This is a genomic window from Kitasatospora sp. NEAU-CNBT7 (assembly GCF_057220535.1).
The window spans coordinates 34,405-79,279 of the sequence record NZ_JBXQQB010000035.1 but is presented as its reverse complement, the minus strand read 5'-3'; the positions used below and the strand labels follow the sequence as shown (position 1 = coordinate 79,279).

Below are 44,875 nucleotides of genomic sequence, written 5' to 3'. Positions count from 1 at the left end.
CCCCCCCCCCGCCCGCGCACCCGCTACCTGGTCACGCCCGCCGCGAAGGCGCTGGTGCACACCCGCCGGCTGTTCGGCGCCCGGGTCTTCGACGGGTTCCTGCGGATGCAGTACCGCAGCGCCGCCTGACCACCGGGACGGGCGGGGCGGCTGGTCCGGGCGGCGCATGCGGTGGGGCGGGTCCGGGCCGCGGGTCCGGGGGCGGGTACGGGCCGCGGGTCCGGGGGCGGGTACGGGCCGCGGTTAAGCCCCGCCTAGGGTGGGTCCGAAGCAAAACGGAGGAAACCGGACCCGCCCGGGGCCGGCCCGCCCGACGCACCACGAGGGAAAGCAGGACGCGCCGATGGGCGACGGCATGGCAGGAATGCACCACCACGGGACCACGCTCGGCCCGTTCACCCTCTCCTCCAGCCTCAGCTGGTCACCCGACTGGCCGTTCCTGATCGGCGCCCTGGTCGCCCTCGGCCTGTACACGGCGGGCGCCGTACGGCTGTGGCGCCGCGGCGACCGGTGGCCCGTCGGCCGCATGATCGCCTGGGTGGCGGGCATCGGCACCCTGGTCCTGGTCACCAACACCGGGCTGAACGACTACGGCATGGTGCTGTTCAGCGCCCACATGATCCAGCACATGGTGCTGAGCATGCTCTCCCCCATCCTGCTGCTGCTCGGCGCCCCGATCACGCTCGCCCTGCGCGCGCTGCGCCCGGCCCGCAAGGGCAGCGGCAAGGGCCCGCGCGAACTGCTGGTGGCGCTGCTGCACAGCCGGTACGTGCGGATCATCTCGCACCCGGCCTTCACCATCCCGCTGTTCATCGCCAGCCTGTACGCGCTGTACTTCAGCCCGCTGTTCGACCTGCTGATGCAGTACCGGCTCGGGCACATCGGGATGATGGTGCACTTCCTGGCGGTCGGGATGCTGTTCTTCTGGCCGATCATGGGCGTCGACCCGGGGCCGCACCGGCCCGGCTTCGTGATGCGGATCATCGAGCTGTTCATGGGGATGCCGTTCCACGCCTTCTTCGGCGTCGCGGTCATGATGGCCACCCACCCGCTGGTCACCACCTTCACCGCCGCGACCGCGCCGCCCGGCACCGACCTGCTGAACGACCAGAAGATCGCCGGCGGCATCACCTGGGCGTTCGGCGAGATCCCGACCGCCATCGTGCTGATCGCACTGACCCTCCAGTGGGCCAAGTCCGAGGAGCGCCAGGCCCGTCGCCGCGACCGCGCCGCCGACCGCGACGGCGACGCCGAGCTGAACGCCTACAACGCCTACCTGGCCTCGCTCGACCGGCGCGGCCGCCAGGCCGAGGCCGGCTGAGCCGGCACCCACCGCGCCACGGGCCCCCTTCCACCTCCGGGTGGGACGGGGCCCGTGGCGCGTCCGGCGGACCGCGGGATCCGGCGCTGCCCACGAGATCGGGTTCTGGCTCAACTTCCTCCACCGACGACCAGGGGACACGTGCCGTCGCCGGATCCGGTCTGCCCTGGGCTCCCGTCCCTGAGGAAGTCGTGCCGTAACGTCGGGCCCACTCGTCTGTGACCAGGGCGGAGACCCATTCCTCATCGGCGGCGGTCAGCTCCTCCAGGGCCGCGCAAAGGGTTTCCCCGACGAGCTCGATCCGGTCCAGGCGCCGCACTGCCGCCAGGACGTGCGTGGAGTCGGTCCGCTGCCGCCCGCGCCGCTCGACCAACCCAGCCTCTGTCAGACGCTCGACCATCACCGCCAGAAGCCGGTCCGCCTGATCGCCCTCGGCCATCCGGTCACGGAACTCGCTCAGCACCGAGAAGTCGAAGCCCGGGTCGTCCAACTCCAGCCCCAGGCAGTAATTTCCGGTCCAACCGGCACCGGACGGCCTCGGCGGCCTGCCGGTCGGTGAGATTCTCCGCGTACTGAAGCACCGAAACCAGCACCGGACGAACCGGCAACGGACCACGACGCCCGTCGGGGGGATACCACTCCCCGAAGTCGTCGTCCGTGAACAGACCTTCCAGGTGATCCCGAACCCACATCGCCGCCGTGCCCCGCGGATTGCTCGCCCGAGCCATCCGCGCGGTCAGCGCCGGGATCTCCCGCCGGGCCAGGAACCCGTCGCCACCGCAGCCCACCCCCGCTGAACAGCCCGTCCCTCCAAGCAAGGACAGCACGCAGACATGGCCAGCGGCCGGGAAAGCTGGGATCCCCACCCGCTTCGGTGGAGATCCCGGCGGCCTTCGTCTCTATCCGGCGCTCAGCCAGCCCAGCCCTCGGCATTCGAGTACGACTCGAAGGAGTAGCGCGTATCGCGGCCCCACTCCTCGCCGGTGATGCGTTCGAATGCACGGTCCGGCGTGTAGAGCAGGCTCTCGGCCCAAATGTGGTCGATGACGAACGGGGCGAAGGCGGAAGCGTCCTGCAGGACCCTGCCGTATACCGCTCGGCCTGCGGCGACGACCGCGGCGCGCGTGTAGAGGAAGGCGTCCCCCGACAGGTCTTGTCCGTACTCCTTGCGGTCCAGTTGGTAAAGCGCCCAGGACAGCTGTTCCGCGAAGCCCGTGACCAGCGACAACGAGGATCGGGCCAGGCGCTCGGTGATGTTGGCGGCGAGCAGTTCGGCCTCAGCGTCAGGTCCTGCGGGCCTGCAGTCTTCGATGAGCTGCCAGAAGGTGTCTTCGTTCACAGGGCGAGCATGACGCAGCGGACAGACACTCCCGACCACCGAGCCATCTGGGTGCTGCTGTGGAACTGATGAAGATCACCAACAGCATCACTTCCGTGAGCTGTGCCCGGTGAGTGGCGCTCGGGCTCCCGATCTGTTCGCCCGCCCCTGACCGGACCGCGCTTTCGACGACGGCTCGACTCTGCAAGGCGGACCCGAGCGGCCGGTGTCCGTCGCTGCAGACTAGAAGAGGCCCGCGCGACTGTGCTGCGAGAGGCCGTCGAGGAGCTCGCGCAGCCACGGCTCGCGGACGGCCGGCAGCCGGGCCAGGGTGTGTCGGAACACGCCCGGGTCGGCCCGGAACAGGCGCCCGGGGAGCAGCGCGGGCGTGTCGAAGTCGTCACGGAGGACGCCGGCCGGCAGGTTGCCCGACGCGGGAACGGGCGAGTCCGGCTCGGGGGAGACCATCCACCACCACACCCCGAACGGCAGTGGCACCGGGTACGCCGTCGGGTCGGCCGGGGCCCAGATCTCCCCCGTCTGCGGATGGGTCGGCACGAGGAGGATGTCGGTGCCCCTGTGGGGAGAAGGCTGCCCCGGTCCGGCCAGGGCGGCGCGCCGCGGCGGTGGCCCCGCAGGCAGCAGGGCGTCGAGCGAGCGTTGGAACACCTCTCCGACCAGGCCGTCCGAGACGATCACCGGTCGGCCTTCCGAAGCCACCAGCAGGTGGGCGAGCGCCCTGCCCGCAGCCGCCTCCCACTGCGGGCTCCACGACCACCAGTAGTTCGGCCAGTGACCCGCCCCCGCTCGCGACCCCCATGCAGCGAGGGGCGCGAAGGGGGGTGTCCCCTTCCCTTCCGCCATCAGGTCCGTCCAGGAGAGTGGTGCGGGATCGGCGCCGCCAACAGGGAGACGGCGTACCGCGTTCGGGGCGAGCCAGAGCGCCTGCCAGAGCGAGCAGTCGTCGATCCGGCTCGCCACGGGCAGGGCACACTCCATGCAGGCGACGTTGGGGCCGCCGGTCCCGTCAAGGCCGCAGCAGTAGCCGCCTCCGCGATTCTCCGGGATCAGGACGGTTCGGCGGGCGTCGCCGGGCGCGATGACGATCGCGCCCGGTGCGCCGTCGGAGAGGGCAGGGACCGGCGCATGGACACCGCGGGCGGTCGCTTCGTTCGGGTGGATCTCCTCCCACGTCCGCCACGGCGGTCCCCAGGGCTCCGGGTCCACGGCGAAGGTGCCCGACTCCATGAGCACCGGGAGCTGGGTCCCGTTCCCGTAGGTCTGATGGGCGTGCACCGGCAGGGCGACCTGGGTCAGCGGGGTGGTCAGCTCGGCGCCGCACCCCGCGCACACGAAAACGAACAAATGTCCTCCGTCTGGGAAACGGAGGCATCATCGCAGCTCGGCAGCGGCCGGCCAATCGGTTTCCAGGACGGTCCGAGGCAGCGCGACCAGCCCGACGCTCAGCACCACACCATCACTTCGGCCGGGCGGCCCGCCGCACGGGATCCCGTGGTGCCGCGCCGGACGGATCCGGTGCCCCGGCCGGGACGGTTACGAATGCACCAGTGGGCAGCCGCGCCGGATCGAGTGCTGGGCGGCGCGCAGGAAGAGCGCGACGTAGAAGGCCGCGTCCAGGTCGGCGGTCCACGGGCCCGGGCGGGTGGCGGCGAGTTCCCGGGCCGCACCGTCCAGGAACCAGTTCGTCAGATCCAGGTTGTCGCACGTCCGGGGCACTTCCGCGGGCAGCCCGACGGCGGCGGCGAGCCGCTCCGCGAGCGCCAGCACCTGCGGAGCCCCGGCCACCAGGTGAAGCTCCGGATCGTCCGCCTCCAGCGGCACCTGGAACTCGTCCGCCAGGGAGACCGGCAGCAGCACCGACCAGCCGCAGAGGGTGTCGGTCTGCTCCGGCGTCAGCTGCGCCTCGCAGAGCGCCAGGAACCCGGCCATCGGCGGGACCAGCTTCTCCTCGAAGGCCTGCCCCGAGCCCCGGACGAAGGCCGGCTCCTCCGGGACGTCCACGTACGGTGGCTGCCCGCGCCGCACCAGCTCGGCGTTGACGGCCGCGGCGGCCACCGCCCATCCCTCCTCGCCCTCGTCGAACCACTCCGACCCGCCGACGCTCACCAGGTAGATCCCCATGGTCCGGACCGTAGGCCGTCCCACTGACAGCCGAGCCCAGACGGGCAGTCGTCCCACGAGCTGGGCCAGCCGAGGACAGGACCAGCCGACGGACAGGATCAGCCCGCGGGCACGGTCAGCAGGCGGCGCAGGGCCAGCGCGTCCGGGGCGAGGGCCGTGAGGAGGGTGGCGGCGGTCCCGGGGAGCGTGAGCAGGGCGGCGTCGGTGCCGGGCGGGGGCGCCGGGGGTGCGGGCAGGCCGACGGTGAGCAGCTGGCCGAGGGTGCGGTGGCCGCCGAGGGAGGCGGGGCCGTCCCAGCCGGGGGCGCCGGGGCCGAGGTCGGTCTGCTGGTCGAGGATCGGGTACCCGGCCTGGTGGACCGTCAGCCGGGAGGTGAGGCGGCCGGGCGGTGCGCCGCGGGCGTGGTCGTGGTGGCGGCCGAGGACCTGCTCCTCCCGCAGGCGCAGGGCGGCGCCGGGGGCGAGCGTGATGCGGGTGGTCATCACCAGGTGGCTGCCGGAGGCGGCGACCACGGGCTCGGGCAGCCAGTCGAGGCGGGCGCCCTCCGCGACGGTGAGGTCGACGGTGAGCCGGGCGGGACCGGGTTGCGGGCCGGGGAGGCTGATGGTGGCGGCGGCGCTGGTGAGTTCGAGGACGGCGCCGGGCCGCAGCTCGGCGCGGACGGCGAGCCGGTCGCCGCCGAGCGGGGCGGCCATCGACCCGATCATGGTGACCCGGTGGCCGCGGGTGCGGCGCAGCGCGATCGGACCGGCGCCGGCCAGCACGGGCAGGGCGGTGCCGCCCCGTCCGTCCGGCTCGGCGACGATCCGGGCGAGCGCCTCAAGCGTGCTGGTCAACGGCGGTCCAGGCGTGCAGCCGGGCGCGCACCCAGGCGGCGATCGGGTCGACGCCGTCGGGGGCGGCGAGGGAGCAGAACAGGGTCGGCAGGTCGCCGCGCTGGGCGGCGGCGTCGCGGGCCATCACGCCGAGGTCGGCGCCGACCAGGAGGGCGAGGTCGGTCTTGTTGATCACCAGCAGGTCGGAGGTGGAGACGCCGGGGCCGCCCTTGCGGGGGATCTTGTCGCCGCCGGAGACGTCGATGACGAAGATCTGGTGGTCGACCAGGCCGCGGCTGAAGGTGGCGGTGAGGTTGTCGCCGCCGGATTCGACCAGGATCAGGTCGAGCGGGCCGAGTGCGTCCTCCAGTTCTTCGACGGCCTCCAGGTTGGCGGAGATGTCGTCGCGGATGGCGGTGTGCGGGCAGCAGCCGGTCTCCACGGCGATGATCCGCTCGGGTGGCAGGACGGCGTTGCGCAGCAGGAACTCGGCGTCCTCGGTGGTGTAGATGTCGTTGGTGACGACGGCGAGCGAGAGTTCGTCGCGCAGGGCGCGGCAGAGCGCGGCGACGGTGGCGGTCTTGCCGGAGCCGACCGGTCCGCCGAGGCCGATCCGCAGGGCGCGGCGCCAGTCGTGGCCGGTGCGGTGGTCGGTGTAGCCGTGGTGCGCGGGGGCGTCGTGGAGGTCGACGTGGTCACGATGCAAAGAGACGCACCTTCCAGGAGGCGTGCTGCTCGGCGTGGATGTCGAGCAGGGGGGCGGAGGCGGTGGGCAGGTCGCCGGTCCGGGCGGCGGCCAGCGCGTCGGCGGCGACCGCGTCCAGCTGCGGGCCGAGCCGGGCCAGCGCGGCCGCGACCTGGTAGGGGTCGAGGCCGAGCAGCCGGACGCAGGCGGTGGCCGGGCCGTTGACGCTCTCGTACGCGGCGAGGGCGGCGGCCTGGCCGGGGCCGAGTCCGGCGGCGTGCGCGGTGACGCCGAGCGCGACGCTCTGGTGGGCGCCGCGCGGGTGGCGGTGGTGGAGGGTGTCGAGGGCGGGGTGCGGCCAGGCGGCGCGGGCCGCGCGCAGGAGCTGGCGGCCCAGGCGCCGGCTGGTGGCGCGCTGGGCGGGCGAGGGGGTGCGGGCGTCGGCGGCCCGGTCCAGCGCGTCGAGGTCGGCGTCCGGGTCGGCCGCGGCGGCGGCGAGGGCTGCCGCGACCAGCCCGGTGGTGTGCAGGCGGCCGGTGAGGAAGGCCGTCATGCTCGGGACGTCGTGGATCCGGCCGGCCTTGACGGCGGCCTCGGCGCCGCCGGAGTGGGCGTGGCCGCCGGCCGGGAAGCGGCCGTCGGCGAGCAGCAGCACGGCGGCCACCGGCGGCATCGGCGTGGTGGCCATCTAGAACAGGAAGTACCGCTGTGCGAGCGGCAGTTCGGTGGCGGGGGCGGGAGTGACCGGCTCGCCGTCGATGGTCACGGTGAAGGTGTCGGGATCCACCCGGACGTCGGGGCGGGCGGTGTTGTTGACCATGTGGTCCTTGGTGACGGCCCGGGTGCTGCGGATCGGCCGGAACTCCTTGCCGAGGGCGAGCCGTTCCGGGAGCCCGTCGTCGATCGCGGCCTGGGCGGTGAAGTTGAACGAGTTGGCGGCCGGGGCGCGTCCGGTGGCGCCGAACATCGGCCGCGGCAGCAGGGGTTGGGGGGTGGGGATGGAGGCGTTGGCGTCGCCCATCTGGGCCCAGGCGATCTGGCCGCCCTTGAGCACCAGGTCGGGTTTGACCCCGAAGAAGGCGGGCGACCAGAGCACCAGATCGGCGAGCCTGCCCGGTTCGACCGATCCGATCTCGTGGTCCACGCCCTGGGCCACGGCCGGGTTGACGGTGTACTTGGCGACGTAGCGGCGCGCCCGGTGGTTGTCGGCCCGCCCGTCGCCGGGCAGTGCGCCGCGGCGCCGCTTCATCACGTGCGCGGTCTGCCAGGTGCGCATCACCACCTCGCCGATCCGGCCCATCGCCTGGGAGTCGGAGCTGATGATGGAGATCGCGCCCAGGTCGTGCAGGACGTCCTCGGCGGCGATGGTGGACGGGCGGATCCGGGATTCGGCGAAGGCCAGGTCCTCGGGGACGTGCGGGCTGAGGTGGTGGCAGACCATCAGCATGTCGAGGTGTTCGTCGACGGTGTTGACGGTGTGCGGGCGGGTCGGGTTGGTGGAGCTGGGCAGCACGTTGGGCTGCGCGACCACGGTGATGATGTCGGGGGCGTGGCCGCCGCCCGCGCCCTCGGTGTGGTACGCGTGGATGCCCCGCCCGGCGATCGCGGCCAGCGTGTCGGCGACGAACCCGGCCTCGTTCAAGGTGTCCGTGTGGATGGCCAGTTGGGCGCCGGTGAGGTCGCAGACCCGCAGGCAGGCGTCGATCGCTGCGGGGGTCGCCCCCCAGTCCTCGTGGATCTTGAAGCCGAGCGCCCCGGCGCGCAGCTGGTCGTGCATGGACTCGGTGTTGACGGTGTTGCCGCGGCCGAGCAGGCCGACGTTGACCGGCAGGCCGTCCATGGCCTCGAACATCCGGGCCAGGTGCCAGCGGCCGGGGGTGATGGTGGTCGCCTTGCTGCCCTCGGCCGGGCCGGTGCCGCCGCCGATCAGGGTGGTGACACCGGAGGCGAGCGCCTCGTCCACCAACTGCGGGCAGATGAAGTGCACATGGGCGTCGATCGCACCGGCGGTGAGGATCTTTCCGTTACCGGAGATCACCTCGGTCTCCGGGCCGATCACCAGCTCCGGGTGGACGCCGTCCATGGTCTCGGGGTTGCCGGCCTTGCCGAGCGCGGTGATCCGGCCGTCCCGGATGCCGATGTCGGCCTTGACGATGCCCCAGTGGTCGAGCACCACCGCGCCGGTGATCACGGTGTCGGGCGTGCCGTCGGCCCGGCCGGCCCGGGACTGGCCCATCGACTCCCGGATCACCTTGCCGCCGCCGAACACCGCCTCGTCGCCGCCGGCGCTGCGGTCCTCCTCCACCTCGATCAGCAGGTCGGTGTCGGCCAGCCGGATCCGGTCGCCGACCGTCGGGCCGTACAGGTCGGCGTAGCGCTCACGGGAGAGATGGAGCGCGTGGCCGCTCGCGCGCGCCGGGCGGTCAGCCATCGAGCGCCCCGGCGACCTCGCCGCGCAGCCCGTACACCTCGCGGCGGCCGGCGATCGGGACCAGCTCGACCTCCATCGGGATGCCCGGCTCGAAGCGGACGGCGGTGCCCGCCGGGACGTTCAGCCGCAGGCCGTACGCGGCCCGGCGGTCGAACTCCAGGCCGGGGTTGGCCTCGGCGAAGTGGTAGTGGCTGCCGACCTGCACCGGGCGGTCGGCCGCGTTGACGGCGGTCAGCCGGGTCACCGGCCGGCCGGCGTTGAGGCCGATCTCCCCCTCCCCGTGGAGGATCTCACCGGGCGTCACAGGATCGGCCCGTGCACGGTGACCAGCTTGGTCCCGTCCGGGAAGGTCGCCTCCACCTGGACGTCCGGGATCATCTCGGCGATCCCCTCCATCACGTCCTTGCGGCCCAGCACCTGACGGCCGGACTCCATCAACTCGGCGACCGTGCGGCCGTCCCGGGCACCCTCCAGCACGTGCGAGGTGATCAGGGCCACCGCCTCGGGGTGGTTGAGCCGCAGGCCGCGGGCGCGGCGGGCACGGGCCACGTCGGCGGCGACGTGGACGAGCAGGCGCTCCTGCTCGTGGGGGGTGAGCTTCATCGGCGCGCACCTCGGGTGGGAAGGTCACGGTGGGGGCGGGCACCGCACTGTGCCCCGAGCGCTCCCCCCGGACCGCGCGGTACGGCTGCGCGGGTGCGGCCGCGCCGACGGCCGTCGCGCGCGGACGGGCGGCCCGTCCGGCGCGACCGCCCCCGGGCTGGTACGCGGGAGGATCCGGTCTCGTGGCGGTCACGGTAGCCGACGAACTTCCCGGCTCCAACGCCCGTACCGGCCCACCGCCGGTGAATTTACCCAGAATTGCCAAAGCACCGGCGGTCCGTGCCGGTCCCTGAAACATTTCCGCCGCCGGTGGACGGTGCGGGTCAGTCGGGCCGGTCCGCGGGGTCCGGCCCGGTGGCCGCGACCGCCGCCGCGATGCCGTCCAGCAGCAGGACCAGCCCGGCCCGGAAGGTCGCCGCGGCCTCGCGTTCCAGGTACGGGACGGGCTCGGGCTCGCCGTCCGCACCCCGGTCGTCCGTACCCCGGTCGGGCGGACCGAAGTCGGCCGCGCGGTCCTGCTCCACGGCCGTCAGCAGCGGGTAGCGCTCGGCGAAGTCCGGTGCCAGCTCCGGCAGCAGGGACGCCCGCGCGAACCACCACTGCTCGTCCGACACCCCGGTCGCCGCCGCGGCCTGCCGCGACTCGGCCACCGCCTGCGCCGATCCGCGGACGTGGTTGACCAGCACACCGGCGGCGCGGCGCAGCGCCCCGGCGCCGAGGCCGGTCCCGGCGAGGGCCCGCAGCAGCGCCTCCACCACCGCGTACTCGTTGGGCCCGAGCACCGGCCTGGCCTGCGAGACCAGCAGGACCCAGGGGTGGCGGAGGTGGAAGGCCCAGCAGCACTCGGCCCAGCGGGTGACGTCCACCCGCCAGGGCGGTCCGCCCGGGAGCGGCGGGCGGCCGCGGCCGCCGCCGGCGGCGGCAGCACCGGACCCGGGCTCGGGCTCGGGGGCAGGCTCGGACCCCGCGGACAGGTCTTCGAGCAGCTCGGCAAGCACCCGGTCGTGCATCAGGTCGAGCAGTTCCCCCTTGCCCGGGACGTAGGTGTACAGGGCCATCGCGGTGCGCCCGAGGCGCTCGCCGACGGCCCGCATGGACAGCGCGGCCATCCCCTGTTCGTCGGCGACCGCGATGCCCGCGTCGACCACCGCGCCGACGCTGAGGGCGGGCTTGGGCCCCGGGCCGGTGCGCGACCGGTCGGCCGGGCCCGGGGGGAGCCAGAGCAGGGCCATCGAGCGGCGGGGGTCGCCCTGCCCGGCGAATACCGTCACCGCACATCTCCTTATGCCGTAAAGTGGCGCAGCGAGAGGATCTCTTTACGGCATAAAGATATCAGGAGGAGGGCTCATGGAGCAGCTGCCGGTATCACTGGTCCGAGTGACGGCGGTCAACCGGATCACCCCGCGCACGACGCGGGTCACCTTCACCGACCCGGCCCTGGCGGAGCTCGGCGAGGGCTGGCCCGACCAGCAGATGAAGCTCTGCTTCCCCCGGCCCGGCCAGGCCGGGCCTCGACTCCCGGCGGCCGACCCGGACGGCGACGTGATGCGCTGGTACCAGGCGTTCCTTGCGATCCCCGAGCACGAACGTCCGTGGATGCGCAGCTTCACCGTCCGCGCCCGCCGCCCCCACCGCGCCGAGATCGACGTCGACTTCGTCCTGCACGGCGACTGCGGACCGGCTGCCCGCTGGGCGGCCGCCGCCGCGCCGGGCGACATGCTGGGCATGGTCGGCCCCTCCGCCGCGTACGCCCGGGCGCCCCGGCCCGCCGACTGGCTGCTGCTGGCCGGGGACGAGACCGCGCTGCCCGCCGTCGCCGGGCTGGTGGAGGCGCTGCCGGAGGGTGCGCGGGCCATCGCGTACCTGCAGGTGGCCGACCGCGAGGAGGAGCAACCGTTCGCCACCCGGGGCGAGTTGACCGTGCACTGGCTGCACCGCGACGGCACTCCGGCGGGCCGCGGCACGGCGCTGGTCGACGCGGTACGCGCTGCGGTGCTGCCGCCGGGCAGCGGGTCCGCCTGGCTGGCCGGGGAGGCCGGCACCGTCCGGGCCCTGCGGCGGCACCTGGTCGGCGAACGCGGCCTGGACCGCCGGTCGGTGGAGTTCGCCGGGTACTGGCGGCTCAGCCTCACCCAGGACGACGCCCCGACACCCGAGGACCTCGCCGAGGCCGGCGAGCGGCTGGCCGACCTCCGGGCCGACGACGGCGACGCGCCGGGCACCGGCGCCGTATGAGAGCAGGGCCGCCGCGAACGGGCAGCCCTGGGAACGGGCAGCCCCGGACCGGGCGGCGCAGGAACGGGCGGCCCGCGGACGATCAGCCCGGCTGCCCCGGTCGCCCTGGCTGCCCCGGCCGCTACGCGGCGAGGAGCGCCGTGAGCCGGGGCAGCCGGGACGCCATCGCGGCGTCGTCGTCGAAGTCCCAGAAGCCGGCGCCGTCGTCACCACCACCGTCCGGCGAGGGGTAGGTGATGGTGAAGGCGTCGTCGGGGAGTTCGCTTCCGGTGGCCGCGAGGTGGGCGTCCCAGGCGATGCCCAGCGCCTCCTCGCACTCCAGGTCCTCCGATTCGGCCGCCGCCGCCCGCACGGCGGGCAGTTCGGCCAGCGTGTCGGGACGCTCGACGGCGCGTTCGAAGGCTTCCCGGCCCTGGGTGATCAGCCAGCCGCGGAAGTAGTCGAAGCCGTCGTCGGAGCAGCCGCCGTTCAGTAGGTAGGCCGCGGCCCACAGCGGGGTCCGGTAGGAGTCGGCCATCAGATCCCAGAACACCTGCTGAGCGGCGAGGATCTCCGCGCGCGGACGGGCGGCGAGCAGGACGGCGGCCCGCTCGGCCACCGCCTCACCGTCGGACGGGTCGGGAACGCCTCCACGGGCGGCCGCGATCAACTCCCAGAACTCTGCCTTGTCCATGCCCCCGAGCGTGCCACCCGGCACCGACAGTCCCGGGCCGACCGGGCCCGCCACCCTCCCGCACGGCACCCTCCCGTACGGCCACCCGTCCGCACGGCTACCGCAGGACGGCCTCCAGCAGGTCGGAGCCGAGCCGTCCACTGGTCGTCAGGTCGAGCCGGTGGAGCAGGTAGCGGCCGCGCCGGGAGGTGCTGAGCAGCCCGGCCTTGCGCAGGACGGCGAGGTGGCGGGAGACCTCGGGGGCGGTTAGCTGCCAGGCCTCGGCCAACTCCCCGGTGGTGTGCGCGCCGCGGGCCATGGTGCGGGCCAGCCGCAGCCGTACCGGGTGGGCGAGCGCCTCCAGGCGCTGCTGGACCAGGGCCAGCGAGACCGGTTCGGGCAGGCCCGGTTCGGCGACCGGGTACTGCAGGACGGGCCGCCAGCCGCGGGCGTACACGACCACCAGGTGCGGACGCCCGAACGCGGTGGGGATGAAGGTGACGCCGCCCGCGCCGACCGCGCTGGTGGAGTTGTCCTGCAGCTTGTCGACGACGATGCGGGCCGCACCGGACTCCTCCGCGTGGTGGGCGACGGCGGTCGAGATCGACGCCAGCGCCTCGGTGGGACCGCGCCGGGCGAGCAGGTCCGCCTTGTGCCGGGCGTCGGCCGCCAGCCCGGGCAGAACCTGCCGCCAGGCGTCGGCGAAGAACGCCTCCGCGCAGTCCTCCAGCAGCTGACGGATCCGCGCGCGGACGGCGGGCGGGTCGGTGAGCAGCCGCTCCGCGAACGCCGCCTGCCGGGGACCGCGGGCCAGCGCGAGGTCGCGGGCGCGCTCCCGGGCGGCCGGGTCGGCCAGCGGGGACCGGGAACGCAACGACAGCCGGGAGGAGCCGCAGGTCGCGATCAGGGAGGCGGCGGCGTACGTCTCGTCGTCGAGCCGGTCGACGGCGTCGAGTTCGTCGGCGAGGCTCGCGCCGGGCAGGCCGGGGACCAGGAAGTCGGCCCGGGAGGAGCGCCACAGGAAGTCCGCCTCCAGTAGCCGGTCGGCCAGTTCGGGGCGGATCGCGGCGGTGGTCGCGGCGGCCCAGCCGTGCAGGTCCGGGTGGTGCGCGGGCTCGGCGAGCACGTGCAGCATCGCGGACAGTTCGGCGAGCGGCGAAGGGGTGAAGAGCAGCCGCTCGGGCGGCAGTCCGGTGATGTCGATGGTCAGGCTCACCCGGCCGATCCTCGCAGGTGGACCGGCGCGGGCCGACGCCGGTTGACGAAAACCGTCAACCCGCGTGCCCGGGCGGGCGGCCCGGGCGCAGGGTGACGCCCATGACTGTGATCGACGAGAAGCCCGCGACCGCTGCGTGCCCCGCCACCGCTCCCCGCCCCACCACCGTTCGCCAACCCGGTGCGGTCCGCTCGCTGGCGGCGGCGGGCGGCGCCCGGTACGCGGTGGCACTGGTGGTGGACGCGCTCGGGGCCGGCCTGCTGCGGCCGTTCCTGCTGCTGTACGGCGTGAGCGTGCTCGGGCTGGACGCCGGACGGGCCGGGCTGGCGCTGTCGTTGGGCATGCTCGTCGGGCTGGCCGTGGTGCCGCTGACCGGGCGTTGGATCGACCGCGGCGCCCGGAGCCGGCCGGTCGCGGCGACCCTGCTGGTCCGGGCGGTCGGCGTCGGGGTGCTGCTGGCCGCGCCGGGTACGGGGGCGTTCACGGCGGCGGCCGTGCTGCTGGGCATCGGCAGCCAGTCCTGGCCGACCACGCACGCGGCGATGGTGGCGACGCTCGCGGACGGCCGGGTCCGCGACACCGCGCTGGCGGCCGGACGTTCGCTGCGCAACGCGGGTCTGGGTGCCGGCGCGTTGATCGCCACGGTGGCTCTGGCCGGCGGCGCGGGCACCCTGCGGGCGCTGGCGGCGGTCACCGCCGCGGGCTGCCTGCTGGCGGCCGGGCTGGTGCTGTCGATGCGGGTGACGGCGGAACGGGCGGCACACGCGCAGGCCCCCGGGCGCGAGGCGCCCCGGACGGCCGTACCGGGCACCGGCGGTCCCGACCGGCTGGGACGGCTCGGGCGGCTGAGCCTGGCCAACCTGCCGTTCGCGTTCTGCTTCGACGTCCTGGAGGTCGCGCTGCCCGCCCTGCTGGTGACCCGGCTGCACGCCTCACCCGCCTGGTCGTCCGGGATCTTCGTCGGCAACACGCTGCTGGTGATCACGGCTCAGGTGGCGGTCGTGACCCGCCTGGCGCGGTACCCGCGCCGGACCGTCTTCGGCGCGGCGGGCTGGCTGCTCGCCCTGTCCTACCTGGGCTTCTGGGCCGGGGGCGGCCTCGGCGGTACCGCCGGTGCGGCCGCGGTGGCGGGCGTCTCGGTGCTGTACACCCTCGGCGAGATCCTCTACGCCGGGTCCGGTACGGCGCTGGTGGTGGCCGAGGCGCCGCCGCACCTGCTGGGCCGGGCGCTGGCCCGCTGGGAGCTGTCCACCGGCCTCGGCCGGGCCGCTGCACCGGCCGCCCTGACCGCCCTGCTCGCGGTCGGCCCGGGCGCCCTGTGGGCCGTCCTCGCCGGTTGCACGGCCCTGGCGGCGGTGGCGGTGCGGCGCCTCGCCCCGGCCGTCTGACCGGCCGCCCGGCTGCGGCCCGACCCGGCGCCGCCGGGTGGCCGGAACCCCGCCACGGCGGCTCCTCGGCGCGGGCCCCGGGAGTAGGGTCCGACGAGTTGTCATGCATTCGGCACCGGTTGGCGGCCGGTTCGTCCCGGGTTCACCGGCCGGTCCGGCCGCGACGCCTAGGGTGCGGGTCGGAATGCGCCGGAACTCCAGCAGGGAGCACAGCACATGACGAACCGTCCGACCGAGGAGCAGTCCTCCCGCCGCTCCTTCCTGCGCGCCACCGGGGCCGTCGGCCTCGGGGTGGCCGCGCTGGGGGCCGCGGGTACCGGCCAGGCCGCCGCCGATGACGCGTCCGGTCCGCAGCCCTCCGCCGCGGAGCCCGCCGCCGCCGAGCGGCCGCCCGCCGGCACCCGGCCGCCGGTGCACACCGGCACCGGCCTCGACCGGCTGCCGCACCCGCTGGTCATCGGCCACCGCGGCGCCAGCGGCTACCGTCCCGAGCACACCCTCGGCTCGTACGAGCTGGCGCTGGAGCTGGGCGCCGACGTCATCGAGCAGGACCTGGTGCCGACCAAGGACGGCCAGCTGGTGGTCCGGCACGAGAACAACATCGCCGAGACCACCGACGTCGCCGACCACCCCGAGTTCGCGGGCCGCCGGACCACCAAGACGGTCGACGGGGTGGCGCTGACCGGCTGGTTCACCGAGGACTTCACCCTCGCCGAGCTGCGCACCCTGCGCGCCAAGGAGCGCCTGCCGCAGCAGCGCCAGCGCAACACCCTGTACGACGGCCGGTGGCCGATCCCGACGTTCCGCGAGGTCACCGAGTTCGCCGCCCGCCGCTCGCGCACCCTCGGCCGCGACGTGTGGCTGTACGTCGAGACCAAGCACCCCAGCTACTTCCGCTCGATCGGCCTCCCGCTGGAGGAGCGGCTCGCCGACGAGCTGCGCCGGGCGGGGCTGGCCGGCCGGCAGGGCCGGGCGATCCTGCAGTCCTTCGAGCCGAGCAGCCTCCAGCGCCTCGCCAAGCTGGTCGGCAACCCGCGGATCCAGCTGCTGAGCGGCCCCACCACCCAGCCGTACGACTTCGTGCTGGCCGGCGACAAGCGCACCGTCGCCGACCTGGTCACCCCGGACGGGCTGCGCTGGCTGGCCACCTTCTCGCACGGCCTGGGGCCGACCACCGAACTGATCGCCCCGACCGACCCGGCCACCGGCCGGCTCAAGCCGCCGACCACCCTGGTCGCGGACGCCCACCGGGCCGGGCTGGTGCTGCACCCGTGGACGGTCCGCAACGAGAACGGCTTCCTGCCCGCCGACTTCCGCCACGGCACCGACCCGGCGGCCTACGGCGACGCGATCGGCTGGGCGCGGCGGCTCTACGACCTCGGCGTGGACGGCTTCTTCACCGACAACTCCGACACCAGCGTGCTGGCCCGCGCGGACTTCTGGGCCGCCCACGGGGTGGGCTGACGCCGGGTCACGGCCGGCGCGTCCCCTCCGGGCCGCCGGCCGTCCCACGTTCCGGTGGCTCGCGTTCCACGTTCCGGTGGCTCGCGACCGGCCGAGGTATGCGGGCGGGGCGGCGGTGGAAGGTCCGTCGCAGCAGAACCCGACCGTCTCGCACCCGGAGGACGCCGATGCCCGCCGACCACCTGCCCGACCTGCCCCGCTACCCCGAGCGGCCTTCCGTCGCCCCGCCGCCGCTGCCACCACCGCCGCCACCGGCGGTGCTACCGCTGCCCGCCGTCCGGCCCGTCCCGACCGCCCGGGTCCGCCGTCCCGCCTTGCGGTTCTTCCGGCGGGCCGGGCGCTGGGCCCCTCGGTGGCCGGCCGCGGGCCGGGATCCGGGCGACTCCGCCCGGCATCCGGCCGCCGTCGGTCAGCGCCCGCCGCAACAGGAACTCGATCTGCGCGTTGGTGCTGCGCAGTTCGTCGGCGGCCCAGCGGGCGAGGGCGTCGTGGACGGCCGGGTCCAGCCGCAGCAGGATCTTCTTGCGCTCGGTCGCCACCTGACCACCTCGTCCACTGCTCGGCCTGCTACTCGGTCCGGTGCTCGATCCACTATTCGGTCCATCGCTCGGTCACTGGTACAGCGAGCCGGTGTTGACCACCGGCTGGGTGCCCCGGTCACCGCAGAGCACGACCAGCAGGTTGCTGACCATCGCGGCCTTGCGCTCCTCGTCCAGCTCGACCACGTTGTCCTCGGCGAGGCGGTCCAGCGCGAGGTTCACCATGCCGACCGCGCCCTCCACGATCAGGCGGCGGGCCGCGACGACGGCGCCGGCCTGCTGGCGCTGCAGCATGACCTGTGCCACCTCGGGAGCGTAGGCGAGGCGGGTGATCCGGGACTCGACGACCCGCACACCGGCGGAGGCGACCCGGGCATCGATCTCGGCGGACAGCGTGCGGGTGATCTCGTCGGCGCTGTCGCGCAGCGACATCTGGCCCTCGGTGTGCGCGTCGTAGGGGTAGCTGTTGGCGATGTGCCGGACGGCGGTCTCGGTCTGGATGGCCACGAACTCGACGAAGTCGTCCACCTCGTACAGGGCCTTCGCGGTGTCCTCGACCTGCCAGACGACCACGGCGGCGATCTGGATCGGGTTGCCGTCGGCGTCGTTGACCTTGGCGGTCTCGGTCTCGTGGTTGCGGATCCGGGTGGAGATCAGGCGGCGGTTGGTGAACGGGTTGAGCCAGGTCAGCCCGTCGGCCCGGACGGTGCCGCGGTAGCGGCCGAGCAGCTGGACCACCCGGGCCTGGCCCGGGGAGACGGCGGTGAGCCCGCGGGAGACCAGCACCCCGCCGACGAAGAGCAGCGGGCCGACGGAGACCAGGGTGGCGCCGAGCGCCGAGGGGTCGCCCGCCTGGGTGGCTATGCCCCAGACCGTGAGGCCCGCGCCACCGAAGATCAGCAGCAGGCTGAGGGCCAGCATCGGCAGCCCCGCCGCCCCGGTGATCACGCGTTCGGTGACCCTGGGCGCGGGCATCTCGACACCGAAGCCCTCGACGGCGGCGGGGTCGGCTTGCGGTACGGACATGGCGGTCTGCTCCTCGGGACGGTACGGCACGCAACTATCATAGTGATATCACTTAACCGGGGCGCCGGGAACTCCCCCGCCGCCCGGCGCGGGAACCGCCGAGGTGTGGCCCCACCGCGGCCCGCCGCAAGATGGTGGATGACGGCCGTCCGACCCACCGGCCGGTACCCGGCGCCAGGAGAGGCCCGTGCACATCCCCCTCGCCGTGCTGTTCGCCTTGCTGACCATGCTCAGCAACGCACTAGCGGTGGTGCTCCAGCGCAAGGCCGCGCAACGGGTACCGCTGCACGAGGGGCTCGGCCGGGGGCTGATGGCCGGACTGGTCCGCCAGCGGGTCTGGCTCGGGGGCATGCTGGCGGTCCTGGCCGCGGCCTGCTTCCAGGCGCTGGCACTGGGCAACGGGCCGCTCTCGGTGGTGCAGCCGATCTTCGTGCTCGAACTGCCGACCGCGCTGCTGCTGGGCAGCGTGATCCTGCGCCGCGGCCTGCCGCCGGACGCCTGGCGGGCGGCGGGTTTCGTCACGGTCGGCCTGGGCGTCGCGCTCGGGGCGGCCTCCCCCACCCCGGGCGACACCCAGGCACCGATGACCCGCTGGCTGGTCGCACTGGCCTGCTGTCTCGGCTCCGCCGCCGCCCTCACCGTCTCGGCGGCCCGGCGCCGCCCAGGCCCGGCCCGGGCCGCCGCCCTCGCCCTGGCCGCCGCGCTCTGCTACGCGCTGACGGCGGCGCTGCTGAAGTCGGCCGCCCAGACCTGGGAGACCCACGGCGCCGCGGGGTTCTTCACCGCCTGGCAGACGTACGGCTTCGCCGCGGTCGGCGTCACGGCGCTGTTCCTGCTGCAGCACGCACTCCAGTCCGGCCCGCTGACCTTCTCCCAGCCCGCCCTGATCCTCGGCGACGCCGGGACGAGCGTGGCGCTGGGCGTACTGCTGTACGACGAGCAGCTGCGCGGCGGCTGGTGGGTGGTGCCGGAGGTGATCGGGCTGATGCTGATCATGACCGGAATCGTGCTGCTCAGCCGCTCCGCCGCGGCCCGGGACCTGATCGGCCAGGAAGGCTCGGCCGAGCGGGCGTAGCACCCACGCGGAGGCCCCAGCCGCGGACGCCCCCGCCTCGACGCCCCTGCTGCGGACCACCCTGCCACGGACGACCCTGCGAAGATCCCTGCGAAGTCCCCGGCGGAGCGCCAGTGCGGCGACTCTCCGGCGGTTCGCGCCCGCCCGGGCCGGACATCGGCCGGGAGCAGCCCTTGACGCGGGCCCCGCCCGTTCCGCCGGTCCCACCCATCCCCCGCCGCACCCGCCCCCGTGCGCCCAGCGTCCGTCCTCCCGGCGTCCGTCCTCCCCGCGCCCGCCCACCCCGGGCGTCCGCCGTCCCGGCGCGCCCGGCCTCGGGCCGCCCCGGTCGGGCGAGTCCCGATCGCGCGGGGCCCTGACGGGGTGTGACTGTGGGGGGACGAGGCAGGGGACGGCTCTGCCGTGGACCCGGGTGGATTCGTGGACAGAAGGTACGTGGGCAGGGCCGCGGGGACGCGGGGCGGCCGCCGGCAGGCGCTGGCCGCGGTGGTGCTGGTGGTGGGGGCGTTCGGCGTGGTCGTGGCGTGCGGCTCCTCCGGCTCCGGCGGTTCGACGGCGAGCAGCTCGGCCTTCTCCCCGAACCCGTCGGGCTTCTCCGGCTCACCCCCGTCGGCCCTGTCCTCGTTGGCCTCCTCCGCCAAGTCCGAGGTGTCGTCCGCGGCCGCCTCGCTGTCGGCGGCCGCGTCCTCGTTCGCCGCCTCCGCCTCGGCGGAGGCGAGCCGGGGCCGGGCCGCGGCGGAGTCGGCGCTGGCCACCGCCGCCGGGCGCGGCAACGTCACCTCCGGCGTCACCATCACCGGCGTGCCGAAGGCCAGTTCCGGCGGGCTGAACGCCGCGGTGGTCACGGTGGTGAACACCACCTCCGCGCCGGCCTCGTACGCGGTGCGGGTCAACTTCTCGGACCCCTCCGGCAACGTGGTGGACACCAGTGTCCTCAGCTTCGAGAACGTCGCGCCGGGGGCGACGGCGAAGGAGACCGCGTTCAGCGTCAAGTCGCCCGACCAGGCGCTGGTGCCCACGGTGGCGCAGGCCGAGCGCTACTGAGCGGGGCCGAAGGGTGTCCGGATGCCCCGCAGGGGGCGCCCGGACACCCTTCGGCTACTGCCGAGTAGGGCTGTTTCGGCCGAGTTCATCTGATGCTCGACCGGTGTCTTGAAGGACGTGGATCAGCGCGAGTTGACTACACAACACCTCGTCGCCTGACGAGCCCCCGACAAGACTTCGCGGAGCATCTGATGCCCCAGTCCACGAGCCGCCGCACCCTGCGCCTGGCCGCCGCCGTCTGCACGGCAGCGGCGCTGCTCACCCCGCTGGCCGCCGTCCCCGCCTCCGCGGCCACCGCCGCGAGCGCGCCCCTGACCGCTCCGCCGCTGAACGTGCTGACCTACAACACCTTCCTGATGAGCACCAGCCTGTACCCGAACTGGGGCCAGGACTACCGCGCCAAGGCCATCGCCGGGGCGGACTTCTTCCAGGGCCACGACGTGGTGGTGCTCCAGGAGGCGTTCGACAACGCGGCCTCCGATGCGCTCGCCGCCAAGGCCGCCGCGGCCTACCCGTACCAGACGCCGGTGGTCGGCCGCTCCAAGAGCGGGTGGGACGCCACCAGCGGCAGCTACAGCTCGACCACGCCCGAGGACGGCGGGGTGACGCTGCTCAGCAAGTGGCCGATCCTGCGCAAGGAGCAGTACATCTTCAAGGACGCGTGCGGCGCCGACTGGTGGTCGAACAAGGGCTTCGTGTACGCCGTCCTGAACGTCAACGGCCTGCGCACCCACGTGGTCGGCACCCACCTGCAGTCCACCGACACCGGCTGCTCCAGCGGCGAGCCCGCCACCGTCCGGGCCGCGCAGCTCACCGCGATGCGCGCGTCCTGGACGCCAAGCAGATCCCGGCGAACGAGCCGATCGTGCTGGCCGGCGACCTCAACATCAACTCGCACGACTCCGAGTACCCGGCCCTGCTGGCCAACGGCAACCTCGCGCCCGCCTCCCAGCGAACCGGCTGGACCAACTCCTTCGACACCGTCGACAACTCCATCGCGGCCTACCGCTACCCCGGTGAGCCCAAGGAGGACCTGGACTACGTGCTGTACCGGGCCGACCACGCCCGCCCGCAGCAGTACACCAACCAGGTGTACCGCTTCCACAGCACCCCGTGGACGGTCAGCAGCTGGGGCAAGAGCTACACCTACAACGACCTCTCCGACCACTACCCGGTGATCGCGGGCTGACCCGGCCCACCCCGGTCCCGGGCGGCGCGTCGTACAGGCGCCCGGGACCGATCCGGGGGAGGGTGGTCGTATGGCCTGTCCGCCGACGACCGCGGGAGGTGCGGCGGCGTGATCCTCCACCCCGGGTACCCCGTCGATCCCTGGTGCCTGCGCGAGACTTCGCTGGACCTCGACGTGCTGGCGCAGAGCGAGTCGCTGTTCGCCCTCTCCAACGGTCACCTGGGCTGGCGCGGCACCCTGGACGAGGGCGAGCCGTTCGGCCTGCCCGGCTGCTACCTCAACGGCGTCTTCGAGCAGGTGCCCGGCCGCGAAGACGGCAACGAAGACGGCGACGGCGGGCCCGGCGGGCCCGGCGAGCGGGTGCTCGACGTCCCGGACGGCCGCCTGGTGCGGCTGCTGGTCGACGACGAGCCGTTCGACCTGCGCTACGGCCGGCTGCACCGCCACCGGCGCACCCTCGACCTGCGCACCGGCGTGCTGGAGCGGGACGTCGAGTGGACCGCCCCCTCCGGCCGCACCGTCCGGATCACCACCTCCCGGCTGGTCTCCCTGAGCCAGCGGGCGGTCGGCGCGATCGGCTACCGGGTGGAACCCGTCGACGGCCCCGCCCGGATCGTGCTGCAGTCCGAACTGCTCGCCGCCGACGACGCCCTGGAGCCCGAGGACGCCGCCGCCGACGGCACCCGGCTGCACCTGCTGCACCGCACCCGGCGCAGCGGCCAGCGGATCGCCGTCGCCGCCGAGCACACCGTGGACGGGCCGCCCGGCACCGCCACCGCCGTCGAGTCCGCCCCCCGGCTGGCCCGGCTGACCGTGACCGCCGCGCTCCGGCCCGGCCAGGCACTGCGGCTGGAGAAGCTGGTCGCGCACGGCTGGTCCGCGGTCCGCTCCCGGCACGCCGTACGCAGCCAGGTGGACGCGGCCCTGGCCCGCGCCACGGCGACCGGACGGCAGGCGCTGGCCGAGGAGCAGCGGGCCGTGCTGGCCGGTTTCTGGGGCGGCGCCGACGTCGAGGTGGACGGGGACGCGGAGGTCCAGCAGGCCGTCCGGTTCGCACTGTTCCAGCTGTTCCAGGCGGGCGCCCGGGCCGAGCAGCGGGCCGTCGCCGCGAAGGGGCTGACCGGGCCCGGCCACGACGGGCACTGCTTCTGGGACACCGAGACCCACGTCCTGCCGGTGCTCACCTACACCGCGCCGCAGCTGGTCGCGCAGGCGCTGCGCTGGCGGCACGCCACCCTGCCCGCCGCGCGCCGCCGGGCCCGCCGGCTGGGGCTGGCCGGGGCCGCCTTCCCGTGCCGGACCATCGACGGCGAGGAGTGCGGCTCGCACTGGCCGGCCGGCGCGGCCGCGTTCCACGTCAACGCCGGCATCGCGGACGCGGTGGTGCACTACACGGCCGCCACCGACGACCTGGTGCTGGACCGCGAGGCCGGGCTCGAACTGCTGGTCCACACCGCCCGGCTGTGGCGCTCGCTCGGCCACCACGATCCGGCCGGGGTGTTCCACCTGGACGGGGTGAGCGGGCCGGACGAGTACGGCGGCACCGCCGACGACAACCTGTACACCAACCTGATGGCCCAGCAGAACCTGCGGGCCGCCGCCGACGCCGCCGAGCGCAACGCCGACCTGGCGGTGGCGCTCGGCGTCAGCGACGAGGAGACCGCCGCCTGGCGGGACGCCGCGCTGCACCTGGCGGTGCCGTTCGACGAGCGGCTCGGCGTGCACGAGCAGTCCGCGGGCTTCACCCGGCACCAGCGCTGGGACTTCGCCGCCACCGGGCCCGGCGGGTACCCGCTGCTGCGCCACCACCCGTACTTCCAGCTGCAGCGCCGGCAGGTGGTGCAGCAGCCGGACCTGGTGCTGGCGCTGTTCCGGCGCGGCGAGGCGTTCGGCCCGGAGCAGCGGGCCAGGGACTTCGCCTACTACGAGGAGCTGACCGTCCGGGACTCGCCGATCGCGGCCGGGGTCCAGGCGGTGCTGGCGGCCGAGACCGGGTACCCGGAGCTGGCGTACGACTACCTGGCCGAGACCGCGCTGCTGGACCTCGGCTCCACCGCCCACGACCTGCGCGACGGGCTGCGGCTGGCGGCGCTGGCCGGGACCTGGCTGGCGCTGGTGGCCGGGTTCGGCGGGCTGCGGCACCACGGCGACGTGCTGTCCTTCGCGCCGCGGCTGCCGCCGGGCCTGGCCCGGCTGGCGTTCACCGTCCAGTTCCAGCGGCGGACGCTGCGCGTGGAGGTGACCGCCGACCGAGCCGGGTACACCCTGCTGGAGGGCGCCGAGATCCAGCTGTGGCACCACGGCGAACCGCTGACCCTGACCCGGGACACGCCCGCGCACCGGCCCGTACCGGCGCTGCCCGGGCGGCCCGCCCCCACCCAGCCGGCCGGTCGCCGGCCCCGCAACCGGCGCCGGTCGGCGGACCGCGCCGGCAGACAGGAGTGACCCCAGATGCCCATCGCCACCGTCAACCCGGCCACCGGCGAGCTGTTGGAGGCCTTCACCCCGCTCGACCAGCAGGAGCTGGAGCTGCGCCTGGCCCGCGCCGCGGCCACCTTCGAGGGGTACCGCACGACCGGCTTCGCCGACCGGGCGGCGATGCTGCACCGGGCCGCCGACCTGCTGGACGAGGAGCAGGAGCGGATCGCCCGGACCATGACCACCGAGATGGGCAAGCCGATCGGCTCGGCCCGCGCCGAGGCCGCCAAGTGCGCCAAGGCGATGCGCTGGTACGCCGACCGGGCGCCCGCGCTGTTGGCGGACGAGCACCCCGCGCAGGCCGACGTGGCCGACTCCGGGGCGTCCTCGGTGTACGTGCGCTACCGGCCGCTCGGGGTGGTGCTGGCGGTGATGCCGTGGAACTTCCCGCTCTGGCAGGTGGTCAGGTTCGCGGCCCCCGCCCTGATGGCGGGCAACGTCGGGCTGCTCAAGCACGCCTCGAACGTGCCCCGCACCGCGCTGTTCCTGGAGGAGCTGTTCGTCCGGGCCGGGTTCCCGGAGGGCTGCTTCCAGACCCTGCTGATCGAGTCCGGCGCGGTGGAGGGCGTGGTCCGCGACCCGCGGGTGGCGGCGGTGACGCTGACCGGCAGCGAGGGCGCCGGGCGGGCGGTCGCGGCCGCCGCCGGGGACGAGGTGAAGAAGACGGTGCTGGAACTCGGCGGCAGCGACCCGTTCGTGGTGCTGCCCTCCGCCGACCTCGGGCAGGCCGTCGCCTGGGCGGTGACCGCCCGGGTGCAGAACAACGGCCAGTCCTGCATCGCGGCCAAGCGCTTCATCGTGCACACCGAGGTGTACGACGCGTTCGCCGCCGCCTTCACCGAGCGGATGGGGGCGCTGAAGGTCGGCGACCCGCAGCTGGAGGACACCGAGGTCGGACCGCTGGCGACCCACCAGGGCCGGGCCGACCTGGAGGAGCTGGTGCAGGACGCGGTCACGCTCGGCGCGGTCGCGGAGTGCGGCGGCGAGCGGCCGGCCGGTCTGGACGACGGCTGGTACTACCGGCCGACGGTGCTCAGCGGGGTGACGTCCGCGATGCGGATCCACCACGAGGAGGCGTTCGGCCCGGTCGCCACGCTGTACCGGGCCGGGAGCCTCGACGAGGCGCTGTCGCTGGCCAACGACACCCCGTTCGGGCTGAGTTCCAACGTGTGGACCGCCGACGCCGCCGAACGCGACCGCTGTGTACGCGACCTGCGGGCCGGCGGGGTGTTCTTCAACGGCATGACCGCCTCGCACCCCGCCTTCCCGTTCGGCGGTGTCAAGCGTTCCGGTTACGGCCGGGAGCTGTCGGCCCACGGCATCCGGGAGTTCTGCAACATCACCACCGTCTGGCTGGGGCGCTGAGCGCCCCGCTCACGCCACCGGGTACGGATGCGGCGGCTGCCCCAGCCTGGGGTGGCCGACCGCCCAGCCGGCCGTCAGCACCACCGTGGTCAGCCAGATCGCGCTCATCACGGCCAGCGCCACCGAGTTGTCCAGCTGCACCACGATCAGGGTGGCCCCGATCGCCAGGCCCCACCAGAACGCCAGCGCCAGCACCGGGGTGTGCCGCAGCGCCGTGGTGAACCGCTTGTGCAGCGGAGCGGGCTTGCGGTGTGTCGGGCCGTGGAGCTGTCCGAGGTCGTAGGTCGTAACCATGGCGCCCACCTCCTGGGTCTGCCGCACCTGGTCCGTGCGCCGTCCTGGTGACCACGATAGGTCCGCCCGGGTGATGCGGCGTGCCGAGCCGGGGGCCGGGCGGGTACCGCTCCCCCGTGGAGATCCACCCGATGCTGGCCACCGCGAGCGACCGGCGCGACTTCGACGGCGGCTGGCTGCTGGAACGCAAGCTCGACGGCATCCGGGCGCTCGCCCGGCGGGACGCCGGCGGGGTGCGGCTGCTGTCGCGCACCGGCAAGCCGATTGGCGAGCGCTACCCGGAGCTGGTCGAGGCGCTGGCCGCGCAGCCGGTCCCCGGGTTCACCGTCGACGGCGAGATCGTCGCGCTGTCCGGCGGGGCCACCGGCTTCGCCCGGCTTCAGCAGCGGATGCAGCTGCGCGACCCGCGGGCGGCGACGGCGGCAGGCGTCCAGGTCACCTACTTCCTGTTCGACCTGCTGGACCTGCTCGGCCACGACACCACCGCACTGCCCCTGACCGACCGCAAGGAACTGCTGCGGGAGTCGCTGGTCTACGGCGAGCGCCTGCGCTACACCGAGCACCGGCGGGCCGACGGCCCGGTCCCGCTCGCCGAGGCCTGCGCGCAGGGCTGGGAGGGGCTGATCGCCAAACGGGCCGACAGCCGGTACCTGCCGCGGCGCTCGGCCGACTGGCTGAAGCTCAAGTGCGAGGCCGGTCAGGAGCTGGTCGTCGGCGGCTTCACCGACCCGGCGGGCAGCCGCACCGGGTTCGGCGCGCTGCTGCTCGGCTACCACGAGGGCGGGCAGCTGCGGTACGCCGGGAAGGTCGGCACCGGCTTCGACACCCGCACGCTGCTGGCCCTGCGGGGCGCACTGGACGCGCTGGCGCAGCCGGACAGCCCGTTCGCCGCTCGGGTGCCGGAACGCCGCGCGCACTGGGTGGCGCCGCGGCTGGTGGTGCAGGTCGGCTTCACCGAGTGGACCAGGGACGGGCGGCTGCGCCAGCCCCGCTACCTCGGGCTGCGCCCCGACCGGCCGGCCGCGGAGGTGGTGCGGGAGTACCCGCTGCGGGGGTGACCCGTCCGACGGCGCCCGGGGTGCGCGGGTACCGGGGTCCGCCTAGGTTGCCGCTGGGGGGCGGTCCTACGAGAGGTGGAGACGTCCATGGCAGGGAAGTTCGAGATCTACCAGGATTCCGCGGGCAACCACAGGTTCCGGCTCAAGGCGAGCAACGGGTCCGTCGTGGTGACCGGCGACCCGGAGGAGTCGCTCGAGAAGTGCATGAAGAGCATCGAGTCGCTCCGCAAGCTGGCGCCGTACGCGCAGGTCCAGGAGGTTTCGCAGGCGCAGGCCCTGGCCTGAGCGCCCCGCTCGCCCGTACGGGTGCACCCGGGCCGGCCACCGTCGCGGTGGCCGGCCCGGTGGCGTGCCCGGGGCCGGCCGGCGGCCCGCAGCCGTGCATGGGATCTCCGCGAAAGCCTCACAGCCGGTACCTGTCGGGGCCCGCCGTGCCGTACGTAGGGTCCCTGACAGGTCGCGCACAAAATGCGCGGGCCTTGAGGCGACCCGGAAAGCTGACATGGACCACGGCAGCCCGAACTACTGCGTACCGTGCCGACGGCACCTGAACGGCGCGTTCTCCTGCCCCGGCTGCGGGGCCCCGGCGAGCGACTTCGTCCCGCTGCCGACGGCCGCGCCCGAGGCCGCGCTGCGGCCCGCCGGCCGCGCCAGGCGCCGTACCGGGCGGGGACGCCGGATCGTGCTGATCACGGCGGCGGGGCTGGTGATCGGCGGCGCCGGGGTGGTCGCGCTGGCCGCACCGCAGGACGACGGCGCCGCCCGGCCCGGGAGCGCCCCCACCGAGGAGCACCAGGCCCCGGTCATGCCCAGCCTGTCGCCGGTGGCGGTCTCCGCCCCGCCGAGCCCGTCCGCGACGGCCAGGGCGAGCCGCAGCGCCAGGCCGAGCGCGTCCGCGTCGGCGTCCACCGCCCCGGCCACCGCCACCCGGGGGCCGGCCTCCCCCACCGCGCCGGCGCCCGCGCCGGCGCCCGCGCCGACCACCGCCGCGCCGACCGGCCAGACCCCCACCACTCCGGCCCCCTCACCCACCCGGACCTGCAAGCCCATCCTGTTCTGGTGCAGCTGAGCGGCCGGTGCGGCTGAGCGGCCGCCGAGCAGTTCGGCCGGCACCGGGAGGCGGCTCGGCGCCGGGTCGGCGGGCTCCGCGAGGTAGCGGGCGGAACTCCTGGACCCGGAATGCCTCGTACCGCTCAGGCCGGTGCCCGTACCGGCGGCGCAGGCCGCCGGCGGCGGCGTCGCGCAGCCACCCGTCGAAGAGTCCGGCGTCCGTGCGCACCCCGCGCGGCCGGAGGCGGTCGGCCAGGACCCGGCGGCCCTCGCCGGCGGCGGGTCGGTCGTGGATCCTGCGCCGGGCGACGGTCCCGGGCGCTCCTCGGAGCGCGCGGCGGCGGCGTTCGGTTGCGGGCGTCCTCGCGCGGACCGCGCCGGGATGCGTGCGCGCACGCCGTGGTGTCCTGCATGCTGTCCGCAACGGACCGCGACGGGCGGTACCGCGACAGGGGGCGTGTGTGACAACGAGTCAGCCGGCCGGCGGCGACGGCCGTGACCTGCTCGCGGCGGCCGGTGTGCTGTTCACCGACGAGCGCGGGCGGCTGCTGGTGGTGCGGGTGTCGTACGCCGCCGAGCACCCGGTGGAGATCCCGGGCGGCGGCTGGGAGGAGGCGGACGGCTCGCCGCGCGAGACCGCCCGGCGCGAGATCGAGGAGGAGCTCGGCATCACCCCCCGGCTCGGGCCGCTCGCCTGCCTGGACTGGTCGCTGGACGGCGACCGCCCGCCGATCGCCGCGTTCCTCTACTGGGCGGACCCGCTGACCGCGGCGCAGCTGGCGGCGGTCCGGCTGGAGGAGCGGGAGCTGGGCTGGTACGGGTACCTGGCGCCGGAGCCGGCCGCGTCCGCGCTGCCGCCGCTGCTGTCGCGGCGGGTGACGGCCTGTCTGCGGGCGCCGCGGTCCGCCGGGCCGCTGGAGCTGGAGGTCGGGCACCCGGCCGGGCACACCAGGGCCCACCTCGCCCCGGCGCCGCCCGCGCCGTACACCGGCGTGGCCGCCCTGCCCGGGCCGGGCGCCGTACTGCGGCCGGCGCCCGCGCCGCCGATGGACCGGGAGACCTACCTGGCGACCCGGCCGAGGATCCGGGCGAAGGCGCGGATGCTGTTCACCGATCCCGAGGGGCGGATCCTGCTGGTCCGGCTGCGGCCGCGGGCGGGCGACCTCGGGCCGTACTGGGTGCTGCCCGGCGGCAGTGTGGAGGCGGACCGGGAGCTGCCCCGGCAGGCGGCCCGCCGGGAGATCATCGAGGAGCTGGGCTGGGAGTGCGAGGTGGGCCGCCTGCTGGCGCTGGACTGGGTGCCCGCCGAGGCGGACCGGCCGGGTGACCGGGCGCGGCTGGTGCACGTCTACGACGGCGGCACGCTCGCCGCCGGGCGGCTCGCCACCGCCCGGCTGCAGCCCGCCGAGCTGGCCGAGGCCCGGATGTTCACACCGGACGGGGCCCGCGAGGTGCTCCCCGCGCCGTCCTGGGCGCGGATCGCCGGGGCGCTGGCCGCCCGGGCCGGCGACGGCGGACCGGCCGAGCTGGTCCAGGGGGTGCCGGCCGCGCGCTGAGCGGCGGCCCCCGCGGCGGCCGCCCGGGGGCGGACAACGGACCCGGGTGACCGGGCGGCGAGGAGGCGGAGGCCATGGCGGCGGATCCGATCGAGGGCGCATTGTGCGGGCACCGGGTGGAGAGCGTCGAGGGCGGCTACCGGCTGAGGGTGGGCCTGACCGGCGGGCTGGCGGTGACGGTGGACAACGACTTCCGGCTGACCGGGCCGCACGAGGTCGAGCACTTCTACCCCGGCCTGACCATGGCCCCGGCCGGCGGCCTCGCCGCGCTGGTCGGCGCGGTGGTCACGGCCGTCCGGGTCAGCCAGGCCGGCCGCCTGGAGGTGGACTTCGACACCGGCCGGACGCTGGCCGTGCCGCCCGAACCCGGGCCCGGCGGGCCGGTCGTGGCCTGGCGGGTGAGCGGTCCGGGCGGTGCGCTGTTCACCTCGGTGCCGGGCGGCTATCTGAGCGGCTGAACCGCCGGTGACGGCCGGTGCGTTCCGGGTCCGGCGCCGCCGCGCCGTCATCCGAACAGGTGCGGGCCGACCGTCCCGGCTTCCCCCTGCCGCGCGGACAGGACAGGATGTCCGTCGACACCCACCGCCGCGCGGTCCCGACCGTGCGGTATCCCGACCGGAAGGCCGCCGTTTTGGCAACCGACTACGACGCCCCGCGCAACAACAACGAGGAATCGGACGACAGCATCGAGGAACTGAAGAGCCGGCGCAACGACAAGTCGACCGGGCAGGTCGACGCGGACTTCGAGGCGGTCGAGGGGCTGGAGCTGCCCGGCGCCGACCTGTCCGGCGAGGAGCTGGTCGTCCAGGTGCTGCCGGAGCAGCAGGACGAGTTCACCTGCGCCACCTGCTTCATGGTGCACCACCGCAGCCAGCTGGCGGGCAAGGACTCCCAGGGCCGGCCGATCTGCAAGGACTGCGCGTCCTGATCCGGCGCCCGCGAGGGCCGGGCCATGGTCGGTGTCCCTGATCATGGCCCCCGGGCCCGCTCCCCGGCGCCGCGCGGTCAGGGCCCGGGCGGCGGCGGGACGGCGGCCAGGACCTCCCGGGCCAGTGCCACCGGGTCCCCCGTGGGGGTGAGCGGGTAGCCGCCGTGCTGACGGGTCCAGGCGTCGTCCACGGCGAACCAGTCGACCGGCGCCGGGTCGCGGCCCGCCGTCAGCGCCGCGTCCAGGCCGGCGAAGTACCCGGCCCAGCGCGGGGCGTAGAGCGTGGACACCAGCCCCGACCACTCCCGGTTGGCGTAGTCGTGCACGCCTTCCTCGCTGGGCCCGCGCCCGGCCCAGGTGGTGAGGATGGTCCGGGCGTCGTACTCCAGCTGGTCCCGTTCGGCGTCGGTGGCGCCCCAGGAACGGGCGGCCGCCAGCCACGGGCCGAGCAGGAGGCGGGCGTCGGAGCCGGCCACCCGGTCCAGCAGCGCCGCGTCGGCCGCCCACTCGGCGGTCAGGCGGCGGAAGGCCGGCCGGTCCTTCGCCCGGTAGGCGCCGGCGATCAGCGGCAGCAGCGTGCGGCTGCGGTCGGCGAGCGTCTGGCGGGCCGTGTTGACCAGGTCGAAGCGGTAGGCGTCGGTGGCCTGCCGCCCGGGGGCGGCCTGGAGCAGTTCGGCGAGCGCGGTGCGGACGGTCTGCGGGCGGTAGCGAAGCGCGGGCGGGCTCCAGGTCGCGGCGGTGGCCGCCGCGAGGTCGGGGCGGGCCGCGAAGAGCCCGTCCTGCGGCTCGCTCCAGGTCCCCGGGGGCAGGCTGTACGGGCCGAGGCGCAGCTGTTCCCAGGCCGCGGCGGCGTGCGGGTCGGGGCCGCCGTAGCGCCGGGCGGCGTACCGGGCGAACCAGTCCCGCTGGTCGATCCCGTCGGGCTCCCAGGCGAGTTGGGTGAACAGGTCGAAGGCCGCCGGGTCGGTGCCGGTGCCCTCGGGCAGGTAGGCGATACCGCGCATGGCGCTGCCGGGGCGGTCGCGCCACTGCCGGAAGCGGGTGGTCCAGGTCGCGGTGTTGGCGCCGATGGCGGTGTGCCCGCCGAAGTTGTGGATGGTGCCGAAGGCGTACGGGGTGCCGGCCCAGCTGCTCTCGCGGTCCAGGCCGTCGTAGCGGTCGGACAGTCCGTCGACGACCAGCATCCGGGTCCGGTCCACGCCGTCGAGCAGGGCCGCGGTGGGGTTGTCCTGCCAGCCGAGGATCGCCCAGAGCGCTCCCGGGTGGGCCGTCTGCAGGGCGCGCTGGACGGCCCCGGCGGCGGCGCCGACGTCGACCCCGCCGGGGTTGCCGCCCTCGTGCAGCAGGTCCATCTTGTACATCGCGCTGTCGCCGAACTCGGCCCGCTGGGCGGCGTAGTAGGCGGCGGCCACGTCGGCGAACAGCGGGGTCCGCGGGTCGAGCCAGTCGGGCCGGGCAAAACCGACCCAGCTGCCCTGGGGGACGGTGACGGCGGTGGGGTTGCGGTCGGTGAAGCCCGGCGGGACGGTCCCGAAGTAGCCGGGCAGCACCGGGGTCATGCCGAGTTCCCGGAGCTGGTCGGCGATCCGCCGGCCGAGCGCGGCGCGGTCGGCGGCCAGGTGCGCGGGGACGGGCCCGCCGAAGCCGCTCATGTTCTGCAGCAGCCACCAGCTCTGGTGCGCGGGTGCGGGGATCCAGGCGCGCAGCTCGGCCTCGGTGTAGCCGAACCGGCGGAAGGTCTCGAGGTAGGGCTGCTCGGCGCCGGTCTGGACGAAGACCTCGTTGACGCCGTGCAGGGCCAGCACGTCGATCTCGTGCTGCCGGGCGGCGAAGTCGCGGTAGGCGCCGGAGTAGCCGTCGTCGGTGTCGTTGAGGGCGTAGCGGTGGGCGACGGCGGCGCTGCGGGTGACCGGCTGCGGCACGGCGGGCAGGGTGGCGGGGAGTGCGGCGAGGCTGTCGCCGGGCAGGCCGATGTCGATGCCCGCCACCTCGCGCAGGTACCAGCCGGCGCCGGCCAGCAGGGTGGCCGGGGAGGTCCCGCGGACCTCGACCGCGCCGGCCCGGCCGAGGACGGTGAAGGTGTCGGTGCCGGCGTCCCGGGCGACGGGGGTGAGGGTGAACTGGTCGGCGGCGGCCGCGGGCAGCAGCCGGTGGAGGCTGGCGACGGCCGCGGCGGGGTCGAAGGCGGGTTCCGCGCGGGCGGCCGCCGGGGCGGTGCTCAGGGTGGCGGCGGTCAGGGCCGTGGTTGCGGCCCAGGCCGCCCAGCGTCTCCTCATGGGGATCCCCTCGGCCGATCCGACGTCCCGGTCCGGCCGTCGGCAGGGCGGGCGTCTTCGCAGGTCACGGCCGCCGTGCCGGGGTCCGGCCGGTCCCATCGCAGCAGCGGCACCCGGGGCCGGTCAAGGACATCCGGGCCGCTGTCGGCCGATCGGGCCAACCGGGGACGGCCGGGCGGGAGGTGAGCCGCGTCACCCCGGCCGCGGTGGGCGGCCCTCGGCCGCCGGGGGCAATCACGGCCACGGGGAGCCGAGTTGACCGGCGGGGGGACGGTTCGGCCGGGCGGGCCGGCGGAAATCGGGTGTCGGCCGTGGAGCGCGGTTCGCTAGCGTGGCCGTGAAGATCCACAAGGGGAGCAGCAGATGGTGGTAGCAGTATCCGGTCCCACGCGCGGCGGGCGGCGGCGGACGGCCGGGCGGGGCCTGGTGGCGGCGGCGGTCCTGGCGGGTGCGGTGGCCTGTGCGGGCGACGGCACCGGCGGGTCGGCGTCGGCCTCGGGCAAGGCACCGGAGGTCTTCGGTGCGGCCGGCTACCGGGGCCTGACGCCGGGCCAGTCGAAGGACGCGGCGCTGGCGAGCGGTGCGTTGCAGGCCGCGCCGGTGTCGACGCTCGGCGGCTGCACGGACTTCTCGTACCAGGGCGGGCCCGCGCCGGACCCGGCCCGGATGGCGGCGGAGACCGCTGCCGAGACCAAGTCGAAGGACCTGAACGCCAAGGCCGACGAGGCCGGCGCCAAGGCCGAGCAGGGCAAGGCCGGCCCGGGTGCCTCGGCCCGGGAGTACGCGGACGACGCCGGCCGGCAGGCCGAGGCGGCCCGGCTGTACGCCGACGCGACGCAGGCCATCGTCGACGAGATGAAGGTCCGTGAGGCCCGCGACGCGGCGTTCGCGGCGGCGGGCGGCGCGTCCTTCGGGAAGGACGGCCTGCGGGAGCTGGCCGCGCCGGCCGGGGCCCGTACGGCCGAGGGCGTCGGCGCGGGCTCCACGCTGGAGGAGCTGAAGCAGGCGTACGGCTCGCGCGGTCTGGAGCTGCGCAAGGACGGCCGGTACCAGGTGTCGGCCCAGGGCCCGGCGGGCTGGATGCTGGAGTTCACCGTCGCGGACGGCAAGGTCGGCTCGGTGACGCTGGTCAACCGCGACCTGAAGTGCGTCTGAGCGGACCCCCGGCACTCCCGGCGCCGCCGCCGGGGATCCCTGCGTGACCGAATCGTCCCTCTCTGCGGGAACCTGTCCGCCCGTTCCGGCGTGTATACGGCTGGAACCGGCAAGAGGGGTGTCATTCGGGTGGAACGGAACAACAGGGTCCTGGCGGTGGCGCTGCTCGGCGGCGCGCTGGTGCTGACCACGGCGTGCGGCGGCGGCAGCGGAAGCGGATCGGGCGGGGCGGCGGCGTCCGAGCAGAAGACCTCGGCGGCGGCGGTGACCATCGAGCCGGGCAACGGCGCGACGGACGTCAAGCCGACCGGCGCGCTCAAGGTTGCGGTGGCGAACGGCAAGCTGACCGAGGTGAAGGTCACCGGACCGGACGGCAAGGAGGTCCCCGGGGCGATAGCCGCCGACGGCCTGGGCTGGGTGCCGTCGGCCGGACTCGCGGTGTCGACCGCGTACCGGGTGAGCGCCAAGGCCACCGACGCCAAGGGCCTGGCGGCCACTGCGGAGAGCAGCTTCACCACGCTGACGCCCAAGGCGGGCGCGGGCCCGCAGGACAACATCGCCGACGGCCAGACCTACGGCACCGGCATGATCGTCTCACTGACCTTCAAGAAGGCCGTGAAGGACCGGGCGGCGGTGGAGCAGGCCGTCAGCTTCGAGACCTCCGACGGCAGCGTGGTCAAGGGCCACTGGTTCAACGACACCCGGATCGACTTCCGGCCGCAGACGTTCTGGAAGTCCCAGACCAAGGTGGTCGCGCACTACCGCCTCAAGAGCGTGGAGACCGCGCCCGGCGTGTACGGCGAGGTCGACAGCGACCAGACCTTCACCATCGGCCGTTCGCGGATCAGCACCGCGGACGCCGCCTCCCACCAGATGGTGGTCGAGGAGGAGGGCAAGCCCGCGGAGACCATCCCGATCAGCGCCGGCGCCTCCTCCCCCGCCTCGCAGAACACCTTCAACGGCACCATGGTGATCATGGCGAAGGAGGGCACCACCGTGATGGACTCCTCCACCGTCGTCAACCACGAGGGCCCCGACTACAAGGTCAAGATGCCGCACGCGCTGCGGCTCACCCCGACCGGCACCTACGTCCACGGCAAGTACGCGCCGGACAACCCGTTCGGCAGCCGCAACACCAGCCACGGCTGCGTGGGCCTGCAGGACGGCTCCGCGGAGGACGGCGACGACGGCTCGGTGGCGGGCCGGTTCTACGCCGCCTCGCTGATCGGCGACGTGGTGACGGTGAAGAACTCGGTCGGCCAGCAGGTCGACCCGGCCAACGGCCTCAGCGGCTGGAACATCGCCTGGGACAAGTGGTGACCACCCGCCCGGATCCGGCACGGCCGGCCCCGGCGGGCCTACCGTGGCGGTAGCACCCCGCGCCCGCACGTCGAGAGGCAGCACGATGCACGAGAGCCACAGCATGGTCTTCGTGACCTTCGGATCCACCGAGGCCGCCCGCCGGGCGTACCACGAGATCAAGGAGGTGCACGGCGTCCGGCAGGCCGCCGTGATGGAGCGGTCGGCCGAGGGCCTGCTGGACGTACCGGAGAGCTGGGTGCGCGGCGCGGGCACGGCGACGGTGCTCAGCGGTGTGGTCGGCGGGCTGGTCGGGCTGATCGGCGGGCCGATCGGGGTGTTCCTCGGCTGGGGCGCGGGCACCGCACTGGGCGGCGGCGCGGAGTACAAGCGGCTCAGCGACTCGGCCGAGGGCCTGCTGGTCTTCAGCCGTGGCCTGGCCGACAGCACCAGCATGCTGATCGCCGAGCTGACCGAGACCTCGCCCGACGCGGTGGACGCCATCGCCGCCCGGCACGGCGGCCGGCTGGTGCGCCGCCCCGCCGACGAGGTGGAGGCCGAGGTGCGGGCGGCCCAGGAGGAGGCCGAGGAGTCGCTGCGGGCGGAGCACGACCGGCAGGACTGACGGCCGGGCCGACGGCCGAGCGGTCAGCGGCGGCCGCGGCTCACCACGCCACGTCCGAGAGCCGGACGAACCGCTGGCCCGCGTCGAGCAGCTCCGGCAGCGCCGCGGCCACCCCGCGGGCGGTGCCGCTGCCGGGGTGGTTCATGTGCGCCAGCACGATCGAGCCGGGCCCGGCCGCGGCGACCGTGCGCCGGACCTGTTCGGCGCCGAACGTGGCGCCGCCGTCGCCGTTGACGGTGAAGCCGGCGATCCGCGCTCCCAGCGCGGTCACCACCTGCGCGGCCACGTCGTCGTAGTAGGCGGTGCCGGAGCGGAAGAACGCGGGCGGGCGGCCGAGCAGTTCGGTGAGCCCTTCCTGGTTGCCGGCCACCTCGTCGTAGACCTCGCCGACGTCACGGGTGCCCGCGATGTCGTACGCCGAGCGGCCGGTCACCGACAGCGGCCGGTGCCGGGTGCCGTGGTTGCCGATCTCGAACAGCCGGTCGGCGGCGAGGTCCCGGAAGAGCTCGGGATTGGCCTCCACCCAGCGGGAGTTGAGGAACAGCGTGGCGGGCACCTGCCGGGCCCGGAGAGTGTCGATCAGCGCCTCGTCGTACCCCGATCCGCCGGGGCCGCCGCACGCGTCGAAGGTCAGCGCGATGGCCCGTTCGCCCTCGGGCAGCTCGGTGACGGCGCCCGGCGGGTCGAAGCCCCAGCTGCGCGGCGACTCGCCGGACAGGCGCTCGACCAGCTCGGCGCGGCCGGGCAGGACCGCCGGGACGGCCCGGGCCGCCTGCTCCGCGGCCTGCGCGGCGGAGGGCGCGGCGGACGGTCCCGTCGACGGCTCCGGGGCCGGCGCCGCCGCGGGGGCCGGGGCCGGCGGCGCGGCGGGGGCCGGGGCCGGCGGCGCGGACGGCTGTGGCCGCGGCGCCGCGGAACGGCGGGAGATCCCGCACCCGGAGACGGCGCTGCCGGCCAGCGCGGCCAGTACCACCCGACGAGCCAACGACATGCGGACCTCCGTGCCACCGGGACGACAGCGTTCTGACCCACCGTAGGCACGAGCAGCCCGATCGAGCCCGGGAAGGGTCGCCCCCGCACCGCCGTTCGGGTTCCGGTCGACCGCCCGCCGCCGCGGGCGGCCCGGTCCCCGTCCGGCACGGCGTCAGGCGGCCCCGTCCGCCGCGGAGCGGCCGTGTGCCGCTCCGGGAGCCGGCGGAACGCGCGGGCGCGCAGGCCGCCCGCACGGCTGTCGCCGGGCCGGTCCGGTCCGGTCCACCGGGCACGCCCCCCGTGCTGCCCGTCAACGCGTCCACGGGCGGCGGCCGGCGCCCGGCGCCGCGGGCCGCGCGGGTCACCCGGGGGGTGTCGGCAGCCGGACGATCGCCACCATCGCGGCGTCGTCGCCGAGGCGGCCGCCGGTGTGCGCCGCCAGGTCCTGGCAGAGCAGCCGCAGCAGCTGCCCGGGGTCGTCGGCCGGCCAGCCGGCCAGCCGTTCGGCGAGCGGGTAGAAGCGCCCGCCCGCGTCCCGGGCCTCCACCACGCCGTCGGTGTACAGCAGCACGGTGTCGCCGGGCTCGAACGGGAAGGACTCCAGGCCCAGCCCCCGCTCGGCCATGGCCGCCAGGCCCAGCGGCGGGGCCGGCTGCCGCGCCTCCAGCGCGACCACCCGGCCGCCGCGCAACAGCAGCGGCGGCGGGTGGCCGCAGTCGACCAGGCTCAGTACGGGCCTGCCGTCCGGGATGTCGATCAGCACCGCGGTGGTGAAGGACTCCTGCCGCTCCGGGTCGTCCCCGGTCTCCTCCACGTCGCCGGAGACGGTGCTGTCCAGGAAGTCGACCAGCCGGGTCAGTTCGACCCGGCGGTGGGCGGCGGCCCGGAACGCGCCGAGCACCAGGGCGGCGTCCCCGATCGCCCCGAGCCCCTTGCCCCGGACGTCGCCCACGATGAACCGGGTCGCCCGGCCGGAGCGCACCGCCGCGTACAGGTCGCCGCCGATCTGCGCCTCGGCCTCGGCCGCCACGTAGACCGAGGCGATCCGCAGCGGCCCCATCCGGGGCGGGATCGGGCGCAGCACCACCTGCTGCGCGGCCTCGGCGACCGAGCGCAGCTGGGTCATCTCCTTCTCGTGCTGCTCGCGCAGGTACGCGAAGAGCGTCACCAGCGCGGAGATCACGGCGAGCGCGGTGATCTGGACGGTGTGGTTGAGGTCGAGCAGGGTGGTCCGGGCGGCGGCGACCGTCGCCTGGGCGAGGACGGCGAGCGCGCCGATGAAGCCGGTGGTCCTGGGGCCGGCGAAGGAGGCGGTGATCGCGGGCGCGGCGACCAGGAACGGCCCGAGGTGGACCTCCGGCGGGGCGAGGATGTCGCCGACGCAGACCAGCACGATCAGGAGCAGCGGGATGACGACCAAGGCCCGCGAGGCCCGGCCGGGCCTGCGGATCGCCTCGGCACGTGCCCGGATGTCCATGTCTCCTGGATACACCCCGCCCTGGGGAGGCGCTGGCGAAGGGAGCCGCGGGGGGCGTCCCGGGCGCGCCGCGAGCGGTGCTCACCCGGTCGGCGCAGGCGCGGCCCGAGGTCCACCGGTTCGGCCGTATCGACCTCCCGGTCGGGGGAGGGCGTTGGTAGGAAGATGCCAAGAGACCGATTTGTCGGTCTTGTCGTGCCTTCGCAAGGAGGAGGCGTCCCATGGCTTCGACACCGACGACCACCGAGGCGACATCCCGATCCACCGGCCCGCCGGCCGGGGACGAGGAGCCGGTGGTCCACATCCTCTGGATCAACGCGGGGCTGAGCTGTGACGGTGACTCCGTCTCGCTCACCGCGGCGACCCAGCCCTCCATCGAGGAGATCGTCCTCGGCGTGCTGCCCGGCCTGCCGAAGATCGCCGTCCACTGGCCGCTGATCGACTTCGAGTGCGGTCCGGTGCAGGGCGCGGACAACTTCGTGGAGTGGTTCTTCAAGGCCGACCGCGGCGAGCTGGAGCCCTTCGTGCTGGTGGTCGAGGGGTCCATCCCGAACGAGTCCATCAAGGCCGAGGGCTACTGGTGCGGTTTCGGCGACAACCCGGAGACCGGCCAGCCGATCACCACCAGCGAGTGGGTGGACCGGCTCGCCCCCAAGGCCACCGGGGTGATCGCGATCGGCACCTGCGCGACGTACGGCGGCATCCACGCGATGGCGGGCAACCCGACCGGCGCGATGGGCCTGCCCGACTACCTGGGCTGGGACTGGAAGTCCAAGGCCGGGCTGCCGATCGTCTGCGTGCCGGGCTGCCCGATCCAGCCGGACAACTTCTCCGAGACGCTGGTCTACCTGCTCCACCAGCTGGCCGGCGCCGCGCCGATGATCCCGCTGGACGACAAGCTCCGCCCGACCTGGCTGTTCGGCGCGACCGTGCACGAGGGCTGCGACCGGGCCGGCTACTACGAGCAGGGGCAGTTCGCCTCGGAGTACGGCACGCCGGAGTGCCTGGTGCGGATCGGCTGCTGGGGCCCGGTGGTGAAGTGCAACGTCCCCAAGCGCGGCTGGATCAACGGGGTGGGCGGCTGTCCGAACGTGGGCGGCATCTGCATCGCCTGCACCATGCCCGGCTTCCCGGACAAGTTCATGCCGTTCATGGACGAGCCGCCGGGCGCCAAGGTGTCCAGCTCCGCGAGCGCCGCGTACGGCTCGGTGATCCGCCGGCTGCGCTCGATCACCTCGCACACGGTGGACCAGGAACCGAAGTGGCGGCACACCGGCCGCAAGCTCGCCACGGGCTACAAGCCGCCCTGGTGACCGCCGGCCGCCCGGTCCGGGGCCGCGCCCGCCCGCTGCGGCGGCCGCGGCCCCGCTCCGGTCGGCCGGCCCGCTCCCCGCAGAACTCTGCGCGGACCCCCGCAAGACCCGCGGGCGGTCCGCAGACCCCTCCGCAGACCTTCAGAAGGGCACGACACACGCCATGACGACAACAGCCCCGCGGCCGGGCGGCAACGACGGCCTGGTGGAGATGAGCTGGGACCCGATCACCCGGATCGTGGGCAGCCTCGGCATCCACACCAAGATCGACTTCAAGCAGAAGAAGGTCGCCGAGTGCTACAGCACCTCGTCGGTCTTCCGCGGCTACAGCGTGTTCATGCGCGGCAAGGACCCGCGCGACGCGCACTTCATCACCAGCCGGATCTGCGGCATCTGCGGCGACAACCACGCCACCTGCTCGGTGTACGCGCAGAACATGGCGTACGGGGTGAAGCCGCCGCACCTGGGCGAGTGGATCATCAACCTCGGCGAGGCCGCCGAGTACATGTTCGACCACAACATCTTCCAGGAGAACCTGGTCGGGGTCGACTACTGCGAGAAGATGGTCCGCGAGACCAACCCCGGGGTGCTGGAGAAGGCCGAGCGCACCGAGGCGCCGCACGCCGCCGAGCACGGCTACAAGACCATCGCCGACATCATGCGCTCGCTCAACCCGATCGAGGGCGAGTTCTACCGCGAGGCGCTCCAGGTCTCCCGCTACACCCGGGAGATGTTCTGCCTGATGGAGGGCCGCCACGTGCACCCCTCCACGCTCTACCCGGGCGGCGTCGGCACGGTGGCCACGGTGCAGCTGTTCACCGACTACCTGAGCCGGCTGATGCGCTACGTCGAGTTCATGAAGCGGGTGGTGCCGCTCCACGACGACCTGTTCGACTTCTTCTACGAGGCGCTGCCGGGCTACGAGGAGGTCGGCCGGCGCCGGATCCTGCTCGGCTGCTGGGGTTCGCTCAACGACCCGGACCACTGCGACTTCACGTACCGCAACATGACCGACTGGGGCCGGCGGATGTTCGTCACCCCGGGCGTGGTGGTCGACGGCAAGCTGGTCACCAACGACCTCACCCAGATCAACCTCGGCATCCGGATCCTGCTCGGCTCCTCGTACTACCAGGACTGGGAGGGCAAGGAGCAGTTCGTCACCCACGACCCGCTCGGCAACCCGGTCGACCCGCGCCACCCGTGGAACCAGCACACCATCCCGCAGCCGCAGAAGCGCAACTTCGACGACAAGTACAGCTGGGTGATGTCCCCGCGCTGGTTCGACGGCAAGGACCACCTGGCGCTGGACACCGGCGGCGGCCCGATCGCCCGGCTGTGGTCGACCGCGCTCTCCGGCCTGGTCGACATCGGCTACATCAAGGCCACCGGGCACAGCGTGGTGATCAACCTGCCGCGGACCCTGACCAAGCCGGAGACCACCTTCGAGTGGAAGATCCCGAAGTGGTCCAACGCGCTGGAGCGCAACCGGGCCCGCACCTACTTCCAGGCCTACGCCGCGGCCGCCGCGCTGCACTTCGCCGAGAAGGCGCTGGCCGAGGTCCGCGCCGGGCGCACCCAGACCTGGGAGAAGTTCGAGGTGCCGGACGAGTCGATCGGCTGCGGCTTCACCGAGGCGGTGCGCGGCGTCCTGTCGCACCACATGGTGATCCGCGACGGCAAGATCGCCAACTACCACCCGTACCCGCCGACCCCGTGGAACGCCAGCGTCCGGGACAGCTACGGCACCCCCGGGCCGTACGAGGACGCGGTGCAGAACACCCCGATCTTCGAGGAGAACTCCCCGGAGAACTTCAAGGGCATCGACATCATGCGGGCGGTGCGCAGCTTCGACCCCTGTCTGCCCTGCGGTGTCCACATGTACCTGGGCGACGGCAAGTCCCTGCAGAAGATGCACGTGCCGACCGGCCTGAGCGGGATGACCGGGTGAGCGCGCCGACCGGGGAGGCGGCCGGGCGGCGGGTCGAGGAGATCCTCGACCGCCTCGCCGCCGAAGGCGACCCGAAGGCGGCGGCCGCCGCCGAGGAGCTCGTCCGGGTGCTGATGGACTTCTACGGCGCGGGCCTGGCCCGGGCGGTGGAACTGCTGTCGGCGGGCGCGCACGACCCCGACCGGCCGGCCGCCGGACCGCTGGCGGAGCTGCTGGACGATCAGCTGGTCGCGGGGCTGCTGGTGCTGCACGACCTGCACCCCGAGGACACCGTCGGCCGGCTCGAGCGGGCGGTGCGGCAGGTGCCCGGGGCGGCGCTGGCCTCCTTCGACCCCGCCTCCGGTGTGCTGCGGGTCCGGGTGGAGAACTCCGGCTCCGGCTGCGGGTGTTCGGGCGGCGCGGACGGCGGGCGCGCGGCGGTGGCCGAGCTGGTCGCGGTGTTCGCGCCGGAGGTGACCGCCGTCGAGCTGGAACCGGCCGGGCCCAAGGAGCCCGCCCTGCTGCAGATCGGGCTCCGGCCGGGGCTGCAGCCCGCGGAGGCCCGGTGAGCGCGCCCGCCCGCGGACTGCGCCGCTTCCGGGCGCCCGCACCGCCGCAGCCCGAGCGCTGCGAGCTGTGCGCCGCCGTGCTGGCGGAGCGTCACCGGCACCTGGTCCGCACCGGGAGCCGGACCCTGACCTGCGCCTGCGTGCCCTGCGCCCTGCTGTTCGAGCAGCCGGGCGCGGGGCGGGGCGACTACCGGGCGGTCCCCGACCGGTACCTCGCCGACCCGGGCCACGAGCTGGACGCGGCGGCCTGGGAGCGGCTGCAGATCCCGGTCGGCACCGCGTTCTTCTTCCGCAACGCCGAGCTGGACCGGCTGGTGGCGCTCTACCCCAGCCCCGCCGGGGCCACCGAGAGCGAGCTGGACCCGGCGGCCTGGCAGGCCGTCCTGGGCTCCAGCCCGCTGGCGGCGCTGCTGCAGCCGGACGTCGAGGCGCTGCTGGTGCACCGGTCCGAGGAGCGCAGCGAGTGCTTCCTGGTACCGGTCGACGTCTGCTACGAGCTGGTCGGCCGGATGCGGCTGACCTGGCAGGGCTTCGACGGCGGGGCCGAGGCGCGGGCCGAGCTCGCCGCCTTCTTCGACAGCGTCCGGGCCCGCGCCCGGGCCGTACGGACCGAGGAGCCGGTGTGACCGAACTGGGTTTCCGCTGCACCGGGGTACGGGCCGACCCGTACGCGGCCGGGCCGACCCTGGTGTTCCGGCTGCGGATCACCGCGTCCGGGGGCGCCCGGGTGCACGCCCTGGCGCTGCGCTGCCAGCTGCGGATCGAACCCGCCCGGCGGCGCTACGAGGCCGGGGAGCAGGCCGCGCTGGCGGACCTGTTCGGCGAGCCGGCCCGCTGGGGCAGCTCACTCAACCCGGTGCAGTTCGCGCAGGTCTCGCTGACCGTGCCGGGCTTCACCGGGGAGACCGAGGCCGAGCTGGCCGTGCCGTGCAGCTACGACCTCGACCTCGCGGCGACCCGCTACTTCGACGCGCTGGCCGGGGGCGAGGCTCCGCTGCTGCTGCTGTTCTCCGGCACCGCGTTCACCGGCGAGGGCGGCTTCCGGGTCGAGCCGGTGCCCTGGGACCGGGAGGCCCGGTGCGGCCTGCCCGCCGAGGTCTGGCGGGAGATGGTCGACCAGCACTTCCCCGGCTGCGGGTGGATCCGGCTGCCGCGCGAGGACCTGGCGGCGCTGCTGGCCTACCGCTCCCGCAACGCGCTGCCGTCCTGGGAGGCGACCGTCCGGTCGCTGCTGGCCGCGCAGGCCGTCCCCGCCGTCGAAGGGAGTGTGCTGTGACCGCCACCGCCGAGGTCGACTCCGCGCCGTTCGAGGTCGCGCGGCGGATCGCCGACGCCGTGCTGTTCGAGGGGTACGTGCTGTACCCGTACCGGGCGTCGGCGGCCAAGAACCGGCTGCGCTGGCAGTTCGGCGTGCTGGTGCCGCCGGCCTTCGAGGAGGTCGGCGGCGAGCACTCCTGGCAGCGCACCGAGCTGCTGCTGGAGCCCAAGGCGGGCGCGCGGCTCACCGTCGAGCTGCGCTTCCTGCACGCGGTGCGGCGCACCGTCCAGGAGCTGCGGCCGGACGGTTCCACGCCGACCGTCGCCGCGCTGGAGCTGCCCGACCGGGTGCTGGTGCCCTGGGACGAGGGCGTCGAGGAGCGGGTCCGGCTGTCCTTCCCGGTGTCCGAGCTGCTGGGCGAGGGCGTGACCGTGCCGTTCAACCGGCCGGCCGCGACCGAGACCGAGCTGGTGTCGGCGGACGGCCGCCCGGTGGGCCGGCTCAGCCGGCGCCGGGAACGGCTGGAGGGGGCGCTGCGGCTGGCGGCGGCCGACCTGCCGGGCCCCTACCCGCTGCTGCGGCTGACCGCCGAGGTGCTCAACACCAGCGCTTGGGAGCCGGCCGCCGGCTCGGCCGACCGCGAGGCGGCGCTACCCAGATCGCTGGTCGCCGCCCACCTGCTGCTGGGCCTGGACAGCGGGTCCTTCCTGTCGATGACCGACCCGCCGCAGTGGGCCGCGGGCGCCGTCGCCGACTGCCGCAACCTGCGGACCTGGCCGGTGCTGGCGGGTGCGGACGGGCGGGCCGACGTGGTGCTCTCCTCGCCGATCATCCTGGAGGACCACCCGAAGATCGCACCGGAGAGCCCGGGCGGCTTCTACGACGCCACCGAGATCGACGAGATCCTCGCCCTGCGCACCGCCGCGCTGACCGACGAGGAGAAGCGCGAGGCCCGCGGCACCGACGAGCGGGCCGGCGCGGTGATCGACCTGGCGGACTCGCTGCCGCCCGAGGTGATGGACCGGCTGCACGGCGCCGTCCGCGCGCTGCGCGAGGTCACCGGTGACGGCACCGGCCCCGACACCCCGTGGTGGGACCCGGGCGGCGACCGGTCGGTCGACCCCGGCACCGACCGCGTCCTGATCGACGGCCAGCACGTCGGCGCCGGCAGCCGGGTGGTGCTGCGGCCCGGACGGCGCCGCACCGACGCCCAGGACCTGTTCCTGCAGGGCCGCACCGCACTGGTAGAGGCCGTCCTGCACGACGTCGACGGCACCGTGCACCTCGCCGTCACGGTGGAGGGCGACCCCGGCGCCGACCTGTGGCGAGAGCAGGGCCGGTTCCTGTACTTCCAGCCGGACGAGGTCGCACCCGCCCCGGAGGTGGCACCGTGAGCGCAGCCGTACCGAAGGGCCGGGTGCTGGTCGCCGGGGTCGGGAACATCTTCCTCGGCGACGACGGCTTCGGAGTCGAGGTGGTCCGGCGGCTGTCCGCGCTGGCCCTGCCCGACCACGTCGAACTGGTGGACACCGGCGTCCGCGGCGTCCACCTCGCCTACCAGCTGCTCGAGGGCTACCGCACCGTGGTGCTGGTGGACGCCACCGCCCGCGGCTGCGAGCCCGGCACGGTCTACCTGATCGAGGCCCGGCTGCCGGAGCCGGAGGAGCGGCCCGCTGTCATGGACGGGCACCGGATGACCCCGGACGCGGTGCTCGCCGTCCTCGGCACGCTCACCTCCGGGCTCGGCCGCAGCGGGCCCGAGCGGGTGCTGGTGGTCGGGTGCGAGCCGCAGTCCCTGGAGGAGGGGATGGGGCTCAGCCCGGTGGTCGAGGCCTCCGTCGACGAGGCCGTCCAGGTCGTGCTCGGCCTGGTGGAGGAGGCCGGCCGGCCGGCGGCCGCGCTGGGAACCCGATGAGAGAGGAATGCCCGACCATGAGCAAGTTCCTGTTCCGTGCGGCGGCGCTGGCCACCGTGGTCGCCGTCGTCAAGCTGACCCTGCCGGACATCAAGCGCTATCTGCGGATCCAGCAGATGTGAGCCGCGTCCCGCTGGGGCAAACGGAGTAGCCCGGCCCGGGGGCCCGAGTGGCGCGGGGGGAGGACAGGGCAACAGAAAAGTAAGGGTCCCCGCAG

At 74.8% G+C, this 44,875-nt stretch carries 45 protein-coding genes and 1 pseudogene; 26 read left to right on the top strand and 20 right to left on the bottom strand.

Annotated elements, in window-relative coordinates; translation table 11 throughout:
* Positions 1–364: 364 nt before the first annotated feature.
* Positions 365–1,321, top strand: a complete 957-nt coding sequence (locus AC2TEW_RS32330) for a cytochrome c oxidase assembly protein (RefSeq protein ID WP_484626844.1) — start codon at positions 365–367, stop codon at positions 1,319–1,321.
* A gap of 443 nt (positions 1,322–1,764) precedes the next feature.
* On the opposite strand, the gene AC2TEW_RS32325 is transcribed toward AC2TEW_RS32330, so the two are convergent.
* The 11 genes from AC2TEW_RS32325 to AC2TEW_RS32275 form a co-directional block, all read right to left on the bottom strand.
* Positions 1,765–2,013: a transposase gene (locus AC2TEW_RS32325; RefSeq protein ID WP_484626843.1), complete on the bottom strand. Its 249-nt coding sequence runs from the start codon at positions 2,011–2,013 to the stop codon at positions 1,765–1,767.
* 218 nt (positions 2,014–2,231) lie between these two features.
* Positions 2,232–2,660 (bottom strand): DUF4240 domain-containing protein, encoded by a 429-nt coding sequence (locus AC2TEW_RS32320; protein WP_484626839.1) that lies wholly within the window; start codon positions 2,658–2,660, stop codon positions 2,232–2,234.
* A gap of 222 nt (positions 2,661–2,882) precedes the next feature.
* Positions 2,883–4,004 (bottom strand): hypothetical protein, encoded by a 1,122-nt coding sequence (locus AC2TEW_RS32315; protein ID WP_484626838.1) that lies wholly within the window; start codon positions 4,002–4,004, stop codon positions 2,883–2,885.
* A 189-nt stretch (positions 4,005–4,193) separates the two neighbouring features.
* Positions 4,194–4,781: a hypothetical protein gene (locus tag AC2TEW_RS32310; RefSeq protein WP_484626837.1), complete on the bottom strand. Its 588-nt coding sequence runs from the start codon at positions 4,779–4,781 to the stop codon at positions 4,194–4,196.
* A 98-nt stretch (positions 4,782–4,879) separates the two neighbouring features.
* Positions 4,880–5,617: an urease accessory protein UreD gene (locus AC2TEW_RS32305; RefSeq protein WP_484626836.1), complete on the bottom strand. Its 738-nt coding sequence runs from the start codon at positions 5,615–5,617 to the stop codon at positions 4,880–4,882.
* On the bottom strand, positions 5,601–6,302 hold the full coding sequence (gene ureG / locus AC2TEW_RS32300) for an urease accessory protein UreG (RefSeq protein ID WP_484626835.1): 702 nt from the start codon (positions 6,300–6,302) through the stop codon (positions 5,601–5,603). Before ureG ends, AC2TEW_RS32305 begins: the two co-directional genes overlap by 17 nt.
* Positions 6,292–6,969, bottom strand: coding sequence for an urease accessory protein UreF (locus AC2TEW_RS32295; protein WP_484626834.1), 678 nt, complete (start codon positions 6,967–6,969; stop codon positions 6,292–6,294). Before AC2TEW_RS32295 ends, ureG begins: the two co-directional genes overlap by 11 nt.
* Positions 6,970–8,712: an urease subunit alpha gene (locus AC2TEW_RS32290; protein WP_484626833.1), complete on the bottom strand. Its 1,743-nt coding sequence runs from the start codon at positions 8,710–8,712 to the stop codon at positions 6,970–6,972.
* The gene (locus tag AC2TEW_RS32285) at positions 8,705–9,016 is read right to left on the bottom strand and encodes an urease subunit beta (RefSeq protein ID WP_484626832.1); all 312 of its coding nucleotides are present in this window, start codon (positions 9,014–9,016) and stop codon (positions 8,705–8,707) included. Before AC2TEW_RS32285 ends, AC2TEW_RS32290 begins: the two co-directional genes overlap by 8 nt.
* Positions 9,013–9,315, bottom strand: a complete 303-nt coding sequence (locus tag AC2TEW_RS32280) for an urease subunit gamma (protein WP_033825160.1) — start codon at positions 9,313–9,315, stop codon at positions 9,013–9,015. The genes AC2TEW_RS32285 and AC2TEW_RS32280 overlap by 4 nt, the downstream gene beginning before the upstream one ends.
* Before the next feature lie 323 nt (positions 9,316–9,638).
* Entirely contained in the window at positions 9,639–10,586 is a 948-nt protein-coding gene (locus tag AC2TEW_RS32275; protein ID WP_484626831.1) for a TetR/AcrR family transcriptional regulator, read from the bottom strand.
* Between the two features lie 76 nt (positions 10,587–10,662).
* Between AC2TEW_RS32275 and AC2TEW_RS32270 the strand changes: the two genes are divergently transcribed.
* Positions 10,663–11,550, top strand: coding sequence for a siderophore-interacting protein (locus tag AC2TEW_RS32270; protein ID WP_484626830.1), 888 nt, complete (start codon positions 10,663–10,665; stop codon positions 11,548–11,550).
* 121 nt (positions 11,551–11,671) lie between these two features.
* Here AC2TEW_RS32270 and AC2TEW_RS32265 read toward each other — a convergent pair whose 3' ends face one another.
* Both AC2TEW_RS32265 and AC2TEW_RS32260 read right to left on the bottom strand, forming a co-directional pair.
* Entirely contained in the window at positions 11,672–12,223 is a 552-nt protein-coding gene (locus AC2TEW_RS32265; protein WP_484626829.1) for a DUF4240 domain-containing protein, read from the bottom strand.
* Between the two features lie 97 nt (positions 12,224–12,320).
* The gene (locus tag AC2TEW_RS32260) at positions 12,321–13,418 is read right to left on the bottom strand and encodes a DUF5937 family protein (protein ID WP_484626828.1); all 1,098 of its coding nucleotides are present in this window, start codon (positions 13,416–13,418) and stop codon (positions 12,321–12,323) included.
* Positions 13,419–13,519: 101 nt separating this feature from the next.
* Here AC2TEW_RS32260 and AC2TEW_RS32255 point away from each other — a divergent pair, with 101 nt between their 5' ends.
* Positions 13,520–14,806 (top strand): MFS transporter, encoded by a 1,287-nt coding sequence (locus AC2TEW_RS32255; RefSeq protein WP_484626827.1) that lies wholly within the window; start codon positions 13,520–13,522, stop codon positions 14,804–14,806.
* 216 nt (positions 14,807–15,022) lie between these two features.
* Entirely contained in the window at positions 15,023–16,270 is a 1,248-nt protein-coding gene (locus AC2TEW_RS32250; RefSeq protein ID WP_484626826.1) for a glycerophosphodiester phosphodiesterase, read from the top strand.
* 260 nt (positions 16,271–16,530) lie between these two features.
* Here the strand turns inward: AC2TEW_RS32250 and AC2TEW_RS32245 are convergent, their stop codons facing one another.
* Complete coding sequence (locus AC2TEW_RS32245; RefSeq protein ID WP_484626825.1) at positions 16,531–16,809, bottom strand: type II toxin-antitoxin system antitoxin; 279 nt, start codon at positions 16,807–16,809, stop codon at positions 16,531–16,533.
* Between the two features lie 72 nt (positions 16,810–16,881).
* Complete coding sequence (locus AC2TEW_RS32240) at positions 16,882–17,835, bottom strand: SPFH domain-containing protein (protein WP_484626842.1); 954 nt, start codon at positions 17,833–17,835, stop codon at positions 16,882–16,884.
* A gap of 187 nt (positions 17,836–18,022) precedes the next feature.
* Here AC2TEW_RS32240 and AC2TEW_RS32235 point away from each other — a divergent pair, with 187 nt between their 5' ends.
* The 5 genes and pseudogenes from AC2TEW_RS32235 (at position 18,023) to AC2TEW_RS32215 (ending at position 24,986) form a co-directional block, all read left to right on the top strand.
* Positions 18,023–18,910, top strand: coding sequence for a DMT family transporter (locus AC2TEW_RS32235; RefSeq protein WP_484626824.1), 888 nt, complete (start codon positions 18,023–18,025; stop codon positions 18,908–18,910).
* Positions 18,911–19,330: 420 nt separating this feature from the next.
* Positions 19,331–19,954, top strand: coding sequence for a hypothetical protein (locus AC2TEW_RS32230; RefSeq protein ID WP_484626823.1), 624 nt, complete (start codon positions 19,331–19,333; stop codon positions 19,952–19,954).
* 92 nt (positions 19,955–20,046) lie between these two features.
* Positions 20,047–21,143, top strand: a pseudogene (gene sph / locus AC2TEW_RS32225) (sphingomyelin phosphodiesterase).
* A gap of 108 nt (positions 21,144–21,251) precedes the next feature.
* Entirely contained in the window at positions 21,252–23,588 is a 2,337-nt protein-coding gene (locus tag AC2TEW_RS32220; RefSeq protein ID WP_484626822.1) for a glycoside hydrolase family 65 protein, read from the top strand.
* A gap of 6 nt (positions 23,589–23,594) precedes the next feature.
* A complete protein-coding gene (locus AC2TEW_RS32215) occupies positions 23,595–24,986 on the top strand; it encodes an NADP-dependent succinic semialdehyde dehydrogenase (protein WP_484626821.1) in 1,392 nt (463 codons plus the stop codon).
* 9 nt (positions 24,987–24,995) lie between these two features.
* Here the strand turns inward: AC2TEW_RS32215 and AC2TEW_RS32210 are convergent, their stop codons facing one another.
* A complete protein-coding gene (locus AC2TEW_RS32210; RefSeq protein ID WP_484626820.1) occupies positions 24,996–25,280 on the bottom strand; it encodes a hypothetical protein in 285 nt (94 codons plus the stop codon).
* Positions 25,281–25,411: 131 nt separating this feature from the next.
* On the opposite strand from AC2TEW_RS32210, the gene ligD reads away from it, so the two are divergent.
* From ligD to AC2TEW_RS32195, 3 genes are all read left to right on the top strand, one after another.
* Positions 25,412–26,338 (top strand): non-homologous end-joining DNA ligase, encoded by a 927-nt coding sequence (ligD, locus tag AC2TEW_RS32205; RefSeq protein ID WP_484626841.1) that lies wholly within the window; start codon positions 25,412–25,414, stop codon positions 26,336–26,338.
* An 87-nt stretch (positions 26,339–26,425) separates the two neighbouring features.
* On the top strand, positions 26,426–26,623 hold the full coding sequence (locus AC2TEW_RS32200; protein ID WP_033818501.1) for a YegP family protein: 198 nt from the start codon (positions 26,426–26,428) through the stop codon (positions 26,621–26,623).
* Between the two features lie 217 nt (positions 26,624–26,840).
* Positions 26,841–27,407: a hypothetical protein gene (locus tag AC2TEW_RS32195; protein ID WP_484626819.1), complete on the top strand. Its 567-nt coding sequence runs from the start codon at positions 26,841–26,843 to the stop codon at positions 27,405–27,407.
* Here the strand turns inward: AC2TEW_RS32195 and AC2TEW_RS32190 are convergent.
* A complete protein-coding gene (locus tag AC2TEW_RS32190) occupies positions 27,363–27,812 on the bottom strand; it encodes a DUF488 family protein, N3 subclade (RefSeq protein ID WP_484626818.1) in 450 nt (149 codons plus the stop codon). The genes AC2TEW_RS32195 and AC2TEW_RS32190 overlap by 45 nt on opposite strands.
* A gap of 37 nt (positions 27,813–27,849) precedes the next feature.
* Here AC2TEW_RS32190 and AC2TEW_RS32185 point away from each other — a divergent pair, with 37 nt between their 5' ends.
* The 3 genes from AC2TEW_RS32185 to AC2TEW_RS32175 all read left to right on the top strand — a co-directional run bounded on the left by AC2TEW_RS32185 (position 27,850) and on the right by AC2TEW_RS32175 (position 29,872).
* On the top strand, positions 27,850–28,944 hold the full coding sequence (locus tag AC2TEW_RS32185) for an NUDIX hydrolase (protein WP_484626817.1): 1,095 nt from the start codon (positions 27,850–27,852) through the stop codon (positions 28,942–28,944).
* Between the two features lie 74 nt (positions 28,945–29,018).
* Positions 29,019–29,402: a DUF6188 family protein gene (locus AC2TEW_RS32180; protein WP_484626816.1), complete on the top strand. Its 384-nt coding sequence runs from the start codon at positions 29,019–29,021 to the stop codon at positions 29,400–29,402.
* A gap of 173 nt (positions 29,403–29,575) precedes the next feature.
* Positions 29,576–29,872: a DUF4193 domain-containing protein gene (locus AC2TEW_RS32175; protein WP_033821340.1), complete on the top strand. Its 297-nt coding sequence runs from the start codon at positions 29,576–29,578 to the stop codon at positions 29,870–29,872.
* A 77-nt stretch (positions 29,873–29,949) separates the two neighbouring features.
* Here AC2TEW_RS32175 and AC2TEW_RS32170 read toward each other — a convergent pair whose 3' ends face one another.
* On the bottom strand, positions 29,950–32,148 hold the full coding sequence (locus AC2TEW_RS32170; protein WP_484626815.1) for an alpha-N-acetylglucosaminidase: 2,199 nt from the start codon (positions 32,146–32,148) through the stop codon (positions 29,950–29,952).
* Between the two features lie 363 nt (positions 32,149–32,511).
* Between AC2TEW_RS32170 and AC2TEW_RS32165 the strand changes: the two genes are divergently transcribed.
* The 3 genes from AC2TEW_RS32165 (at position 32,512) to AC2TEW_RS32155 (ending at position 35,227) form a co-directional block, all read left to right on the top strand.
* Positions 32,512–33,303: a hypothetical protein gene (locus tag AC2TEW_RS32165; protein ID WP_484626814.1), complete on the top strand. Its 792-nt coding sequence runs from the start codon at positions 32,512–32,514 to the stop codon at positions 33,301–33,303.
* A gap of 129 nt (positions 33,304–33,432) precedes the next feature.
* A complete protein-coding gene (locus AC2TEW_RS32160; RefSeq protein WP_484626813.1) occupies positions 33,433–34,623 on the top strand; it encodes a L,D-transpeptidase in 1,191 nt (396 codons plus the stop codon).
* An 85-nt stretch (positions 34,624–34,708) separates the two neighbouring features.
* Entirely contained in the window at positions 34,709–35,227 is a 519-nt protein-coding gene (locus AC2TEW_RS32155) for a histidine kinase (protein ID WP_484626812.1), read from the top strand.
* A 40-nt stretch (positions 35,228–35,267) separates the two neighbouring features.
* Here AC2TEW_RS32155 and AC2TEW_RS32150 read toward each other — a convergent pair whose 3' ends face one another.
* Together AC2TEW_RS32150 and AC2TEW_RS32145 are read right to left on the bottom strand one after the other, a co-directional pair.
* A complete protein-coding gene (locus AC2TEW_RS32150; protein ID WP_484626811.1) occupies positions 35,268–36,218 on the bottom strand; it encodes a polysaccharide deacetylase family protein in 951 nt (316 codons plus the stop codon).
* Between the two features lie 342 nt (positions 36,219–36,560).
* On the bottom strand, positions 36,561–37,676 hold the full coding sequence (locus AC2TEW_RS32145) for a PP2C family protein-serine/threonine phosphatase (protein WP_484626810.1): 1,116 nt from the start codon (positions 37,674–37,676) through the stop codon (positions 36,561–36,563).
* A gap of 221 nt (positions 37,677–37,897) precedes the next feature.
* On the opposite strand from AC2TEW_RS32145, the gene AC2TEW_RS32140 reads away from it, so the two are divergent.
* From AC2TEW_RS32140 to AC2TEW_RS32105, 8 genes are all read left to right on the top strand, one after another.
* A complete protein-coding gene (locus AC2TEW_RS32140) occupies positions 37,898–38,989 on the top strand; it encodes an NADH-quinone oxidoreductase subunit B family protein (protein WP_484626809.1) in 1,092 nt (363 codons plus the stop codon).
* Between the two features lie 163 nt (positions 38,990–39,152).
* The gene (locus tag AC2TEW_RS32135; RefSeq protein ID WP_033820023.1) at positions 39,153–40,937 is read left to right on the top strand and encodes a nickel-dependent hydrogenase large subunit; all 1,785 of its coding nucleotides are present in this window, start codon (positions 39,153–39,155) and stop codon (positions 40,935–40,937) included.
* On the top strand, positions 40,934–41,485 hold the full coding sequence (locus AC2TEW_RS32130) for a NifU-related iron-sulfur-binding protein (RefSeq protein WP_484626808.1): 552 nt from the start codon (positions 40,934–40,936) through the stop codon (positions 41,483–41,485). Before AC2TEW_RS32135 ends, AC2TEW_RS32130 begins: the two co-directional genes overlap by 4 nt.
* On the top strand, positions 41,482–42,111 hold the full coding sequence (locus AC2TEW_RS32125) for a DUF5947 family protein (RefSeq protein WP_484626807.1): 630 nt from the start codon (positions 41,482–41,484) through the stop codon (positions 42,109–42,111). Before AC2TEW_RS32130 ends, AC2TEW_RS32125 begins: the two co-directional genes overlap by 4 nt.
* Positions 42,108–42,761 (top strand): DUF6084 family protein, encoded by a 654-nt coding sequence (locus AC2TEW_RS32120; RefSeq protein WP_484626806.1) that lies wholly within the window; start codon positions 42,108–42,110, stop codon positions 42,759–42,761. The genes AC2TEW_RS32125 and AC2TEW_RS32120 overlap by 4 nt, the downstream gene beginning before the upstream one ends.
* Complete coding sequence (locus AC2TEW_RS32115; RefSeq protein ID WP_484626805.1) at positions 42,758–44,137, top strand: hypothetical protein; 1,380 nt, start codon at positions 42,758–42,760, stop codon at positions 44,135–44,137. The genes AC2TEW_RS32120 and AC2TEW_RS32115 overlap by 4 nt, the downstream gene beginning before the upstream one ends.
* Positions 44,134–44,658, top strand: coding sequence for a hydrogenase maturation protease (locus tag AC2TEW_RS32110; protein WP_484626804.1), 525 nt, complete (start codon positions 44,134–44,136; stop codon positions 44,656–44,658). The genes AC2TEW_RS32115 and AC2TEW_RS32110 overlap by 4 nt, the downstream gene beginning before the upstream one ends.
* Positions 44,659–44,675: 17 nt before the next feature.
* Positions 44,676–44,780 (top strand): DUF6893 family small protein, encoded by a 105-nt coding sequence (locus AC2TEW_RS32105; protein WP_484626803.1) that lies wholly within the window; start codon positions 44,676–44,678, stop codon positions 44,778–44,780.
* The last annotated feature ends 95 nt before the right edge of the window (positions 44,781–44,875 follow it).

Bases quoted from the DNA above. Each gene is read 5' to 3' on its own strand.
- AC2TEW_RS32155 (WP_484626812.1), top strand. From the start codon at position 34,709: ATGCACGAGAGCCACAGCATGGTCTTCGTGACCTTCGGATCCACCGAG.
- AC2TEW_RS32145 (WP_484626810.1), bottom strand. From the start codon at position 37,676: ATGGACATCCGGGCACGTGCCGAGGCGATCCGCAGGCCCGGCCGGGCC.
- AC2TEW_RS32330 (WP_484626844.1), top strand. From the start codon at position 365: ATGCACCACCACGGGACCACGCTCGGCCCGTTCACCCTCTCCTCCAGC.
- AC2TEW_RS32265 (WP_484626829.1), bottom strand. From the start codon at position 12,223: ATGGACAAGGCAGAGTTCTGGGAGTTGATCGCGGCCGCCCGTGGAGGC.
- ligD (WP_484626841.1), top strand. From the start codon at position 25,412: ATGCTGGCCACCGCGAGCGACCGGCGCGACTTCGACGGCGGCTGGCTG.
- AC2TEW_RS32140 (WP_484626809.1), top strand. From the start codon at position 37,898: ATGGCTTCGACACCGACGACCACCGAGGCGACATCCCGATCCACCGGC.
- AC2TEW_RS32280 (WP_033825160.1), bottom strand. From the start codon at position 9,315: ATGAAGCTCACCCCCCACGAGCAGGAGCGCCTGCTCGTCCACGTCGCC.
- AC2TEW_RS32290 (WP_484626833.1), bottom strand. From the start codon at position 8,712: ATGGCTGACCGCCCGGCGCGCGCGAGCGGCCACGCGCTCCATCTCTCC.
- AC2TEW_RS32325 (WP_484626843.1), bottom strand. From the start codon at position 2,013: ATGTGGGTTCGGGATCACCTGGAAGGTCTGTTCACGGACGACGACTTC.
- AC2TEW_RS32195 (WP_484626819.1), top strand. From the start codon at position 26,841: ATGGACCACGGCAGCCCGAACTACTGCGTACCGTGCCGACGGCACCTG.
- AC2TEW_RS32170 (WP_484626815.1), bottom strand. From the start codon at position 32,148: ATGAGGAGACGCTGGGCGGCCTGGGCCGCAACCACGGCCCTGACCGCC.
- AC2TEW_RS32215 (WP_484626821.1), top strand. From the start codon at position 23,595: ATGCCCATCGCCACCGTCAACCCGGCCACCGGCGAGCTGTTGGAGGCC.
- AC2TEW_RS32200 (WP_033818501.1), top strand. From the start codon at position 26,426: ATGGCAGGGAAGTTCGAGATCTACCAGGATTCCGCGGGCAACCACAGG.
- AC2TEW_RS32295 (WP_484626834.1), bottom strand. From the start codon at position 6,969: ATGGCCACCACGCCGATGCCGCCGGTGGCCGCCGTGCTGCTGCTCGCC.
- AC2TEW_RS32255 (WP_484626827.1), top strand. From the start codon at position 13,520: ATGACTGTGATCGACGAGAAGCCCGCGACCGCTGCGTGCCCCGCCACC.
- AC2TEW_RS32105 (WP_484626803.1), top strand. From the start codon at position 44,676: ATGAGCAAGTTCCTGTTCCGTGCGGCGGCGCTGGCCACCGTGGTCGCC.
- AC2TEW_RS32240 (WP_484626842.1), bottom strand. From the start codon at position 17,835: ATGTCCGTACCGCAAGCCGACCCCGCCGCCGTCGAGGGCTTCGGTGTC.
- AC2TEW_RS32270 (WP_484626830.1), top strand. From the start codon at position 10,663: ATGGAGCAGCTGCCGGTATCACTGGTCCGAGTGACGGCGGTCAACCGG.
- AC2TEW_RS32180 (WP_484626816.1), top strand. From the start codon at position 29,019: ATGGCGGCGGATCCGATCGAGGGCGCATTGTGCGGGCACCGGGTGGAG.
- AC2TEW_RS32310 (WP_484626837.1), bottom strand. From the start codon at position 4,781: ATGGGGATCTACCTGGTGAGCGTCGGCGGGTCGGAGTGGTTCGACGAG.
- AC2TEW_RS32250 (WP_484626826.1), top strand. From the start codon at position 15,023: ATGACGAACCGTCCGACCGAGGAGCAGTCCTCCCGCCGCTCCTTCCTG.
- AC2TEW_RS32165 (WP_484626814.1), top strand. From the start codon at position 32,512: ATGGTGGTAGCAGTATCCGGTCCCACGCGCGGCGGGCGGCGGCGGACG.
- AC2TEW_RS32210 (WP_484626820.1), bottom strand. From the start codon at position 25,280: ATGGTTACGACCTACGACCTCGGACAGCTCCACGGCCCGACACACCGC.
- AC2TEW_RS32135 (WP_033820023.1), top strand. From the start codon at position 39,153: ATGACGACAACAGCCCCGCGGCCGGGCGGCAACGACGGCCTGGTGGAG.
- AC2TEW_RS32150 (WP_484626811.1), bottom strand. From the start codon at position 36,218: ATGTCGTTGGCTCGTCGGGTGGTACTGGCCGCGCTGGCCGGCAGCGCC.